The following is a 57,671-nucleotide window of genomic DNA, read 5'->3' on the forward strand; positions in this document are numbered from 1 at the left end:
GCGGCCCGTCAGCGACGGCGGGAAGCCGGCATGTTCGGGGAGGTAGCCGACGCGCTCGCGGAGCGCGGTACCCGCCGACGGCGCGAGGCCCGCAACCGTGACGCTGCCCGCGTCCGGGGTCTCGTGGCCGACGAGGAGTTTGAACAGCGTCGTCTTGCCGGCGCCGTTGCGGCCGACGAGCCCGAGCGTCTCCCCGCGGTCGACGGACAGGCTGGCGCCGTCGAGCGCGGTGACTGTGCCGTAGGACTTCTGCACGTCGCGGATGTCGATGGTTGGGTCAGGCATAGTATCGCCTCCAGTCGTCGTGTGCGGGGGTCGCGAGGGGATGGTGGTCGACGACGCCGGGCGCGTCCACGAGCGGCACCGACCGGCCCGCCAGCCGGACCGCGTCGAACGCCGGGCTGGACGCGAACACGCGGGTCTCGGGATGGTCGCGCGCGAGGTTCTCGACGGTGCCGTCGGGCTGGAAGCGGACCTCGCTGACGCCATCGTGGTCGACGTCGACGGGGCTGGCGTCGCTCCAGTAGTTGCCGCGGTCGCTGGCGTTCCACGCGACCTGCTCGCCGACCACGGCGTACATCGCGTCCGCGTTGTCGACGAACGAGTTCCCGGCCGCGCGGACGTCGACGCTGCCGGCGGTGAGGTGGACGCCGACGTCGTTGGCGAGCACGAGGTTGTCCCGGAACGCGTTGTCCAGGGAGTTGTAGACGAAGATGCCGTTGTCGTTGCCGACGAGGTCGTTGCCGGCGATAGTGGAGTGGTCGACCTCCTTGACGAGGACGCCGTGGCCGCTCGTGCCGGTGTTGTTGACGGCGACGTTGTCCACGATTTCGAGGTCGTCCGAAACCATCAGCGCGTAGCCGGCGTCGTTATCGAAGGCGGTGTTGTTCGCGAGCCGGTTCCGGTCGGAGTACATGTAGTGGACGCCGTAGCGGAGGTCCCACAGCGTGTTGTTCGACGCGACCACGCCCGAGCTCCACGAGAAGTAGACGCCGTCGCGGACGTCCGTGATGCGGTTGTCCGCGACTTCGGCGTCGTTGGCGCGCCACAGTTGGATGCCGTTCCCGCGGTCGGAGCGCCGCTCGACGCTCGTGCGCCCGACGATGGTAGTGTTCGCGACGCGGGCGTCCGGCACGCCGTTCACCCAGACGCCGAACGTGGTGTTCGTGATGCGCACGTTCGCGACGGTTGCGCTGGGGGCGTCCACCCAGACGGCGGCGTCGTTGTCCGCGGTGCTGTAGCCGGCGTTGCGCACCCAAACGTCCCGAATCGTCACGCCGCTGGCGTTCACGGTGACGACGTCGCCCTCGGCTTCCCCGGAGACGACGGACTGCGAGGAGGACTGCCCGGCGATGGTGACGTTCGGCGTGTCGACGCTGACGGGGCCGGCGACGTGGCCGTGGACGTCGACAGTATCTCCGGGTGCCGCGGCGTCGACGGCAGCGGCGAGGGAGTCGTAGCGTTCGCCGCTGATGGCCGCGTAGCCGTCGCCGCGCTCGCCCACCGACGAGAGTCCGAAGTCGTACTCCGCGGGGACCGGCGCGTCGAACGCGACCTCGGGGCTGCCGGCCGCGTCGTCGCTGGGGGCGGCGACGACGGCACCGACGCTCACTACGAGGACGGCGACGACCGCGACGGCGAACCCGCGTTCGATGCCGCGGTCAGTCACGGGCGGTCACCTCGCGGCCTCCGCGTCCTCGGTGGCGGTTCGGTCCGTGACGCGCGCGGCGAGGTCGCCGAACGTCGCGTCGCTGTCCCGGAAGTAGAACGCCACGACGAGCAACGCGACGGCGACGATGGCCATGTACGCGCCCACCCCGAAGCGGCTGTAACTGGTGATGTTCGCGACCTGGTACTGGCCCCACAGCGGCGGCGTGAACCCCTCGACGCCCATCACGGGCGCGTCCGGGTCGAGGGTGTGGCCGGCCTGGTAGAGCCGGTACTGGATGTCCGCGAGCATCACGCCGAACACGACGACGGTGCCGACCAACTGGGCGGTCAAGCCGCGCTTCAGCCGGCGGGCGTCGGGTGCCAGCGAGACGAACAGGGTGGCCGCCGACACCGCGACGAACGCCAGCGGCCCGAACGACCACTCGGGCACGTCGACCGCGTACGGGTGCGGCTCGTAGTTCGGCTGCCAGTAGACGGGGTCGGGGTAGTAGAAGCCGATGTACTTGTTGAGGTTCGCCATCTCCGCGTAGTCGCCCGCGATGCGGGGGTAGGCGTACAGTTCGAGGTGCAACGTCGTCGACGGGTACTGCACGGCGTCCACGGCGATGCGCCACATCGGGAAGCACAACGCCGCGACGAACAGCGCCGCCGCTGCCAGCGGGAGCGCGCGCCGCAGTTCGCGGAACGCCGACGGGTCGGGAATCTCGTAGTCCATGGTGTCACCTGCCCGGGGTTCGCGCGACGAACCACCGGTTGCGACCCCCGCGGGCCGCGCCGACACCGCGAGCGTGCCGGCGCCCCGGGGAGGCCGCCGATGGCCGTCGAGTGAATGACAGACAGCAGAGGGTTAGCTGTCGCGCGGTTCCACGAGCATCCGCGAGCGCATCTCCAGGTGGAGCGCACTGCAGAAGTACGTGCAGTAGATCCAGTAGACGCCGGGCTCGTCCGCCGTGAACGTCGCCTCTCGGGTGTCCTGGGGCGCGATGGCGAGGTGGACGTCGTGCTCGGGGATGGCGACCCCGTGGATGACGTCGCGCACGCCCTCGATGTTCGTCACCGTGAGCGTCACCTCGTCGCCCTCCTTGACGGTGAAGTCCTTGAGGCCGTACTCCGAGCGCATCGAGGACGTCTTCACGTCGACGGCGCGCTCGCCCGTACGCTCGACCCGGGAGTTCTCCTTCGTGACGAACTCCTTGTCGCCCTCGTAGTCGGCTTTGTCCCACGTCGTCGCGGGGTCGAGTTTGTCCTTGTGCGCGAACACGCAGTCGTGGGGCTCGGGGTAGGCGGGGTGGTCGGCGACCAGCTCCATCTCCTTCTCGCCCTGCCCGATGTGGATGAGCTGGTCGTTGTCCGGGTGGATGGGGCCGACCGGCAGGAAGCGGTCCTTCGAGAGCTTGTTCAGGCTCACCAGCCACTCGCCGTCGGGGTCCGTCGTCATCGCCTCGACGGCCTGGATGTGGCCGGGGTTGTAGTGGACGTCCTGCTTCTCGATGACGGGGTCCGAGGAGCCCTCCTCGGCCTCCACGGCCGCCTGGATGTCCCACTTCACGGCCTGCGAGTCGATGAACAGCGACGTGTACGCGTGGCCGTTCCCGTCGAAGGTGGTGTGTAGCGGGCCGAGGCCGACGTTCGGCCGGCCGGCGACGACGTCCTCGGGGTCGCTGGAGGAGTCGAGGGCGGCGATGTCGAGGATGGTGACCGTCGGGGAGAGCTTCCCGGCGACGAACGCGTAGTCGCCGTTCGGCCCGACCTCCACGCAGTGCGGGCTCTTCGGCGTCGGGACGTACCGGACGAGGGGGCTGTCCCCCTGGTTCAGCGAGCTGTCCTGCGTGCCGTCGACGACGGGCACGCCGTTGACCTCCTCGTACTCGCCCGCCTGCACGGCGTCCTCGATGGCGGGCACGTCGAACGCCTTCACGTAGTCGCGGTCGTCGCGGGTCATCTCCGTGACCGTGACACCGCCCTCGTCGTTGTACGCCGAGGAGATTGCCCAGCGGCCGTCCTTGTCGGTGTCGACGATGTCGAGGTTACCGTCGACTTTCACCTGCCACTGGGTCTCCATCGACTCGGGGTCGATGGCGGAGAACAGCGACACGTACTCGTCCGGGTTGTTCAGGTCGCGGCCGTCGTTGGGCAGCGGGGTACGGAACTCGCCGTTGCCGAAGATGTACTCCGTGTCCGGGCTCTGCACGGAACACCCGTGGATGGCCTGCACGTTCGGGACGTCCGTGATGGCGTCCGTCTCGAAGTACTTCAGGTTCACCCGGGCGATGCGGCCGTTGGCCTTGTCGTTCACCCAGAGATACTCGCCGTCGTAGTCGCCGCCCGTCTCCGACAGCACGGGGTGGTGGTTGTCCCCCCACGTGAGGTCGCCGGCGTCCTCCAGCATCTCGGCGGTCCGGTCGTCGTAGCCGTAGCCGCGGCCGGCCTCCGTGTTGAACACGGGGATGCGCATCAGCTCGCGCATCGACGGGATACCGATGATGCGAATCTCGCCGGACTGGCCGCCCGACCAGAAGCCGTAGTACTCGTCGTGCTCGCCGGGCGCGACCGTGTGGTCGGGTGTCGACCCGCCCGAACTGGTGGTGTTTGAGCTACCGCCGCCGATGTTGCCCGAGCAGCCCGCCAGCCCCGCCATCGCGCCGGTTGCGACGCCGGCCTTCACGAAGTCACGCCGGGAGAGTTCGAGGCCGGCCAGTTCCAGCGTCGTCGAGTCCTCCTCGGGGGTCGGTTCGTCGACCTCCGCGAGCAGGTCGTCGAGTTGGTTCTCGTGGCGCTCGACGACCGCCTCGGGGTCGAGCGTCTCGTCTGCGTCGTCGGGAGTGTGTTTGGACATCTTAGACAACCCGGACGTAGCCGACCATCCCGCTCATCTCGTGCGGGATGCAGTAGTACTCGTAGGTGCCGGTCGTCTCGAACGTGTGTTCGTACGTCTCGCCCTGCGGCACGTTGCCCTCCTGACCGCTGTTGTAGCCGTCGATGGCGGCCTGCTCGGAGTTGAACCCGCCCGACGCGAAGTACGACGCGCCGTCCGGAATGTTGTCCTCGTAGGCCGTCACTGTGTGGCCGACCGCGCCGGTCGTCTCCCAGGTCACCGTAGTGCCCGCTTCGACCTCGATGCGTTCGGGCTCGTAGACCAGTTCGTCGGTCATCTCGACGGTGCTCGTCTGGGTCCACTCTTCGCCGGAGCCGCCGCTCTCGGTCTCGGTCGGCTCGGCCGTCGTCTCGCCACCGCCGCCACCACCGCCGCTGTCGCCACCGCCGGAACAGCCGGCGAGCGCCGCGACACCGACGACACCAGTGCTTGCGAGGAACCGTCTGCGCGAGTAGTGCTCGTCCATGATTGCCTCACGTCGTCGGTCAGGGGCACACACACGTAAACCGGAAACCACAGTACAAGGTCTCGGGAACGCAACCGAACACGTTCGGGAACGGGGTTACGGGCGTCGGCCCTGATGTGGTTGGTAACAATCCACACAGCAGCTGTGACGGCCGGATTCTGGGGTCGCTGAAACTGGCCGGATCGACGGAGCCAAACAGCGCGCGCCCCTACGACGCGTATGGACTTGCGGTTTCTCGGCGGCGCGCGCGAGGTCGGGCGCAGCGCGATTCTCGTCGACGACTCGCTGCTGCTCGACTACGGGATGAAGCCCGGGACGCCCCCGGGCTACCCCGAGGACGTCGACCCGGACGCGGTCGTCGTCAGCCACGGCCACCTCGACCACGCTGGCGCGGTCCCCGCACTCGTCGCCGGCACGCGCCGCCCGCCGATTCACTGGACGCCGCCCACGCGCGACCTCACGCGCCTGCTCGCGCAGGACACGCTCAAACTACAGGGCGGCGGCGAGCGCGGCGGCCGCTACGACTGTCCGTTCACGCGTGCGGAAGTCGCGGCGCTCGGCGAGGTCTCGGAGACGCACGGCTACCGGGAGACGTTCGAGGCCGCCGGCTACGAAATTACGCTCTACGACGCCGGCCACATCCCCGGGAGCGCGCACGTCCTGGTGGACGATGGCGAGACGCGACTCCTCTACACGGCGGACTTCAACACGGAGGACCAGCGCCTGCTCGCCGGCACGACCGCCCGACCAGATGCCGACACCGTGATTACGGAATCCACGTACGCGGACGTGACGCGGGACGACCGCGCGAGCATCGAGGACGCGTTCGCCACCTCCGTAACGGAGACGATTCACGGCGGCGGCACCGCCGTCGTCCCCGCGTTCGCGGTCGGGCGCACGCAGGAACTGTTCATGGTGTGTGCCGCCCACGACATCCCCTGTTACGTCGACGGGATGGGCGTCGCCGTCACGGAGCGGTTCAAACAGACCAGCGAATTCCTCCGGGACGCCGACGCGTTCCAAGCAGCGCGTGGCCACGCGCGCCTCCTCGACAAATCCACGCGAAACGGCCAGCGCAAGCGCATCGCCGACAAACCGACGGCCATCGTCACCACCGCGGGGATGCTCTCGGGCGGCCCCGCGATGACGTACGTCCCCGAAATCTCGGGGAACCCCCAGCACGAACTCGCGCTCACGGGGTACCAAGTCGAGGGGACGCCCGGCCGCGAACTCCTCGACACGGGTAGCGCAGAAATCGACGGCCGCCACCTCCGGGTCGCCGCGCGCGTCAACAGTTACGACTTCTCCGCGCACGCCGACCGCGAGGGGCTGCGCGAGTTCCTCGACGACTACCGCGGCAGCGAGGTACTCGTCAACCACGGCGACCGCTGCGAGTGGTTCGCCGACGAACTGCGCGCGGACGGCTTCGACGCGAGCGCGCCCGACCGCGGCCCCACGATTACGGTGTAGTTACTCGTCGCTCTCGGCGCGGTCGGCGTAGGACTCGAGTTCGCCCGCGAGTTCGCGGGCTTCGTCCGGGGAGAGGGTCGCTCGCTCGGCGTGAGCCGGCACGTGCTCGGTGTCCGTGTTGTCCAGTTCGAGTTCGAGGCGGACGTCGCCGTCGTCGGTCGTGACGTTGAGCACGGCGAGCGCGTCCTCGGTCCAGCCGTGGCCCTCCGCCTCGCCGTCGAGGAGGGTGAACGTCGTGTACGCGTTGACCTTGATGATGCGGTCGGCCATGGGGAGCGCACGCGCTCCGCGTGGGTGGGTGTTTCGACAGCGGCAGCAGAACGCCGAGAGAGGAGAAGCGCGCGGTCGCGTCAGTCGTCCACGGAGATAGGGTCGCCCTCGCCGTCGGTCGGCGCGGGGCTGGCGTCCATGTCGTCGTCGTCCGCGTACGGATACCACGTCATCTTCGTGTTGTGCATGTACGGGTCGTCGTAGTCCGTCTCCTCGGGGTCCGCGAGCTCCTGGAGCGCGTCCTCCTCCTGGCGCTGGATGAAGTCACGGAACGTCTCGTCGTCCTGGCGCTCGTCCTCGTAGGTCGCCAGCAGGTTCTGGATGTACCCCGGCACCTCGTCGGCGGGCACGCGCATCTCCACCCACTCCGCGAAGTGGGGGTTCTCGCCGAGGCCGCCGCCCAGGCCGACGTCGAGCGCTTCGACGGGGTCGCCGTCCTTGCGCGTCTTCATCCCGCGGAGGCTGATGTCCGCAATCTGGGGCTGCGCGCACGACGCCGTGCAGCCCGAGAGGTGGATGTGGAAGTCCGTCACGCCCTCGGGAATGTCGACGTTCTCCTTGAGCCAGCGCGCGTACCGCACCTGGCGGTTCTTCGTCTCCACGATGGACAGCGAGCAGAACTCGGTGCCCGTACACGCGATGGAGCCCCGCATGAACGAGTGGGGGTCCGGCGAGTAGTCGTCGAGCAGGTCCGCCGCGAGGAAGTCGTCGAGGTCCGCCTCGGGGATGTCCGTCACGATGACGTTCTGGCGCTGCGTCAGGCGGACCTCGCCGCTGCCGTACTCGTCGGCGAGGTCGGCGAGCTCGTAGACGTCCTCGACGCCCTGCCGGCCGACCAGCACGTTCAGGCCGACGTAGTAGTTGCCGTCGGGCTGCTCGTGGACGCCGACGTGGTCGCCGTGTTCGTGGCCGCCCGCGTTGTACGTGTACTGGTCGCGGAGGTCGTCGCCCGCGGATTCGAGGTCCCAGTCGGTGTAGTCCTCCTGGAGGACGCGCCGAACCTTGTCGGCTCCCCACTCGTCGACGAGGAACTTGATGCGCGCGTTGTAGCGGTTGTCGCGGTCGCCGTGGTCGTTGAACAGCTCCGTCACGGCCGCTGCGATGTCCGTGGCCTTCTCCTCGGGCACCCAGATGTCGACGTCGCGAGCGAGGCGCGGCTCCTTGCGGGAGAGCCCACCGCCGACGCGGACGTTGAAGCCGAGTTCGCCGTGCTTCTCGGCGGGCTCGAAGGCGAGGTCGTTGATGTCGCCCTGGCCGCAGCCCTGGTCGCAGCCCGTGACGGAGACCTTCCACTTGCGCGGAAGATTCGAGTAGGCGTCGTTGCCCTTGAACGTCTCGTGGAGCTCTTCGGCGACCGGCCACGCGTCGATGTGCTCGTGGGTGTCCTTCCCGGCGACCGGGCAGCCGACGATGTTGCGCCACGAGTCACCACACGCCTGCTGGGTCGTGAGGTCGTTCGCCTCGAGCTTCTCGAAGACGTCCGTCACGTCTTCGAGCTTGATCCAGTGCAGCTGGATGGACTGGCGGGTCGTCCAGTCGCAGTACGCCGCGCCGAACTCCGGATTGTCGACCGGGCCGCGGGCGTACTCGTCGGCGACCTCCGCGACCGTGCGGAGCTGGCCGGGCTCGAGGACGCCGTTCGGCGTCCCGATGCGCATCATGAAGTAGCTCTCCTGGCCCTTCCGCTGGTGGTACAGCCCCCACCACTTGAAGCGCTCGAACCACGCGTCCTCCTCCTCTTCGGGGATGGCGTCCCACCCCTCCTCGGCGAACCGGAAGAGGTCCTCCCGGATCTCGTTACCGTAGACCTCGTCTTTCCATCGCTCGACGTCCGTGGGCATATAGAAGCATACTCGGCGTCCTCCCTTACCAAAGCGTGCTTGGTGTCAAGGTTCCCCGCGGCCGTCCGGTAGCGGATACTTTTACCGCTATCGCCGAACGCCTTCGACTAGCTCGAAGCCGTCGTCGGTCACTTTCCCGACCGGCAGCCACGGTGTCGTTCCGGATTCCCCGCAGTTCAGGCAGTGGCCGTGCGGCCGCGCCTCCACGCGCCGCCCGTCCGCCCCCACGTCGACAAACGCTTCGACGACGAGCCACGCGAGCGCGCACGAACAGAAGCTCTCCGCGACCGGCCACACCTCGCTGGTCCCCACCGCGCGCTCGTCGTTCACGCTCACCCACGCGGCGTCGTCGAGCAGCCGCAGTCGCGTCGCCATACTCCCGCGAGGAGGTCCAGTCAGGTCCTCCCGTCGGCGCTGGCAACGCCTGCCTGTCGTCCCCACTACCGTCAAGACTCTCTGGTACCAGCCAGTGCTGGCGGGCGTTGCGCGCGAAGCGACAGTTATCCGTGTGTGTGCCGTACCGTGGAGTATGCATACCCGCACGCGCGGCCACCGCCAACACGCGTCCGCCGACGCCGCACCCGAGCTGTTCACAGCGGAGGTGGACGGCGAGTGAACCAACACGCCGAACACGACGCCGACCGCGAGGAGACGCAGGACCGCGACGACGACCACCTCGCCGACGTCGAACCCGGAGCCGGCTGCACGGAGATCTGGGAGCACCTCTCGGAGCGCCGGGAGAACCGCGACGACGAGGAGTAGGTGTTTTACGCGCAACGCCGTTACTGGACGCCATGACTGACGAGGAGCGGCTCCCGCCGACGGACCGCGAATCACCCGTCGGCGAGCCGGTCGTCCGTGGCGACGAACGCCTCACCGGCGAGCACGCCCGCGAAGCCGTCTCGTTCGACCCCGACGACCCCGACAGCGTCGCCGAAGCCGCCGACACCGTCGGCGCGTTCGCGCGCAACGAACTCGGCGACAGCCACCTCTACATGCTCCGCGGGGCCGCTGCCTGCGCCGCGCTCGTCCGCGCGGAGAACTCCTACAAGGCCGCCGCCGAGCGCGCGGACGGCGACGTCGGCGTCTCGTTCATCCGGAAGTGGGCGCGCGTCCACGACCTCCCGCGGGCGGTCCGCGAGCACGTCGCCGCCGGCCACATCCCGCCGACCGCCGCGAAACACATCGCGCGCGTCGGCGGCGACGACCGCTATCTCCTCGCGTGGGCCGTCGTCGACAACGACCTCACCGTCCGGGACGTCCGGCAGGCCGCCAGCGCGGTCAACGACGGCGAATCCCTCGACGACGTGCTCGAAGAACTCGGCGTCACCCCTGGCGAGCTCACGGTCACGCTCCCGTCGCCGGTCTACCGCGACCTCCGCCGACACGCGACTGTTTCGGACCGCGACGCCGACGACGTCGTCGCCGACGCGCTCCGCGACTACCTCTAATTCTCCGCGAGGAACGCCTCACCAGCGTCCGCGAGCACGTCCACCGCGGTCTCGACCTCTCGAAAGTCGATGGTCTCGTCCGGGAAGTGCGCCTGCTCGATGCTCCCCGGGCCGAACATCACCGTCGGAATCCCGGCCTCGATGTAGTGGCGCGCGTCCGCGCCGTAGGTCACGCCCCGCGGCGCGGTCTCGGCGAGGTCGTTTGCGCGCATCCCCGACTGGACTGCTCGCACCACGGGCTCGTCGGGCGAGATTTCCGACGCCTCGAACTGGACGGAGAACCGCTCGAACTCGGGCGGATGCTCGGCGAGCCACTCGTCGTCCGCGACGACCGCCGCGAGTCGCTCGTCGAACGCCGCCTCGACCTCGGCGACGGTCTCGCCCGGTGCGACACCGATGCGCCACTCCGCGGTGAGCGACGCGGGGACCGTCGACGCCCACTCGCCCGCTTCGACCGTGCCACAGACGACCGGCCACTTCGTCGGGAACTCCTCGTACAGCGGGTGGGTGACAGCCTGCTCGCGCTCTTCGGCGAGGTCCGCGAACGCCTCCCGGCTGCTGTCGAAGTACGGGAGGATGGATTCACCACGCCACGGCGTCGCCGCGTGCGAGGACCGCCCGGTCAATCGCAGGCGCTTCATCAGGCTCCCCTCCGAGGCGATCACGGGGGTGAGTGCGGTGGGCTCCGCGATAATCGCGGCGTCCCGGTCGAACGGGTAGGGGTTGTCCAGCGCCGCGGTCGCCGCGCCGACGCCACCAGCCTCCTCGCCGACCACGCCCTCGACGACGACTCGCCCGTCCAGGTCGCGCTCCGCGAGTGCGAGCGCCGCGAACACGCACGCCGCGAGCCCGGACTTCATGTCCGCTGCGCCGCGCGCGGTCAGCTCGTCCCCGCGCCACCGCGCTTCGAACGGCTGCGACGACCACACCGCCTCGTCGGCGGGCACGACGTCGAGGTGACCGTTCAACACGAGCGTCGGGCCCGCGTCGGGGTCGCCGAGGTCGAGGACGCCGCCGACGCTACGCCGGTCGGGTGCCCGAATCGCGTCCGGGTCGTCCGGGAACGACCGGTGCTGGGCGAGCAGCGCCGCGTCCACGCCCCACTCGTGGGTCTCGAACCCGAGTTCCTCCAGGCGCGCCGCGAACCACGCCGACACCGGTGCCTCCCCACCGTCCGTCGACGCGAACGAGACGAGTTCGGACGCGAACTCGCGCACTCCATTCATACGAATCGATTCGCCGACGGCCGCCTAAGGGTTTCGCTGGATGGTAAACGTTTAACGTCGCGCCGCCCGACGTGGAATCGAGGGCCGATAGCTCAGTCCGGCAGAGCGTCTGGCTTTTAACCAGACGGTCGAGGGTTCAAATCCCTCTCGGCCCGTGCAGCGGATTTTCGAACGGAGTGAGAAAACGCGCGAACCGGTACGAAGGGTTTGACCCTACGAGACGAGCGTAGCGAGACGCTACGCGTCTCGAGTGAAGCGAGCGGCGAAGCCGTGAGCGTAGCGGGTCTCGTATCGGTTCAAATCCCGGTGCGGCGTAGACGGGTTAGAGTGCCGCGAGCGGTACGCTCTCGGCCCGCTTCTGCTGCGAACGCACGCGAGCAGCGATGCGTGTCGGAAGTTCGGTCCGGAGGCACCGTGTATCGTCGAGCCCCGATGAACGGCGTCGAACCCGGGACTCCCGACCGTAGAACGGGTGGAACCGGGGCTCGATTGAGCGTGGCTGTCGTTGCCACTATCGGTATCGACGGCCGAACGAGAATGAGTTACTACGCCTGCGTGTGTGCGAGCCAGGCGAGGCCGACGCCGAGGCCGACGGCACCGAGTGCGCCGAGCGCCTGAAGGACGGTGACGACGCCGCTGTTGGTGTACTGCCACGGCATCCCGACGAGCGTCCCGAGGCCGACGAGCGCGACGAACACGCCAACGAGGACGCCGTAGACGTCGAGCGTGTCAGCGAATAGCTGTTGCATGCACGACGCCTCGCCGCGGAACACGTTAACGGTGACGGAACGCCGTAGGTGGCGTCAGTACCGCGACGGCATGAACGCCAGCATCGAGAGCAGCGCCGCCGCGAGCGTGCTCAGGATGACGATGCCCCAGAGCCCGTTCGTGCGCTCGTGGAACTCCTGCTGGGCGTCCACGTCCGATTGGTAGTCCTCGTAGTCGGTCGTCAACTGGAGGACTGTCGAGCCGTCCTGCTGCTCGAAGTGTGCGAGGTACGCCGTGTCACCGAGCGTGGTGTTCTCGCCCTGGCCGAAGCTGACCTCGTTGGTCCGCGGCGCGAACCACTCGACTGTCACCGACGAGTTCGTGACTGCCGCCACGCGCGTCTCGTTGTCGTTGTTCGGGCGCTCGATTACGTCGCCCTCTGCGAACTCGTGGACGACCGGGTCGTCGAGATACTCGTCGCGCTCGACGAGCCGCCGCTCGCCGTCCTCCTCGACGATGACGTACGTCGTGCCGTTCTGCTCGACGGTCGGGCGGTCGACCGTCTGGACCTCACGTAGCTCGAACGCCGTCGGCTCGGTCTGGTTCGGGATGACGACCGAGTAGTTGTCACCCTGGTAGACTACGGTGTCGTTGGCCGACCACGACTCCGTGTACCGCGCGGACTCGTTGGTCCACTCCGCAGTCGCGGAGCCGTCCGAGACCTCCGTGAAGCTGTACGACGTCCCCGCCACCGTCAACGTCTCGTCAGCGGAGACCGTGTAATCCGGGTCCTCGAGTGTCACGTCGGGCTGCTGAGCGGCGCCGATGAACGTGTACGCGCCGGCCGCCAGCAGAAGGAAGACCACGACGGACACCGCCGCAGCACGTCGTTGCATACTCGAAGCGTAGAGAGGGCATCGTATAATCGTTACTTTCCCGCCGCGTTACCCACGACGGCGACGCCCCGCGACTGCTGACTCGGCGATCGCCAGCACGCCAAAAAGCCAAGGGCCGGATTTGAACCGGCGATGAGCGGCTCTGCAGGCCGCCGCGTTAGGCCGAACTCTGCCACCTTGGCACTGTCTCGTCGTACTGCGCTCGCTCGCTTAAACGTAGCGGTACGGAGCGTCGCCACTCCGCGCTACAAATACAAAAAGCCCCGAACAGCAGCAGTGCTGTTCGAGGCTTGATGAAGTATGAATGGCAGGCGGCAAACCGGATTTCCCAGAGGCTCGCGCACTCCAGTACTGACCGGAACGCAGGCGGGCTTATCTTCCGTGTTCGGGATGGGTACGGGAGTTGCCCCGCCGCTATGGCCGCCTTAATACCGACCAACGGAATCGAACCGTTGTTCCCGGACAGAAGTCCGGGACGCCAGTATCGGCGAACGTCCGTGTGTAAGTGCAATCCAGTTAACGCCTGGACTCGACCACGTAATGTGGTGAGTGCATGAGTGTGTGGCATTCGGTCGTTTAGTGCTCGCGGGCTGAACGTCTCGTTGCCTTGACGCGTACACCCCGAGTCTATCGAACTCGTCTTCTACGAGAGACCTCAACGGTGATTCTTTTCCAGGTGGGTTTCGAGCTTAGATGCATTCAGCTCTTACCCCGTGGTGCGTAGCTGCTCGGCACTTGCCCTCTCGGACAACCGATACACCAGTGGCACCCGTTCATAGTTCCTCTCGTACTATATGAACGTTCCTGTCAATCACCAATAACACCCCCAATAGATAGCAGCCGACCTGTCTCACGACGGTCTAAACCCAGCTCACGACCTCCTTTAATAGGCGAACAACCTCACCCTTGCCCGCTTCTGCACGGGCAGGATGGAGGGAACCGACATCGAGGTAGCAAGCCACTCGGTCGATATGTGCTCTTGCGAGTGACGACTCTGTTATCCCTAAGGTAGCTTTTCTGTCAGCAATGGCCCGCATCAAGCAGGCTCATTGGTTCGCTAGACCAGGCTTTCGCCTCAGCGTCCCTCGTTGTGTAGGACACTGTCAGACTACCTTATGCTCTTGCGCTCTTCTCCGGGTCTCCGACCCGGATGAGGTAGCCTTAGGGCGCGCTCGATATCTTTTCGAGCGCGTACCGCCCCAGTCAAACTGCCCGGCTACCGGTGTCCTCCTCCCGGAGTTAGGGTCACAGTCACTGACGGGTAGTGTTTCATGGCTGACTCGGCGACGTGCTGGCGCACGCACCTGTGTAACGTCTCCTACCTACCCTGCACATCAGCGACCGTGTCCCAGCGACAGCCTGCAGTAAAGCTCTATAGGGTCTTCGCTTCCCCTTGGGGGTCTCCAGACTCCGCACTGGAACGTACAGTTCACCGGGCCCAACGTTGGGACAGTGAGGCTCTCGTTGATCCATTCATGCAAGCCGCTACTGAAGCGGCAAGGTACTACGCTACCTTAAGAGGGTCATAGTTACCCCCGCCGTTAACGGGTCCTTCGCCCCATTGTACTGGGTGTTCAGATACCCGCACTGGGCAGGATTCAGTGACCGTACGCGTCCTTGCGGATTTGCGGTCACCTATGTTGTTATTAGACAGTCGGAGCCTCCAAGACACTGCGACCTGCCCAATCACTGGGCAGGCATCCCTTATCGCGAACTTACGGGACTAACTTGCCGAATTCCCTAACGTCGGTTGTTCCCGACAGACCTAGGCTTTCGCTGCCAGAGCACCTGTGTCGGATCTTGGTACGGACATCGTGCTCGTCTTTTCACGGGCCCCAGATTGACTCGAGTTTCCCTATTCCGCCGTTCGTCCGCTTCCTGCCATTACGGCTTCCACGGACTTGGACGGTTCGACCGGGCGATGGCCCGGCTCGAGCTACTCCGAGGCGTCGACTTTCACTGCACGATGGCACGAGAATATTAACTCGTTTCCCTTTTGACCCGCTCGAATTACGACGGGACTTAGGACCGGCTAACCCTCGGCTGATAAGCATTGCCGAGGAACCCTTGCTCTTCTCGGTCGTCGGGGTTCTAACCCGACTAACGCTGCTACTATGGCCAGGATTTTCTTCCCCATTCGGTCCACTCGAGTTCTCACCCGAGCTTCCGCCCGAACAGAGTGCCAACCTACTGGATCACGCTGTAACGCGTGCCGTTAGGTCTCGGTGGTGAACTTGAGCCCCGATCATTTTAGGCGCCCCGAACCTCGGCCGGTAAGCTGTTACGCTTTTCTTGGAGGGTAGCTGCTTCTAAGCTCACCTCCCGGCTGTCTAGGGCTCGGGACCACCTTCAATCGCACTTAGCTCACACTTTGGGACCTTAACCTAACTCTGGGTTGTCTCCCTCACGGTACACAGGCTTACCCCGCATACCGGATTCCCTGCGTCGACGGCGTTCGTAGGTTCGGAGTTCGACAGGAGGGCCAACTCCTCTCGGAGTTGGACCCTCCAATCGGTAGCTCTACCCCACGAACTACCTCGGCAGAGGTCATGCTTCGACATGTTTCGGTTGGAACCAGCTGTTGCCAGATTCGATGGGCCTTTCACCCCTACACGTAGGTCACGGGAGGGTATTGAAAGACACCAACCCTAACAGACCTCCACATGGCTTTCGCCATGCTTCATCTTGCCCACGCGTAGATCATCTGGTTTCGGGTCGTGCCCGTTTGACTCCCCGCCCTTGAAGACGGCGGCCCTCGCGCAAAGCGCTGCGGCCATGTCGGTTTCCCTACGCCTCCCCGGATACTCCGGTTAGACTCGTCAAACAGACACACTCCCTGGCTCGTTTTTCAAAACGTACGACGGAACATCGGCTCCTCACAGGTCCTACTACAGGCTCGCGCCTGACTCGTTCCCAGTGAGGCCTTTTATGCCCCGTCGCTCCATCGCCACCTGATTTCAAGCCCTATTTCACCCCCCTTTGTGGGGTGCTTTTCAGCGTTCGTTCACACTACTTGTTCACTATCGGTCTCGGAGAGTACTTAGTCTTGGCAGTCGATGCCTGCCATCTTCACGAGGGATTTCCGACCCCCGCTACTCTGGAGCTGGCTCACGACTTACTTGTCCTCGATACGGGGCTGTCACCCTGTATCGCGCTCCGTTTCAGGAGACTTCGCGAGAACGTTCAGTCGATGCACGCCAGTCCGAACACCACATTGCCCAGAAGGCTTCGGTTTGGACTGTGCCGCGTTCATTCGCCATTACTGACGGCGTCCCATTCGGTTTCTCTTCCTGGCCGTACTGAGATGTTTCAATTCCGGCCGTTCCCTATTGCGCAAAGCAATTGCAGTGGGGATTCCCATTAGGAGATCCTGAGTTCTTCGCCTCCGTGCGGCTCCCTCAGGCTTATCGCAGCTTGGCACGTCCTTCATCGGCATCCGAGCCGAGCTATCCACCAGGTGGCACAGTAGCCACGTTGGATGTCAGCTGCAGAGCAGCTGACGATGGTACTCAACCACACGAAGTGGTCGAGGGTTGTTGGCGGTGAAGCCAACGACGATGAATGTCGACTGTAGAACAGTCGACGATGCTCAACACGTAATGGTTGAGCGCTGTTGAGTCACGGATGTGACCAACAGTCGGTACTCGACCACGGTGGTCGAGTCCAGTGAGCGCCTGGATTGCACTTACACACGGTCGTCATCGTACGTCCTCGTGGTGAACGAAGAGCGTACATAGACCCTTCCCACCCGCACTTTCGCGGGGTGGTGCATCAGTCTTGCTTGGGACTCATCGTATCTCCGTCTCCCACTTAAGGGACACGGTTCAAGATGACTCCCGAGCGGGATGGACCCACTGGGATTCGAACCCAGGGCATCCTCCTTGCAAAGGAGGCACTCTACCACTGAGCTATGGGCCCACCTCCCGATTGGGAGGAGGTTACGTTAGCCTTGATGGTTTGTAGGTGTCCAACTGGTCACGGCGTCGTCGAAAGGTGGGCCAGGGCAACGCCCTGGTCCCGATCGTTAGGAGGTGATCCAGCCGCAGATTCCCCTACGGCTACCTTGTTACGACTTAAGCCCCCTTGCGGAGCCCAGATTCGACCGGCGCATGCCGGCCTCATCCGAACCCCACTCGGGTGCTTTGACGGGCGGTGTGTGCAAGGAGCAGGGACGTATTCACCGCGCGCTTCTGACACGCGATTACTACCGAATCCAGCTTCATGAGGGCGAGTTTCAGCCCTCAATCCGAACTACGATCGAGTTTAGGAGATTAGCGCCTCCTCTCGGAGTTGCATCCCATTGTCTCGACCATTGTAGCCCGCGTGTTGCCCAGCTCATTCGGGGCATACTGACCTACCGTTGCCCGTTCCTTCCTCCGCTTTAGCAGCGGCAGTCCACCTAATGTACCCAGCTACCCAAAGGGTACTGCTGGCAATTAGGAGTGCGGGTCTCGCTCGTTGCCTGACTTAACAGGACGCCTCACGGTACGAGCTGACGGCGGCCATGCACCTCCTCTCAGTAGCATCGGGTAAGGTCATCAACCTGACCGTCATTACTACTGTCGGAGCTGGTGAGATGTCCGGCGTTGAGTCCAATTAAACCGCAGGCTCCTCCGGTTGTAGTGCTCCCCCGCCAATTCCTTTAAGTTTCATCCTTGCAGACGTACTTCCCAGGCGGCCCGCTTCTCGGCTTCCCTACGGCACAGCGCAGGCTCGTAGCCTGCGCCACACCTAGCGGGCATCGTTTACAGCTAGGACTACCCGGGTATCTAATCCGGTTCGAGACCCTAGCTTTCGTCCCTCACTGTCGGATCCGTTCTCCTGAGGCGCTTTCGCCACCGGTGGTCCGTCCAGGATTACAGGATTTCACTCCTACCCCGGACGTACCCCTCAGGTCTTCCGGTCCCAAGCCGAACAGTTTCCGCTGGACGCCTGCTCGTTAAGCGAACAGATTTCCCAACGGACTTGTCCGGCCAGCTACGGACGCTTTAGGCCCAATAATATCGGCCATCACTCGGGCTGCCGGTATTACCGCGGCGGCTGGCACCGGTCTTGCCCAGCCCTTATTCGTACACCACCTTACGGTGTACAAAAGTGAAGGCTCTATGCCTTCACACTCGGAGTCCCCTTATCGCACTTGCGTACAGTGTAAAGGTTTCGCGCCTGCTGCGCCCCGTAGGGCCCGGAATCTTGTCTCAGATTCCGTCTCCGGGCTCTTGCTCTCACAACCCGTACCGATTATTGGCACGGTGGGCCGTTACCCCACCGTCTACCTAATCGACCGCAGCCACATCCTGTGGCGCCGTAGCGTTTCCAGCTCCGCCCGTTCCAGGGGTGGAGCGTTATTGGGAATTAGCCTCAGTTTCCCGAGATTGTTCCCATCCACAGGGTAGTTTGGCCACGTGTTACTGAGCTTTCCGCTGCGGGTCTAAACCCGCACAACTAGCATGGCTAAATCGGACTCCGATAGCAATGGCCTCCGGCAGGATCAACCGGAATGTTTGCTGGGGTTAAACCCCAGCGACCAGAACTAAAAGTCCTGGTTTGGCGGGAACACAAAAGTGTTCCTCATAGCCACGACAAAGCGCCGTGGCCAGTTGGATGTCACCAAACCATCAAGGCTAACATCAGATTCCATCTGTACGGCGGACCGCAGGGGTGGAATCCTCATTCCTTCGGACCTGAACGTAGTCCGCGGTGGGTCATAAACCCATCGGACTTCGCTCGGCCCGAGACGACGTTCGCATTTCCTCCAACGCCCCGTTATTACTTAAGGGCATCGAACCACGCTCGTAAGAGCGAAGGTCGAAGCCCGGAACGGGTCGGAGGTAATGCATCAGTCGGCCGGATAAGCCCGGACAACCTCATCTTCGGACGCATTACCTCGTATTGCCCGTTATTACTTAAGGGCATCGAACCACGCTCGTAAGAGCGAAGGTCGAAGCCCGGAAGCGGGCGTCGGAAGCATACGTCAGTCACCCGGGAAACCCGAGTGACCTCATCGTCGTTCGCATTCTTCCGGAGTGCCCGGTATCACTTAAGGGCGTCGAACCAGACTCGCCGAAGGCGAGGGGTTCGACGCGGGGGCGTCGAGGCGTCAATCAGTGGCGTCGGGTACACCGAGCCACCTCACGTCGTTCGCATCTCATCCGAGTGCCGGGTTACGTAAAACCCCATCGAACCGGAGGCACATCGACACGCCACCGCATACCAGAAAACCACGTGATGGCGTACCGGGGGCTACGCGTGAAAGTACCGCGTGGGTGGAGGTCGGACGGTCGTCCCGCGCGAGTGCGTGCGGTCGGGCCGAGTGCTGCCCACGCAGCTGTCCCTAGTCGTGGGAGCGACTAAGCCGTTACGCGTCGCACACGCGGGCAAAAGATACAGCGAGCGGCGTCAGTCTTCGATGTGTTTGATGCCTTCCTTGGAGACGTTCGCCTTCGTAATCTCGCCGGGCATCCAGTCTGGTTTGTCGCCGGGGGCTTCCTCCTCCCAGGCCCACGCTTCGTAGATGTGGACTTTGTCGGTGCCCTTCTCGCGGAGCCGGAGCTCCTTGCGGTCGGCGTCCTGTTCACTGTCGGCGACGTCCTCGATGCGGCGAGCCGCTTTGAGCGCGGCCTGCCGTGGGGTGTTCCCGCTGAAGACGCTCGTCTCGTCGTTAGATTCTCGGAGCGCGAAGTTGCGCTTGCCGTCCTCACGTACCATGGTTTTGCTCCATGCTATGCGAACACAAGGGCGGGTGATAAATATACCGCCGATTTTGCCGGTAGATTTATGTATTGAGTCGGCTGGTTCGGGGAAAGCGCCGACTTCTCGGGCTGACAGTCATCTGGACGGACTCGCTGTCAGCCGGCGACGGCGCGCGTCAACTCAGACGGTCGGAAGAACTTAAGTACGGTGTGCGGCGAAAGGCAACGTAGACACTTCGCGATGGTTCGCAAGAAGACGCTCAGCCCGAGTGGCGCGAAAGGCGACGACGGGGAGTACCACAACGCCCACGTCAACCTCCACGAGGACGAACTGTCGGTCGCCGGCCTCGACATCGGCGACGAAGTCTTCGTCAGGGTTCGCGAGGACAAGATCATCATCCAGAGAGCCGACCAGGACGACGTCGAGCACGACTTCTGACCGGAATGTACCGGCTGGCCAAACCGCTGTTGTTCCGGCTGCCCCCGGAGACCGCCCACGAGGCGATTACGGGGCTGCTCCGAGTCGCACAGCGCACACGTCTCGAACGCGCGTACGCGGGCCACTACACGGTCGACGACCACCGGCTGTCCGTCGAGGCGTTCGACCAGTCGTTCCCGAACCCCGTCGGAGTGGCCGCTGGGTTCGACAAGAACGCCGAGATACCGCGGGCGCTGGCTGCGCTCGGGTTCGGACACGTCGAGGTCGGCGCAGTCACCGCGGAGGGCCAGCCCGGCAACCCGAAACCCCGGATGTTCCGACTCCGGGAGGACGACGCGCTCGTCAACCGGATGGGGTTCAACAACGCGGGCGCGGACGTCGTGGGCGAGCGCCTCGCCGAACAGCGCCTCCCGGACGTGCCCGTGGGCGTGAACATCGGGAAGTCGAAGTCCACGCCGCTGGAGGACGCCCCCGCGGACTACCGCTACACGTACGAGCAAGTGGCGGAGAACGGCGACTACTTCGTGGTGAACGTCTCCAGCCCGAACACACCGGGGCTGCGCGAGCTCCAGAACCGCGAGCAGCTGGCGGCGATTCTGGAGACGCTCCAGGACGCGGGCGCGGCACCCTTGCTCGTGAAGCTCTCCCCGGACCTCCACCGTGACGCCGTGGTGGACGCCGTCGAGCTTGCGAACGAACTCGGGCTGGACGGCGTCGTCGCGACGAACACGACGACCGACCGGCCGGACGACCTCCGGAGCCCGAACGCCGCGGAGACGGGCGGGCTCTCCGGGCGGCCGATTCGGGAGCGCGCGACCGACCAGGTGCGGTTCGTCGCCGAGCGCACGGACCTCCCGGTGGTCGGCGTGGGTGGCGTGTTCACGGCGGCGGACGCCTATGAGAAGATTCGTGCGGGCGCGTCCATCGTCCAACTGTACACGGGCCTCGTCTACCGCGGACCCGGCATCGCCCGCGACATCAACGAAGGGGTGCTCGAACTGCTCGACCGCGACGGCTTCGATTCGGTCGAAGAAGCGGTCGGCGCGGACCTGTAGGCGCGACGGCAGGGAGCGGCGCTGTTTCTACCGGAGCGCGTCGAGTGCGAACTCGAAGCCGGCGACCGGCACTTCGACGTCGTGGTCGACGACGACCGCAGGGTGAAGTTCCCCGATGACGCCCACGTCCTCGCCGTCGATGACGACGCTCGCGGCGCGGCCGTCGATGAACGAGGGGTGGTCGGTGGCGGGCGTTTCGAGGTCGACGTGGAACTCCTCGCAGAGCGCCGCGAGTCGCGCCTTGGCGTCCTCGTAGGAGGCGTCGTGGCGCGCGAGCACGGCGGCAACCGTCCGCCGTTCGGCCACACCCGTCTCCGTGGCGTCGTCGACGTGTGCAGCGAACCCGATTTCCGCGAGGTCCTGGGGATACGACCGGTGCGTGTTGTTCTCCAGGACGGAGACCAGCGACGGCAGCGCCCACGTGCGGAGGATAGTGAAGTCCTCGCTGTACGGCTCGTCGATGGTGGCGGGTTCGGCAGCACCCACCACGTCGTCCTCCGGCGCGATGCGCATGCGCTCGAAGTTGTCGGCCTCGTTGGTCATGTTGAAGTTCAGGAGGTCCTCGAAGCCGAGGCCGACGAGCGTCTCCCGGGCGGCAGCCTCCAGCCGCGAGGTCTCCGTGCGGCCGCCGATGGTGCCGACGTCGGGGTAGCGCGGCACGAGGTTGTTGAACCCGTACGCGCGCCCGATGTCGTCGACGACATCCACGGGGTGGAGCACGTCGACGCGGTACGGCGGAATCTCCACCTCGTAGGTGAGTTCGTCCCCGCCCTCCGGTTCGGCATCGAGACCCGCACGTTCGGCGAGGTCGACGACCTCGTCGGGTTCGAAGTCGATGCCGAGTAGCGTCTCGACGTGCTCGTGGGGGACCTGTTTGGTCTGGACCTCGAAGTCCGGGCGCACGAGCTCGGTGTCGGCGTACTCGACGGTAACGTCCTCGACGGTGGCACCACGGGCGTCGAGCGCGTAACAGATGATGGCGCACATCCGGTCGATGGTCCACTGGTCGGTGCCGGTGAGTTCGACGAACAGTTCCCGGGAGTCCGTCGAGACCTCGGTGCGGCGACCGTTGATGACCGGCGGGAAACTGAACATCCCGATGTCGTCGTAGATGGCGGGGTAGCGGTCGTAGTTCTCGAGCAGGTCGGCGTACTGCTCGCCGGTCGGGTGTTCGGTGAGCACGTCCGCGGGCGTGCGTTCGGCGTCGTCGTCGAGCGGCACGAACGTGTCGCCGTCGGGCTCGATGCCGGTGTACGTGATGGAGCGCTCGCCCTGGCCGTCCTCGCCGCTGATGGACTCGCTCGCGGTTTCATCGGAAGAGCGAAGCTCTTCCGAGCCTCCGGTCGCTTCACTCCCGGAGACATCGCTCGCACGTTCGGTGGCGCTGCGCGCCACCTGCCCCTTCAGCATCGCGAGGTCGTGGATGCCGATTGCGCCCTTCGCGCGCTTGCGTCCCATCGTCGCGTGGAGTTTCTCCTGCAGTTGGATGAGCGAGTCGAGGGCGTCCTCGTCGAGGTCGACGCCGCGAACCACGGCACCCGTGACGCAGGGCCGCTCGTCGGGGACGTCCTCGACGTGGATGGTCCACTCGGCGCTGTTCGTGTCGGGGACGTAGACGCCCCGGGTGTCGCCGTAGTGGTAGCGCAGCGAGCGCGCGATGCCCTCCACGGAGAGGCGGTCGAGGCGGTCGGCCTCGAACTCGAGTTTGAACTCGCCCTCGTCGGTTTCGCCTTCGTACTCGATGCCGAGCCCGAAGAGGTCGTCTTTGAGGTCGTCGTCGCTCTTCTCGGTGTGGCCGGTGAGCGTGCGGAGTTCGTCGGGGTCGATGTCGACGACGGGCATCAGTACACCACCTCCGCGTCCCGCAGGAAGTCTAGGTCACACAGCGTCCCGTGGACGTCGCGGATGTCCTCGAAGCCGGTGACCAACATCAGCAGGCGTTCGAGTGCGAGCCCCCACGCCATCACGTCGGCTTCGACGCCGAGCGGTTCGAGCATCTCGGGGCGGAAAATCCCGGAGTTCCCGATTTCGATGAGTTCCCCGGTCTCGGGGTGGCGACCGAACAGCTCGAACGACGGCTCCGTGTAGGGGTTGTACGTGGGCTTGAACTCGATGTCCGTGATGCCGAACTGGCTGTAGAACTCCCGGAACGTCCCCATGAGGTCGCGGACGGAGAGGTCCTCGGCCATCACCCAGCCCTCGATTTGGAAGAACTCCAGGAGGTGGGTGGCGTCGAGGGTGTCGTTGCGGTAGGCCTTCTCGACACTGAAGTACCGCGCGGGCGCTTCCACGTCGCCGGCTCCGCCGGCTGCTCGGGGCGTCTTCGACGACCCGGTATCCTCGCCGGCGACGCCGGAGAGGTAGCGGGCGGTGAGACTCGTCGTGTGCCCGCGAAGTGCGAGCGCACGCGCGAAGTCCTCGTCCCACGGCGAGTGGTAGCCGTCGCCGTCCGGTCCGACGCCCTCGCGGTGGGCGCGTTCGACGCGCTCGACGAGGTCCTCCGGTAACTCGTCGATTTTCTCGGGCTGCTCCAGCGCGAACCGGTCCCAGTGGTTGCGCGCGGGGTGGTCCTGGGGCATGAACAGGCAGTCGTTGATATAGAAGTCCGCGTCGACGTGCGGCCCCTCCATCTCCTGGAAGCCCATCCCAACGAGCACGTCCTTGACGCGCTCGGCGGCCTGCCGGAGCACGTGGGTCTTCCCGGGCGTGTACTCCCCGGCGTCGGCCTCGACGTTGTAGGCGGCGAACTCGGCGTCGCGCCACTCGCCGGACGCGAGCATGTCGGGGGTGAGTTGGCCGACTTCCTCGGCAGCTTCGACGCCCGTCATGAGTTCGGTGACGCCGGCCTCCGTCAGCAGCATCGACCGGACGGTGCGCTCGCGGACGGCGACGAGGTCGCGGCGCGCCAACTGGTCGAGCGCGTCGTCGTCCTCGACAGTCCCGCCCTCGGCCAGCGTTTCGAGTGCGGCGGCCTCCGCGTCCGCGCTGGGGTCGGCGTCGGGGTCCGCGGAGAGGTCGCCGCCGTCGATGCTCCCGTACCCCTTCCGAGCGTAGTTCGAGAGCGCGATGTCGACCTGTGGACCCTCCAGTCCGGATGCGCCGATAGCCTCGCCCATCGAGACAGGCTTGTCGTCGGCACCCGCGTCGAGGGCGGCCTCGTAGAGCCGGACTTCCGGCAGACCCTCCTCGGCGTACTCGCGGCCCTCCTCGGTGAGTTCGACATCCTCCTCGGTTTCTTCGATAACGTCCACGAGGCCGGCGTCCTCCAGTTCGAACGCCGCGCCAGTGACCGTCTCCGGCGGCCGCTCGATGTCGGCCGCGAGGTCGGCGATGCGTCTCGGTTCGTCGGCGCTCGCCGCTTCGAGCACCGCGACCTGCTGTGGTGGCAGTTTCATTATGCGTAGGGGTGTGTGGCAGTCAGTTATCCGTTCCGCTCCCAGCCCGAACGAGCGGGTTCGGCCCGCGACGGCTCCCGCCGCCGTTGGGCGTCCACCGGCTCGCTCAGGCGAAGAAGAAACCGAACCCCGGAGCCGCGGCTACTTCGCGTGCGCTGCGACCGGCGCGAGGTTCGGACGCCATGTGCGGGAGCATGGCACGGCCGGTGAAAAGGATTCCGTCAGCGGGCGCGCGGCGTACGTATCGCTTCGCGGTCTCACGTCGTTCGACCGCGCGCCGAATCCAGTTCGACGTCGAGGTCGTCCAGCACTTCCCTCGCTTCCTCGCGTTTCTCCTGGTGGTCCTCGAGGAACTCCTCCATGAGTTCGGCTGCTTCCTCCTTGCAGCCGCCACAGAGCCGTTCACCGCCCGCACACTCCTCGTAGACGCGCTCGGCGAACTCGTCGTCGTCGCCGGCGAGGAGGTAGGCGTACAGCTCGTAGACGGGGCACTTGTCGGGTTCGCCGCCGAGTTCGCGCTGCTTCTCGGCGGTATCACGGCCGCCCGTGGTCGCGGCCTTGACCTTGTCGTAGCCGTCCCCGGGGTCGTCGAGGAGGCTGATGTGGCTGGCGGGAATCGAGGACGACATCTTCCCGCCGGTGAGCCCGGTCATGAAGCGGTGGTAAATCGAGGACGGCGGGACGAAACCGTAGCCGCCGTGGTCGACTTCGACGGCGAGCGCGAGGTCCTCGGCGGTCTCGCGGTCGATTTCGAAGGCGTCGACGTGGCCCTCGAAGACGCGCTTCTCGCCGGCGACTTCGTCGATGAGCGCCTCGAAGGCCTCGTCGGTCGCCTGCCGGTCGAAGAACCGAAGCCGGGGGCGCAGCGGCTCCATCCCAGCGTTTTCGAGTTTCTGGACGACCGACTCGACCACTTCGTCGTCGTAGGCGCCCGTGAGGTCGGCGTCCTCGCGCAGCCAGTCGGCGGCCTCCGCGCACCGCGGGGAGCCGTGGTCCTCGGCGTACTGCTCGCGGGCGTCGTAGGCCGCGGCGACGAGCGGGCGCTCGTCGTCGTCGAACGCGACGCTGGCGTACGCTTCGGTGACCTTGAAGTAGCGCGTGCGCTCGGCGAGGTCGCGCGCGAGCCGCATGTGGGGGTCCTGGTCGGGACCGACCGGAATCACGGTGGGCTTGGACTCTTCGAGTTGCGGGTAGAGGATGTCCGCCATCTGGGTGACGACGCTCTGCATGTGGGAGACGTCGGTCTCGCCGTCGAACCCGTAGATGGCTTCGAACTCCGAGAAGTTCGCCTCCGCGCCGAGCTCGAACGCCAGGTCCTGGAGTTCGCGGTTCGCGGACTGGCGGTAGAGCGTGCCGTCGTCGGCGTCGAAGCCGAGCGCGAGCAGGCTGAGGAGGTAGTCCTTCGCGTGCTCGTCGATTTCGTCCCACGAGAGCCCGCGGGCGGCGTGGGCTTCGAGGTCCGCGATGAGCGCGTACGCGTCCGCGCCCTGCTGTTGGTGCCAGACGATTTCGTCGAACACCATCTTGTGGCCGATGTGGGGGTCGCCGGTCGGCATGAACCCCGACAGCGCGGCGAACGGCTCGTCGTTGCGCATCGCGTCGGCGACGCGGCGGTAGTCGCGGTGCCCGAAGATGATGGCCCGGCGCATCAGGAAGTGCGGGTCGGGCACCTCGTCGATGACGTCGTCGAAGGACTCGATGCCGAACTCCTCGAAGAGTTTGCGGTAGTCCGAAACCGTCGAAGAGCCCCACGGGTCGAGGGCAACGCTGTCCGCGCCCGGCGCGTCCTCGCCGTCCGTCTCGTTGTCTGTATCGGTCATAATTAGGGAGTGAGCCTGCTCACGGAGAGCCAGCGAATCGTGTCCGCACTGGGATTGTCGAGCGCAAAAACCATTCGCTTCCGGACCCCGTGGGCGAGCCGCACGTCCAGCGAGAGGTCCCGCGGCGCGAACACGTAGCCCGCGGGGAGCACGCGCACGAGCAGTTCGGAGTGGCCGAGTTCGTCGACGGATTCGACCTCGCTGTACACGCGGAAGTCCGCGCCGAACTTGAACCCGGTCTTGGGGACCATCCCGCGGTCGCGTAGCGCCCGATAGACGCGCAGCCGGCGGTCGAAACGGTCGGCCTCGCCCGCCCGGCCGCGCTCGACGACCGCCTCGACGTCGTCGTCCCCGAGGTCGAGGACGCCCTGCGCGGCGAGGTACGCGGCTTCCAGCAGCGAGAGTTGAAGCGCGTCGTACTCGGCCGCGCGGCCGCCGAGTGGCTGCCCGTAGAACCCCTGTTCGTGGAGTTCGCTGGGCGCGTCCCAGACGAGCACGCGGTCTTCGAGCAGCGTGCCGCGGACGCCAGTCGGCGGCGTGAAGTCGGTGTCGCCGTCGGGCTCGGTAGCGGCCACGTCGAGGTGCGTGATTTCGCTCTCCTCGTCGACGACCGCGAGCACGACGTCGCCCAGGTCGCCGGCGGGTATCGTTGCGCGCTCGTCGACGACGCGAATCCGGTGTTTCACGACGCCGTCGCCAGGGCCGTTCCCGCGCGGGAACACCACGAAGTCGCCGTCGCCGGGGTCGTTCCACCACGGCTGGCGGTCGGGCGCGAGGTAGAACCCGCGGTCGCGGAGGTCCGCGTAAACGAGGAAGCGCGCGGCGAATCCGGCTTCTCGACCGGCGAAGAACCCCCGGAACCCCGCGCCGTCGACGGCGTCGAGGTCGCCGCGGAACAGCAGGTGGGCGGCCTCCACGAGCGACAGCGCGATCGCGTTTCCGTCGAGCGGGTGGCCGTAGCCGCGGGCGTCGTGGAACCGCTGGCGGGCGTCGCCACCGACCCGGACCTCGTCGCCGTGTAGCTCGCCGTCCATACCGGGAGCGTCGCGCGCCCGACGTTCAACTGTTGCGGTCGCGCCCTCCCGCACTCGGCGTCTGCTCGCAGTCACTGTCGAGACACCGCCGGCCGCTCGGCGTCTCGAAGACCGGCAGCCCGCACTCGCAGGTCCCGTCGACGGTGCCGCGAGGCAGCCGAAAGCTGGCGTCGCACTCCGGACAGGTCGCGTGGAGGCCGCGGTCGGCCTCGATTTCGAGCGCAGCGCCGCAGCGACACGACCACTCGTCGTCGAAGCGCTCGGCGACGACGTCGGCGATGGGCGTGCAGTCGCGGTCCAGACACGCGGTCACCTCGCCGCCGCGTTCCACCCGCAACTGGGGGAGCCCGCAGTCCGGGCAGGATTCGTCGACGACGGCGGCGTCCCGCGGAATCGCGTAGCTCGTCCGGCAGTCGATGCAGACGACGCGCCCACCGTCCCGGACGAGAGTGCCGTCGCACTCGCACGTGCCGACCGGCGGTCCGGCGGGCGACGCGGGATAGTGGGCGTCGCCGTGCTCGGTCGCGCTCTCCACGACGAGGCGTTCGTCGCCGTCCGCCGCGTCGATGCGGAACCCGCGGGCGTCCCGCGTGTACCGGACGACGCCCGGGCGCGTGAGCCACGCCGCGGGCTGGTAGCCGTCCGCGTCGTGGACGAGCACGGTGTCGTCGGGCTTCACGATGACGACGACGTCCCCGCGGAGGTCGCGTTCGGTTCGCCCATCGCTCTCGTAGCGGACGGCACACTCGCCGGCGAGCACGCGAATCGCGTCCTGCATGGCCCGGGTTGGTCCCATCTTGGTATTTCAAGTTTGAGTGTGGGTAGATTCGCTTCGAGAGTTCCGACAGACCGAACGCCCCCTCCCGCTCGCCGCACCTGACTCGCTGCGCGCGCTCGCCATGCTCGCGTGCTTACGTCGTCACGCGCGCCGACCGGTCGGCCCCGTTCGAGTTCCCCCTCCCTACCGGCTGGTCATCCGCAGAAGCAAGTCGGTCGACGAGGTGAGGCGAGAATCGGCTACTCCACGCGGACTGTCCGCGTCTCGGTGACGGGGAGCAGCGGGAGGTCCGAGAAGGAGACGGTGATCTCGAATTCGAGAACGTCGGCGTCCGCGCCGAACACGCCCACGGGAACCGAAAGCTCGTCGTCGAGGTAGCCCGTGGTTTCGGTCATCTCGACGCCGTCCTCAGAAACGCTCCGCGTTTCTGATGTGCTCGGCGAACCATCGGTTCGCCGACCGTTGACGGTGACCGCGACGCCGGCGGCCGCGCCGCCCGCGCTGTTGCGGACGACGACCTCACACATCTGGTTGTCGCCGACCGCGATGCTGTCGGGGAGGTCGCTCCAGTCGACGGTGACGTCGGGCATGTCGGCGGCCTGCTCGGAGACGCTCTCGGCGACGCCCGGGCCGAGCCCGGCTTCTTCCAGGCCATCCTTGCCAGCCTCGCGGACGTCTGCGGGCGTCTCGATGCCCTCGTCGGCGAGTTTGTGCGCGCGGCCGGCGGCGACGCCGTCGAGCGCGGTGAGGCCGACTGCGTCGTCGGGGACGCCGGTGTCGATGCGGGCTTCGAGGCGCGCCGCGACGTTCGCGCCCGCGGGGTCGTCGTAGCGCTCGAAGAACGCGCCCAGCGCGGCGAGCAAGCGGAGCGCGTTCTGCTTGATGACCCACGCGTCCGAGCGCAGTTCCGGCGGGACGGAGCCGTCCATGCTCCCGCGCAGAATCGCGAGCACCTTCCGCGGGCCGGAGTCGAGGTCGTCGGCTTCGCCGCCGACGATTCTATCGACGGCGTCGCGCTCGGACTTGCGCGCGCTCACGCTGTCGAACTCGCCGGCGTTCGCGACCGCGCGGAGCACGCTGTCGGCGTCCCCGTCGCCGTCCGCCACGTCGCGGAACTCACCGGCAGTGTCGAGACGGAGGTAGTACGTCGACGCGAGCACGCCCAGCCGGGTCGCAGAGAGCCCGAGGTCGTCGTCGGTCTCCACGAACCCCTCCTCGACGAGGTCGTCGAGGGTGTCCCGGACGCGGTCCCGAAGCCCCGGGAAGTCGTACGCGTCGGGTTCGGACTGGGCGCGCTGGTAGTAGAACGTCGTCTCCAGCCAGTCCATCACGTCCCCGAGCCCGCGAATCGTGCCCATCGCGATTTCGGCGTTCAGGTGCTCGGCGAGGTCACCGCCGGACTGCGTCCGGCGAGCCTCCGACTGTGAGTCGGAGATTCCTGCGAGCCGGGACTCGATCTCCTTGCCCTCGCGGAGGAGGTCGCGGTACATGTCGGCGTCCGACTCGTCGCAGACCACCCAGCCGTAGCCGACGTCGTCGTAGCCGGGGCGGCCCGCGCGCCCGAGCATCTGGAGAACGTCAAGCGGGCTCATGTCGACCTCGCCTTCGAGGGGGTTGTGGAGTTTCGTGTCCCGGATGACGACGCAACGCGCGGGGAGGTTGACGCCCCACGCGAGCGTCGACGTCGAGAACAAAATCCGAATCTTGCCCTCCCGGAACCACTCCTCGACGAGGTTCTTGTCGTGCGTCGAGAGCCCGGCGTGGTGGAACGCGACGCCGTCCAGCACGGACTTGCGGAGCGTCGCGTTGTCCAGTTCCTCGGCCGCCGTGTGGAACTCGTAGTCGCCCCGCGAACCCACGGGAATGTCGCGTTCGCCGATTTCGTCTCTGGTCTTCTTCGCGGCTTGCACGGTGTCCTGCCGGCTGGAGACGAACACGAGCGCCTGCCCGTCCTCGCGGAGGTGGGGTTCGACGAGGTCCAGCGTCGTGAACAGCCGGCGATACTTGTCCGCGAACGGGTTGTCTCCGTGCGTGTACGTCCGCACGCCCGCGTGAAGGTCCACGGGCCGGTAGTCGTCGCCGAATTCGAAGGTCGTCTCGGGTTCCGCGTCGAGCCACGCCGCCACGTCGTCGATGTTGGGCATCGTGGCGGAGAGCGCGACCACGCGCGGGTCGCAGAGCCGCCGCCAGCGCGACACCACCACTTCCAGCACGCTGCCGCGCTTCTCGGAGTCCAGCAGGTGAACCTCGTCGATGACCACGCAGTCGACGTCGGTGACGAACGAGTAGCGCGGCGAGTCGTGTTTCCGGGTGGCGGAGTCGGCCTTCTCGGGCGTCATCACGAGCACGTCCGCGCGCTCCGCGCGGCGGGGGTTGAGGTCGCGCTCCCCGGTGACGACGTACACCGAGTAGCCGAGCTCCTCGAAGCGCTCCCACTCGGACTCCTTCTCGTTGGTGAGCGCGCGCAGCGGCGCGACGAACACCGCGGTGCCGCCGGCGTCGAGGGTCTGGCAGATGGCCAGTTCCGCGAGCGCGGTCTTCCCGCTGCCCGTCGGGGCGGACGCGACGACGTTGGCCTCGGAGTTCACGAGCGCTGGCACCGCCTCGCGCTGCATCTCGTTGAACTCGTCGAAGGGAAAGGCGTCGGCGAATTGGGGGACGACCTCGGCGACTTCCATCACCAGTTGGGGAAGGCGGGTGGGCGGATAGGCGTTTCCTTAGTGGCGTGGTTCGGAGGGAGTGAGCGCGTGGTTCGGAGCGAACGAAGTGAGCGAGAACCACGGAACAGCGAACGGCTACCGTCGGGAGCCGTGAGCGAAGCGAACGACCGAGAACCACGTCGATGCGAACGAAGTGAACGAGAACCACGCGCTCCCCGCCACGAGCACTCAGTCTGTCGCGTCCGCGGCCATCGAGGACGCGACGCGTTCGAGCAGCCCGCGGTCCGTCGAGTAGTAGAAGTAGGCGGTGACGCCGACGGCGGCGACGACGTTCGACAGCGTAATCGCCCAGAACGCGGCGTACACCGGGACCGAGAGCACGACGACGTACGCGCCGACGACCGCGATGGGCAGCCGGACGACCCAGTACTGGAGCATCGTCGCGACCATCGACACCTGAGTCTTTCCGGCGCCGTTGAATCCGCCCTGCACGGGGTAGATGACGCCGAACGCCCAGTAGCCGACCGCGAGAATCTGGAGGTACGCGACCGTGTACGTGAGCGCGTCGCCGTCGAGGCTGGGCGCGAACACGCTCGCGATGAGATCGGGAATCGCGAACTGGACGACGCCGACGAGCGCGAGGCCGACCGTCGCGACGCCCGCGGCGAGCCACGTCGCGCGGATCGCCCGAGCGGGGCGCTCCGCGCCGAGGTTCTGGCCGACGACGCTGGCGACCGCGCTCCCGACGGCGATAGCGGGGACGAACGCGAGCGTCGAGATGCGCATCCCGACGGTGTACGCCGCCAGTCCCGCGCTCCCGCCGACGCCGGAGACGATGGCGACCATGAGGAGGCGCGCGGTCTGGCGGCCGCCCTCCTGGCCGGCCTTCGGCACGCCGATTTCGAGGACGTCGCGCAGCGAGTCGAGGCGGAGCCGCATCGCCTCGCGCGTGTACGCGAAGTCGGTGAACTCGGTGGTGGCGAGCGCGACGGCGACGGCGAACCCGACGACGTAGCCGGCGGCGGTGCCGAGCGCGGCACCGAGGATGCCGTAGCCGGCGAAGCCGGCGATGCCCCAGCCGACGACGAGAAACGGGTCGAGAACGACGTTGACGGCGACGGCGACGACGTTGACAACGAGCGCCGCGCGGGAGTCCCCCCAGCCGACGAACGCGCCCTCGATGGCGTCACTCATTCCGCCGAACACCATGCCTCCGAGGATGACGACGAGGTAGAGCGCGCCGAGTTCGACGACGACTTCGCCGGGGTCGAACAACGCGAGCACGTCGGTAGCGAAGATGGCGGCGAACGCGAGCGCCGCGAGGTTGAATGCGAGCGCGACGAGGATGGCGTGGACGGCGGCGCGGCGTGCGGCCCCGTCCTTCTCCGCGCCGGCGTGCTGGGCGACGAGCACCTGCCCGCCAGTCAGCGCGACGTGGTTGCCGAGCGTGAGAAGCGCGAGCACCGGCGCGACGAGGCCGACGGCGGCGACCGCTTCCTCACTGACGCGGCCGAGCCAGAACGCGTCGACGACCTGCTGGAGGACGACGACGTACTGCTGGACGACCAGGGGGGCGGCGACGTAGAACAGCGCCCGGGAGAGCGGGCCGTCGGTTATATCCTCGCGAGACACGTCAAACATTTTGCTTCTTGCGGGTAGTTTGAACGTCCGAGCGCCTCCTCTTTAACATGTGGGGTCCGCTTTCGGGGCACGTTGCCGGCGCTACGAACCCCACTGTTTTTGCGGTGCCACGCGAAGGGACGGTCATGAGCAGTCGGCGGAAGCCGGACTGGCTGAAGATGCGGCCGCCGTCCGGAGAACGATTCACGGATATCAAGGAGACGCTCCGGGAGCACGACCTCCACACGGTCTGCGAGGAGGCGTCCTGCCCCAACATGGGGGAGTGTTGGTCGGGTCGCAACGGCCCGGGCACCGCGACGTTCATGCTGATGGGCGACCGGTGCTCGCGGGGCTGCAACTTCTGCGACGTCGAGACCGGCGGGATGGAGCCGCTGGACCGCGACGAGCCCGCCAACGTCGCGGAGTCCGTCGCGAAAATCGGGCTGGACTACGTCGTCCTCACCTCCGTCGACCGCGACGACCTCGACGACCAGGGCGCGGGCCACTTCGCGCAGACGATTCGGGAAATCAAAGAGCGCGACCCCTCGATTCTGGTGGAGGTGCTGATTCCGGACTTTCAGGGGGAGGAGCGCCTCGTCCGGAAGATCATCGACGCCGGTCCAGACGTCATCGCGCACAACGTCGAGACCGTCGAGCGCCGCCAGTTCCCGGTGCGGGACCGCCGCGCGGGCTACGAGCAGTCCCTCGCGGTGCTCGACCAGGTGAACCGCGAGTCCGACATCTACACCAAGACGAGCCTGATGCTCGGCGTCGGCGAGTACGACCACGAAGTCTACCAGACGCTCGGTGACCTCCGCGAGGTCGGCGTGGACGTGGTGACGCTCGGCCAGTACCTCCAGCCGTCGCGCTCGCACCTCGACGTCGCGGACTACGTCCACCCCCAGAAGTTCGAGACGTGGCGCCGCGTCGCCGAGACGGAGTTCGACTTCCTCTACTGCGCCTCCGGCCCGATGGTGCGGTCGTCGTACAAAGCCGGGGAGTTGTTCGTCGACGCCGTGCTGCGGGAGGGGAAGAGCATCGAGGAGGCGCGCAGCGAGGCGCGACAACGGAGCGCCTCGGACTGAGCGAGCGGCGTCAGCCGCGAGCAGGGAGGACGCCCGAAGGGCGGCCTCCGACTGAGCGAGCGGGGAGCGCGTGCTCGACCGCAGGGAGAGCACGGAACGGCGAACGGCGAACGGAGTGAGCCGTGAGCGAACCACCACGTGACCGGGTTTCTGAACGACGCCGAACTCCGGCAATACTTCGAGTGTGGTGTCTGTACGCCCAATTTACGAGCCTAGTATCGAACGTTCAGGAAGCTACGTTGGCTAGTAGTGAACGTGAGTTGTGGAAAACGCCGCGTCGATGACCCGCTAGAAAGACCGTTACGAAAATCATATGGTCGCAGGGGGTGATTCTCCACACATGTCAGGACGGGGGTACCCGTGACTGCGACCGTGCACCGAGAACCCGACGACATGGTACGGGTGCTCAACGAGGACGGTGAGGTCGTCGACGGCGCCGAGGTCCCGGACCTCGACGGCGACGAGCTCGTCGAGATGTACCGGACGATGAAGCTCGCTCGGCGCTTCGACGAGCGGGCGGTGAGCCTCCAGCGGCAGGGTCGCATCGGCACGTACCCGCCGCTGTCCGGCCAGGAGGGCGCGCAAGTCGGCTCCGCGATGGCGCTCGGCGACGACGACTGGATGGTGCCGAGTTACCGCGAGCACGCCGCCTCGCTCGTGCAGGGCCTCCCGCTGAAGCAGACGTTGCGGCTCTGGATGGGCGACGAGAACGGCGCGCGCGTCCCCGAGGACGTGAACCTGTTCACCGTCGCGGTGCCCATCGCGTCCCAGATTCCGCACGCGACCGGGCTGGCGTGGGCGTCGAAGCTCAAGGACGAGCAGGACAAGGCGTTCCTCTGTTACTTCGGGGACGGCGCGACCAGCGAGGGCGACTTCCACGAGGGGCTGAACTTCGCGGGCGTCTTCGACACGCCGAACGTGTTCTTCTGTAACAACAACCAGTGGGCGATCAGCGTGCCCCGCGAGCGGCAGACGGCGTCGAAGACGCTCGCGCAGAAGGCCGAGGCGTACGGCTTCGAGGGCGTGCAGGTCGATGGGATGGACCCGCTAGCGGTGTACGCGGTGACGAAGGCGGCCGTCGAGAAGGCCAAGGAGCCCGCCGAGGGCGAACTGCGGCCGACGATGATCGAGGCAGTCCAGTACCGGTTCGGCGCGCACACGACCGCCGACGACCCCTCCGTCTACCGCGAGGAGGAGGAGGTCGAGGAGTGGAAGGCGAAGGACCCGATTCCGCGCCTGGAGAAGTATCTGCAGCGGACCGACCGGCTGGACGACGAGACGATTACGGACATCGAGGCGGACGTCGAGGACCGCGTGGCGGACGCCATCGCGGCCGCCGAGGAGACGCCGCGGCCCGACCCCGTGGAGATGTTCCAGAACGTCTACGCGGAGATGCCGGGCCGGCTCGAGAAACAACTGGAGTGGTTCCAGTCCATCCGCGCCGAACACGGCGACGAAGCGCTACTGGAGGACTAACATGGGAGAGAACTTGACGCTAGTGCAGGCGGTACGGGACGGCCTCCGCGACGAGATGGCCGAGGACGACGACGTGCTCGTGATGGGCGAGGACGTCGGGAAGAACGGCGGCGTGTTCCGCGCGACCGAGGGGCTCTACGACGAGTTCGGCGAGGAGCGCGTCATCGACACGCCGCTGGCGGAGTCCGGCATCATCGGCTCCGCCATCGGGATGGCCGCGTACGGCCTGAAGCCGGTGCCCGAAATCCAGTTCTCGGGATTCATGTACCCGGGTTTCGACCAAATCGTGAGCCACATGGCGCGGCTGCGGACGCGCTCCCGCGGCCGGTTCACGTGTCCGATGGTGTTGCGCGCGCCGTTCGGTGGCGGCATCCGCGCGCCCGAGCACCACTCCGAGTCGAAGGAAGCGTTCTACGTCCACGAGGCCGGGCTGAAGGTCGCGATTCCGAGCACGCCCCACGACGCGAAGGGGATGCTCATCGCGGCGATACGTGACCCGGACCCGGTCATCTTCCTCGAGCCGAAGAAAATCTACCGCGCGTTCCGCGAGGAAGTGCCGGACGGCCCCTACGAGGTCGAACTCGGAGAGGCCGCGGTCCGCCGCGAGGGCAGCGACGTCTCCGTGTTCACGTGGGGCGCGATGACCCGGCCGACGCTGGAAGCCGCGGAGAACATGGCCGACGACGTGGACGTGGAGGTCGTGGACCTCCGGACGCTGAGCCCGCTCGACGAGGAGACCGTCGTGGCGTCCTTCGAGAAGACGGGCCGAGCGGCCATCGTCCACGAGGCACCGAAGACGGCGGGCGTCGGCGCGGAACTCACCGCGACGCTCCAGGAGGAGGCGCTGCTCCACCAGGAGGCACCGATTAAGCGCGTCACGGGGTTCGACGTGCCGTTCCCGCTGGCCGCGCTGGAAGACTACCACCTGCCCGAACCCGAGCGCATCGAGTCGGGCATCCGGGAGACCGTGGAGTTCTGAGATGGCACGAGAGTTCAAACTACCCGACGTCGGCGAGGGCGTAGCGGAGGGCGAAATCGTCAGTTGGCTGGTCTCGGAGGGCGACACCGTCACCGAGGACCAGCCGGTCGCCGAGGTGGAGACCGACAAGGCGGTCGTCGAGGTCCCCGCCCCGGTGAACGGGACGGTCCGAACCCTGCACTACGACGCGGGCGACGTGGTGCCGGTCGGCGACGTCATCGTCACCTTCGACGTGGAGGGCGAGGCGGCCGAATCGGAGAGCGAGGCCGCCGAAGCGGCGGCGGAATCGGCAAGCGAGGAAGCCACCGAAGCGGCGACCGAATCCGCGTCGAAATCCGCCACGGAGCAGGCATCGACGCGGACGTTCGCGCCGCCGAGCGTGCGTCGGCTCGCGCGCGAACTCGACGTCGACCTCGATTCCGTGGAGGGAACGGGGCCGTCGGGACGCGTGACCGAGGGCGACGTGCGCGCCGCAGCGGAAGGCCACGCAACCGAGCCACAGGAAGAGCCACCGGACGAGGTGCGTTCGGCCGTGGAGCCAGTCGGCGAGCAGGCCGCCGAGCACACGGAAGCCGAGACACCCGCGGTGGAGTCGGCGACCGAACCGGCGGGCCGCGAGACGACGCTCGCTGCGCCCGCGACCCGCGGGCTGGCGAAGGAACTCGGCGTGAACATCCACGACGTGCCGGCCGTGGAGGAGCGCGACGGCGAGGCGTTTGTCACTGCCGAGGCAGTTCAGGAGTACGCCGAGGGCGGCACCGCCGCGCAGGGCGAGACGGCGGCGGCCGCACCTGAGCGCGAACGCGAATTCGTCGAGGGCGGCGAGACGACGCAGCCGTACCGCGGCGTCCGCCGCAGCATCGGCGAGCAGATGGCCGAGTCGAAGTACACCGCGCCCCACGTCACGCACCACGACACGGCGGTCATCGACGACCTCGTGGAGACGCGGACGAAGCTCACGGAGCGCGCGGCAGAGCAGGACGTGAAGCTCACGTACCTGCCGTTCGTGATGAAGGCGGTCGTCTCGGGGCTGCAGGAGTACCCGATTCTGAACTCCGAACTCCGCGAGGACGAGGAGGAAATCGCGCTCAAGCAGGACTACAACATCGGCGTCGCAGTTGCGACCGACCACGGGCTGATGGTGCCGGTCGTGAAGCACGTCGACCAGAAGTCCATCCTCGACATCGCTGCGGAGGTGAACGAACTCGCAGCGAAGGCGCGGGACCGCTCGATTTCCCGCGAGGAGATGCAGGGCGGGACGTTCACCATCACGAACTTCGGCGCGGTCGGCGGCGAGTACGCGACGCCCATCATCAACTACCCCGAGACCGCGATTCTCGGATTGGGCGGCATCGACGAGCGGCCGGTCGCCGAGGACGGCGAGGTGCGGGCGGCGCAGACGCTGCCGCTGTCGCTGTCCATCGACCACCGCGTCGTCGACGGCGCGGAGGCCGCGCGGTTCACGAACCACGTGATGGAGCGACTGACTGACCCCGAACTACTACTACTCGAATAATGGTTGTTGGAGACGTATCCACTGGAACGGACGTGGCGGTCGTCGGCGGCGGGCCGGGCGGCTACGTCGCGGCGATTCGCGCCGCACAGCTCGGCCTCGACGCGACGCTCGTGGAGATGGACGCCTACGGCGGGACGTGCCTGAACTACGGCTGCATCCCCTCGAAGGCCCTGATTACGGCGACGGACGTCGCCCACGACGCGAGCAACGCCGAGGAGATGGGTATCTACGCCGACCCGGACGTGGACTTCGGGGAGATGGTCGCCTGGAAGGACGGCGTCGTCGACCAGCTCACCGGCGGCGTCGAGAAGCTCTGTAAGGCCAACGGCGTCAACCTCATGCAGGGCCGCGCGGAGTTCGCGGGCAACGACAAGCTCCGTGTCGTCCACGGGGGCGAGGGCCAGGGCTCGGAAACCATCGAATACGAGCACTGCATCGTCGCGACGGGCTCGCAGCCCATCGAGGTGCCGGGCTTCGAGTTCGACGCCGACCCCGTGCTCGATTCGCGGCAGGCGCTCGCGATGGACGAACTCCCGGACTCCATCGTCGTGGTGGGCGCGGGCTACATCGGGATGGAGATTTCGACCGTGCTCGCGAAGCTCGGCGTCGACGTCACCGTCGTGGAGATGCTCGACGAAGCGCTCGCGGGCTACCCCGACGACCTCACTCAGCCCGTCAAGCAGCGCGCAGAGGGCCTCGGCATCGACTTCGAGTTCGGACTCGCCGCCGACTCCTGGACGGAGTCCGGCGACGGCATCGTCGTCACCGCCGAAGACGAGAACAGAGAGGCGTCGAAGACGCCTCAGGCAGACGGCGAAGCCGTCGACGGCGACACGACCGAATTCGAGACTGACAACGTGCTCGTGGCGGTCGGCCGCGAGCCCGTGACGGACACCCTGAACCTGGACGCAATCGACCTCGAACCGAACGACGACGGCCGCCTCGAAACCGACGACCAGGCGCGCACGGCCGTCGAGAACGTCTTCGCCATCGGTGACGTCGCGCCGGGGCCGATGCTCGCGCACAAGGCCAGCAAGGAGGGGCAGGTCGCGGCTGAAGTCGCGGCCGGCGAGCCCGCGGCGCTGGACTATCAGGCCATCCCCGCGGCGGTGTTCACGGACCCCGAGATCGCGACCGTCGGCCTCACTGAGGACGAGGCCAGCGCGGAGGGCTTCGAGCCCGCGGTCGGGACGTTCCCGTTCCGCGCAAGCGGCCGCGCGCTCACCACGGGCGACAGCGAGGGGTTCGTCCGCGTCGTCGCCGACGAGGAGTCGGGCTTCCTGCTCGGCGCGCAAATCGTCGGTCCCGAGGCCAGCGAACTGATTGCGGAACTCGGCCTCGCCATCGAGATGGGTGCCACGCTCGAAGACGTCGCCTCGACGATTCACACCCACCCGACGCTCGCGGAATCGACGATGGAGGCCGCCGAGCACGCGCTCGGCCACGCCATCCACACCCTGAATCGGTAGCCGGCGCAAATTCTGTCGCCCCGACGCCCTTTTCCCACCTCCGCCGCGTACACGAGCGCATGGAAACGGTCACGCTCGGTCCGACCGGCACGTACTCCCACCGCGCAGCGAGCGCCGTCACCGACGACGGCATCTCCTTCGTGGAGTCCGTCCGCGCCATCGCCGACGCGGTCGCGAACGGCGACGCCGACCGCGGCGTCGTCCCCATCGAAAACAGCATCGAGGGCTCCGTCACGGAGACGCTGGACGCGCTCTCGGAGGTCGACCTCGCGGTCGTCCGCGAAATCGTCACCCCGGTCCGGCACGCGCTCATCGCACAGAGCGAGCACTTCGACACCGTCGCCAGCCACTCGCAGGCGCTCGCGCAAGTCCGCACCTACCTCGACGAGAACTACCCGGACGTCGACCGCGAACCCGTCGCCTCCACCGCGCGCAGCGTCGAAATCGCGCGCGAGGACCCCACGGTCGCCGGCATCGCGCACCCCGACAACGCTTCCGACGGTGACCTCCAAGTCGTCGCCTCGGACATTCAGGACAAGACCAGCAACGCCACGCGCTTCTTCGTCGTCGCACCCCCCAGCGAGCGCTCCGACGCCGGCGGCAAGTCCTCGTTCGTCGTCTACCCCAACGCGAACTACCCGGGCCTCCTGCTGGAGCTACTGGAACCGTTCGCCGACCGCGACATCAACCTCTCCCGCGTCGAATCCCGGCCCTCCGGCGAACGCCTGGGCGACTACCTCTTCCACATCGACGTCGACGCCGGCTTCTACGAAGAGCGCACCCAGGCCGCCCTCGACGACATCGAACGCATCGCCGAGAAGGGGTGGGTGCGCCGCCTCGGCTCCTACGACGTCGAGCACGTGGTATAGTCCCACTTTTTGCCCTGCGGGGGTGCGCCTTCGGCGCACCCCACTCGGCAAAAACTTGGGGAAAAAGCCAGCGTCGCTCCTGTTAGTCGCTCCTCGGCCTCCGCTCGCTCCCACTGGTCGCTCGCGGAGCGAATCGCGGACCTTCCGGGGTCTTCGACCCGCTCGGTTCGCGAATGCTCAACCTAATTGGCCGAATAGCTGTCCGGCATCCGCGAGCCGAGCGGCGCGAGGCGCGAGGAACGAGCGCCTCGGACTGCGCGAACGGGGAACGCAGTTACCCGTGAGCGGTCCAACGGACCCGAGCGAAGCGGTTCACTCGCGGCGAAGCCGCGAGGCCGACGAACCCCCGAAGGGGGTGAGGAGTGCTTTTTCCCAAGTTTTTGCCAGCCGAGTGAGACCGAAGGTCTCGCTGGCCGTGCGAATAGTGCGGAACCGGAGGTTCCCCATACCATGTGAGCGGGCCGACGGCCCGCGAACAGACGGCGCTCCGCGCCCGTGAGCAGAGGAGGGTGGCGAAGCCGCCCTCCCACAGCAAAAAGTGCGTTAACAGACCGGCTTCGGGTTCACGCCCATGGATTCGAGTTGTTCGGTGTACTCGTCGTAGGCGGCCTGGATGGCGGTGTCGGCGGCATCTTTGGCAGTCTGCCAGTCCTCGTCGTCCGCACAGACGTCGTCGAGGAGGTCGAGCGCGCGCTCGCGCTGGTCGTCGAGGTCGCCTTTGAGGTCGCGGAAGACGCTCGCGGTCTGGGGGTCGGCTTGGCCGACGAAGAAGCCCGTGAGCTGTTCTTTGGACTTCTCGGTAGCGAGGACGCGACCGAGGAGGGCGCCGGCGCGTTCGACCGTGTCGTCGAGGTTGCGGAGATATGCCTGCATGCCGGTGGCGTCCTCGACGGGCTGGTAGTCGTCGAGTTTGGCGAGGACGGCATCGGCGTGGTCGTCCTCCTCGGCGGCGGTGGTCTCGAAGACGACGGTGGCCTCGTCGTCGGCTTCGTCGGCGGTCCACGCGTGGAACGTCTGCGCGGCGACGTGTTCGGCGTCGGCGGCGGCTTCGAGAACCGGGCCGGCGTCCATCTCGCCGCCGGTGGCGGCGTACAGCGACTTCGAGGAGCCGAGTCGCGAGAGCGCGGTCTCGTTGTCGTCGCGGACCGCGTCGAGGAATTCGCTCGGTGTCATGGCGCGACGTAGTGGCTACTGGGGCTTGTATGCTGTCGTCGCGGCGAACGCACGACCGGGAACGCGACAGCCGACGCTACCGGGTCGTAGCGCGCGAAAAAACGAGTGTGTGGTGTCGAGTTACTCGCCGTCGGTTCCGCGGGTCGCTTTGCGTTCGCGGTTGCCACCGCTCACGTGGACCGTGCCCTCGCGTCGCTCGGGCACGCGCTCCCCGCTTCACTTCGGGACTTCGCTCGTGACCTCACTCGGCCCCGCCAGTCTCGATGGGGGCGTCGACGAGGTTGCCCCACTCGGTCCACGAGCCGTCGTAGTTGGTGACGTCGTCGTAGCCGAGCAGTTCGGAGAGCGCGAACCACGCGATGGAGGAGCGCTCGCCGATGCGGCAGTAGGCGACGACTTCCTGGTCGTTCGTGACGCCCTCGGACTCGTAGAGCTCCGCAAGCTCGTCCTCAGACTTGAACGTGCCGTCGTCGTTGACCGTCGCGGCCCACGAGATGTTCTCCGCGCCGGGGACGTGGCCGCCGCGCTGGGCGGTCTCGTTGAGTCCCGGCGGTGCGAGGACCTCGCCGCTGAACTCCTCGGGGGAGCGAACGTCGACGAGCGGGATGCCGCGGTCGATGGCGGTCTCGACGTCGTCGCGGTACGCGCGGATGCCGTCGAAGGGGCCGCGGGCGTCGTAGTCGACTGCGGAGAACTCCGGCTCCTCGTCGGTGGTCGGGTAGTCGTTCTCGACCCAGTAGTCGCGGCCGCCGTCGAGGAGCTTGACGTCCTCGTGGCCGTAGTACTTGAACTGCCAGTAGGTGTAGGCGGCGAACCAGTTGGAGTTGTCGCCGTAGAGGACGACCGTGGAGTCCTCGCTGATGCCGTGGCTACCGAGGAGGTCCGCGAAGTCCGCCTTCTCGAGGATGTCGCGCTGGGTCTGGTCCTGGAGCTGAGTCTCCCAGTTGAAACCGATGGCACCGGGGGCGTGTTCGTCGTCGTACGCTTCGGTGTCGACGTCTACTTCGACGAGTCGATACTCGGGGTCGTCACTCTGGAACTGGTCGAGGTGGTCCTCGACCCAGTCCGCGGTGACGAGTACGTCTTTGGCGTATTCTGCCATACACGCCCGTACAACGCCCGCCCTCATAACTATCGGCTACGCCGGCAGGTTCCCCCGGGCATCGAGTTTACCGGCGAGGTTCGCCGGGATAGGAGCGGGTTCCCGATGGGCTCGCCGGGTGTTAGCCAATTTACAGGCAACAAAATCCGCTATCTCGGAGTGGCGGCGACAGCCGGGAGGCTAAGGCGGGCGAACCCCTCACCTCGACCATGAGCGAGGAATGGGTCGCGTCCGCGGACTGGCTCGCCGAGCACCTCGACGATGTCGCCGTCGTGGACGTCCGCGACGCGTGGGAGTACGACGGCATCGGGCACGTTCCGGGGGCAGTCAGTATTCCGTTCGACGAATTCAGAGTGGAAGGCGGGCCGGAAGGAATGATGCCCGAGCGCGACCACTGGGCGGAGCTGCTCGGCGACGCGGGCATCGAGCGCGGGGACACCATCGTCGCGTACGACGACACGCACGGCGTGTTCGCGGCGCGCTTCCTCGTCACCGCGCTGTACTACGGCCACGACGACCTGCGGCTGCTCGACGGCGACTACAGCGCGTGGCTGCGCGACCATGAGACCAGCAGCGAGTCGCCCGACGTGACGCCGACCGACTACGAACCCGGCGAGCCCCACGAGCGCGTGTTCGTGGACGCCGACGACGTGCTCGCGGCGACCGACGACCCCGACGCGGTGGTTGTGGACACCCGCGAACCGGACGAGTACGCCGCGGGTCACATCCCGGACGCGGTGAATCTCGACTGGAAGGAGGTCGTCGACGACGAGACGCGCGGCCTGAAGCCCCGCGGAGAAATCGAGGATTTGCTCGCCGAGCGCGGCGTTACGCCCGACAAACGGGTCGTCCTGTACTGCAACACCGCGCGCCGCATCAGCCACACGTTCGTCGTGTTGCGCTGGCTAGGCTTCCCGGACGTCGCATTCTACGAGGGCAGCCTCACGGACTGGACCGAGCGCGGCCACCCCGTCGAGTAATCACGGCCATTCCGCTAGCTGATTTATAATAGTCTGCTTATACGTCCGGCCCGTCTTTTTAGTCTTAGTGGCCATTAGCGCCCGTATTGCCAAAATTCTGGCAATAACCCCTTTCCGCATCAATCAGTATTTTATTGAGTATGACTGACAGTGGGGGCGGCGGTACTCGAGGGCTCCGACGAGCGCTCGTGCTTGCGGTCGCCGTCGCGCTCGCTGCGGGTGTAGCGACCACGGGCATCGGTCCGGTCTCAGCAGATACGACGACGGAGACGACGAGTATCGAGGCGTCGAACCCGATCAAGTTCGTCTACGTCGACGGGGGGACTGCCAACCTTGCGTTCGTGCGCGAGGACGGCTCGCAAGTCGAGACGAACGTGAGCGCTGAAACTGTGGGTCCGATGACTGACCTCGATAGCGACGGCCTGCTCGAAGCGCCGTACGTGACCGACCAAGGAAAGCTCCGGACGATTGACGTGAACGGGGAGGGACGGGCGATAGATGGCGGCGTTCCGTACACGGGCGCGAAAATCGGCGTCGGGGACTGGACCGGCGACGGTGTGCCCGAAGTCGTGTACCCGGACACGAACGGCAACGTCTACTACGCGAACGCCTCCGGAACGCCGACGAGGGTCGGAATCGAGGCGGCGTCGGCAGTGCTCGGCGTCGCTGACTTCGACGGCACGGGTGGGAAGGACATCGTGTTCGTGGGCACGTCCCAGAACCTGCACTACTACAACGGCACCACCAGCATCGACACCCAGTACGGGAACGTTTCTAACAGCGGTGCTACGGGTGCACCGGCGGATTTCTATCAGAACGGCACGCTCTGGGTACCCGCGATAGACGGCAGCAGCTACCCCGAAATCGCGAACAGCAGCGGAAACGTCGTCCAGTTCCGACAGACCAGCAACAACACGGACAAGACGTCCGTCGCGGGCGTCGACTGGGCGGGCGACGGTGATCTCGAAATCGTCCACTTGCAGGGCAGCGAGGTGGCGTACACGAAGATAGACGGGACGACGAGCAAGATTACCGATGCCAGCGGGGCGACGATGACCGCCAGCAAGAACGCCGGCGTCGCGGGCGTCGAGAGCTACCCCACGAACCTCTCAGTAAGCGAGTTCGAAGCGAACGCGACGGCGGGCCAGAACGTGACGGTGAACGTCACGACGAACCACGACCTTTCGGAGCTCAACGTCACGCTCGATGGCCCCGAGAGCGCGACACTTCTGCTCGATGAATTCGAGCAGGCGGGGACGAATCCGTACTCGTACACCGCGACCTACAACGGCAGTACGGACGGCAAATACGAGGCGACGGTCGAACGTGCTGCGTCCGCCGGTGACAGCGTCTCCTCGGCAGGCTCCGACACCGCGAGTGTCGACGAGGTCGCACCCGTTCTGCACTCGGTGAATCTCACCGACGCGACGGACGACGACGGGCTCGTCGCGTCCGGCGACACCATCGAAGTGACTGCGAACGCGACTGGCGACGTTGGCACGATGACGGCGAACCTCTCGGCATTCGACGCGGGCAGTAACGTCAGCCTCTCACACGAAAACGGTGACACGTACAACTGGACTGGCGTAGTCGGGGAGAACGCGACCGACGGCGACCACGCAGCGAACGTGACGGTCGGCGATGGACAGGGGAACACGACCAGTACCGAGACTGGAACCCTCAGCGTCGATACCAGCGAGCCGTCGGTCGAACTCCGCGACAATCGAACGGTCGCCGCCGGTGAGCAGGCCGAGTTCTCGCCGCGGTCCGTGGAGAACGCCAACGGCGATGTCACGTACGAGTGGGAGTTCGGTGACGGCGCCAACGCGTCGAACAGGACAGTCAACCATACGTACGACGCCCCGGGCGGGTACGTGGTGAACCTGACCGTCAGTGACAACACCGGCGAGAGCGCGAACGCGTCGATGAACGTGACGGTGAAGGAGACGCCAGCCATCGAATCCGTGACTCTCACCGACGTAGCCGACGAGAACGGCATCGTCGTACCCGGCGACATCGTGGAGGTGAGGGCGACCGTGAGCGGCGACGCCACTTCGGTGACCGCGAACCTCTCGGCGTTCGGCGCGAGCAGCAGCGTCGAACTCACGTCTGCGAGCGGCGACACGTACAACGAGACTATCTTAGTGGATTCGAATGCGACCGACAGCGAGCAGTCGGTGGCGGTGACTGTCACGGGCAGCAATTCCACTGACTCGGCGGAAACCGGCGCGCTCACCGTCGACACTGACACACTCGACGTCTCCCTGAACGACAGCCGGACCGTGGACGTGGGCGAGGAGGTCGAGTACTCGCCGGCGGCCGTGAACGACACGGTCGGCGACGTCACGTACGAGTGGGAGTTCGGGTCGAGCACCGCGAAAAGCGGGAAGACCGTCACGTACGCCTTCGATTCGGCGGCCACGTACGAAGTGGTGCTGACCGCGAGTGACGGCTCGAACGACACCGCGAGCGCGTCGATGAAAATCGAGGTCGCGTCGAACGGGAGCGTCGCGAACACGACGAGCGATGATTCGAGTAACGGCGGGGATAGTGGGTCGGAGAGTTCGGGCGGTGGCACCGACCTGGCGAGGGAAACGACGACCGATCGCACGACCGACGAGAGCACGCAGACGCCGACCGAGGAGATAGCTACGACGAGTCAGACGGTCGACCAGACAGCCGCAGGAGGCGAGAGTCGAGACGACCCCGGGAACCCGGGGCCTGGGCAGACGCCCGGTGAAGCACCAGGGTTCGGCGCTGTGGCGGCGTTGCTCGCGCTCGCTGCAGCGGCGGGACTTTCGCTCCGGGCGTGAGCGCCCGCACCGCCCGAAACGACGGTCTTTTCTACCACAGTGCGAAACAACCAGGTAATGAGACGGCGAGAGTACCTCAAGACGGCTGGCGTCGGCGTCGCGGGCCTGCTGACCGCCGGCTGCTTGCAGGTCGAGGACGGGGAGCAGACCAGCACGACCGCGGAGACCACGACCACAGAGGGGACGACGACCGGCACGACCAGCGAGTCGACGGAGCCGCTGAAAATCGCGACCTACGACTCCTTCTTCGGCGACGAGGGCACCGCGGGCCGCTGGCTGAAAGACCAGTGGGAGGCCGACCACGACACCGAAATCGAGTACACCGCGCCGAGCAACGGCATCAACGAGTTCATCCAGCGCAAACAGCAGGACGCGGGCATCGACGCCGACCTCTTCGTCGGCCTGAACACGCCCGACCTCGTGCGCGTCGACGAGTCGTTGCCCGACACCGACCTCTTCGACGGCTTGCGCGGCGACCTCGACAACGACGACGACGTCAAGGAGAGCCTGGAGGTCGACCCCGAGAACCGCGTCGTCGCCTACGACACGGGATACATCACGCCCGTCTACGACAGCACCGAAATCGAGGACCCGGGGACGTTCGACGCGCTCCTCGAACCCGAGTACGCGGGGACGCTGCTCGCGCAGAACGCCCAGTCCAGCGACCCCGGCCTGGCGTTCCTCCTCTGGACGATTCACGAGAAGGGGCCGGACGGCTATCTCGACTACTGGGAGGAACTGCTCGCCAACGACGTGCGCGTGCTCGACGACTGGCAGCCCGCCTACAACGCGTTCCTCGAGGGCGAGCGCCCGATGGTCGTCTCCTACTCCACCGACCAGGTGTACTACAACAGCGAAGAGGAACTCCCGCACCACCAGGTGAGCTTCCTGAACGACCAGGGGTACGCCAACCCCGAGACCGTGGGGCGGTTCGCCGGTACGGACCAGCCCGAGACCGCCGCCGACTTCGTTGACTTCGTGCTCACCGACGAGGCGCAGGCGAACGTCGCCGTGAACAACGTCCAGATTCCCGCGACGACCACAGCGTCGCTCCCCGAGGGGTACGCCGAGTACGCCAAGGAGCCGCCCGAGCCGGTCACGTTTACCTACGAGGAGCTCGCAGGGAACCTCGACGAATGGACCGAGTCCTGGGCCCAGCTGGTCGCGAGCAACTGACGCGAGTGACCGACTGGCTGTCCGGCGCGGCGGGCCGCCTCGCCGACGACGCGGACCGACTGGTCCTCCCAGTAGTCGGCACCGGGACGCTGCTCGTGCTCGCCGTCGTCTTCTACTACCCGGTGTGGACGGTGTTCGTGGAGGCGTTCGGGGACGCCGCCGCGCCGATTCGGGACGTGCTCGAGAGCGAGTTCTACGTTGGTGCCGCGCACGGCCTGTTCGCGCACCCCACGCAGGTGCCCGGCGACGTGCTCGCGTGGCTGGCGAGCGTGCGCGTGCACGCCGGCTGGACGGGCCGGCTGCCCGAAGTGTGGGTGAACTACCCCACCGTCCGGAAGGGGCTGTTCGGGTTCACGGCGTGGCAAGCGTTCCTGTCGACGCTGGCGAGCGTCGCGCTCGGGCTGCCGGGCGCGTACGTGCTCGCGCGCTTCGAGTTCCCGGGCCGGCGCACGCTGAAGGCGCTGACCATCCTGCCGTTCGTGCTCCCCTCCATCATGGTGGTCGCGGGGTTCGTCGCGACGTTCGGGACGAACGGCACCCTCAACGGCGTGCTGACGGCGCTCGGCCTGGAGAAAGTCGAACTGCTGTACACCCTGAAAATCGTGGTGTTGGCCCACGCGTTCTACAACGCGCCGCTCGTGACGCGGATGGTGACGTCGGCGTGGGAGAACGTCGACGCCAGCGCCGTCGAGACCGCGCGCTCGCTGGGCGCGAGCCCGCTGCGGGCGTTCAAGGACGTCGTCGCGCCCCAGTTGCTGCCGGCGCTGGCGGCGAGCGCGGTGCTGACGTTCGTGTTCACGTTCATGACGTTCCCCATCGTGTTGGGGCTGGGCGGCCTTCAGTTGGCGACCGTAGAGGTGTGGCTGTACGCGCGCGTCCAGCAACTCGACTACGAGACCGCGGCCGCGCTCGCCACGCTCGAAACCGTCGTCTCGCTCGGCTTGACGTACGTCTACCTGCGCTACGAGGCGCGGCGCGCGGGCGGCGGTGCCGGCAAGCCGCTGCCGCGCGATCGACTGTTCGACCTCGACCTCACCGACCTCCGGAGCGCGCTCGTGCGCGCCGGCATCGGCGTCTACGGCGTCGTCGTCGTTCTCGTCTTCCTCGCGCCGCTGGTGTCGATGGTGCTGGTGAGCGTCGGCGGCCTCGAGAACCCGACGCTGGAGTGGTGGCGCTTCCTCGTCGAACGACAGGCCGGGAGCCGCACGCAGCCCTCCGTCGCGGTGCGGAATTCCTTGTTGTTCGGCGTCGGCGCGCTCGCGCTCGCGCTCCCGATGGGCGTCGTCATCGCGGCGTTCTCCGCGCGCGGCGGCCGCGGCCGGAAGGTCGCCGACGCGGTACTGATGGCGCCCATCGCCGTCTCCGGCATCGTCGTCGGCTTCGGGATGTTGCAGTCGCTGGTGTTCGGCGTGGAACTGTTCGGCTACCGCGTCAGCGTCGTCGGCGCCGCCGTCGTCGTCGCCGCGCACGCCATCGCCGGCTACCCGTTCGTCGTGCGGAACGTCACGCCGATGCTGGCGGCCGTCGACGACCGGCTCGTGGAATCCGCGCGGGCGCTCGGGGCGAGCCGCGCCCGGGCGCTCTACGACGTCGAACTGCCGCTCGTGTGGCCGGGCGTGCTCGCGGGCGCGGCGTTCGCGTTCGCGCTCAGCATCGGCGAGTTCGACGCCACCGTCCTGCTCGCCGGGGAGAACGCCTACACGATGCCGGTGGCGCTGAAGCGCTTCCTCGTGGACCGCGCGGCCGGCCCGAGCGTCGGCCCCGCGGCCGCGATGGGCACCGTCCTGCTGGTTGTCACTGCCGCCAGCTTCGTGGTCATCGACCGCGTCGGCGGGAGGTACCGGCCATGACGAACCTCCAACTCGATGGCGTGACTCGCGCGTTCGGCGCGACGACCGCCGTCGACGACGTCTCCCTCGAAGTCGAGGACGGCGAGTTCTTCACGCTCGTCGGGCCCTCGGGCTGCGGGAAGACGACGACGCTGCGCCTGATTGCGGGGTTCGAGCAGCCCGACAGCGGCGACGTGCGCTTCGGCGGCGACTCCGTCGCTGGCGTTCCACCAGAGGACCGCGACGTGGGCATCGTCTTCCAGAGCTACGCGCTGTTCCCGCACATGAGCGTCGCAGAGAACGTCGCGTACGGGCTCCGCTTCCGCGACCCGCCCGAGGGACAGACGGAGACCGAGCGCGTCGCGGCCCTGTTGGAGCTCGTCGATTTGCCGGGGTTCGGCGACCGCGACCCCGAGGCGCTGTCGGGGGGTCAGCAGCAGCGCGTCGCGCTGGCTCGCGCGCTCGCACCCGAACCCGACGTGCTCCTGCTGGACGAGCCGATGAGCGCGCTGGACGCCCGGCTCCGGGAGCGCCTGCGCGTGCAGGTCAAGGAGATTCAATCCGAGTTGGACATCACGACGGTGTACGTCACGCACGACCAGAGCGAGGCGCTCGCGATTTCGGACCGCGTCGCGGTGCTGAACGCGGGCCGCGTCGAGCAGGTCGGCGAACCCGAAGCTGTCTACCGGGAGCCGGCGTCGCGGTTCGTCGCGGAGTTCGTCGGCGACAACAACGTCTTCGACGGCCAGCCTCCAGTCGAAACGAAGGGGTGTTCGGTTCGTGTCGGCGATACTGAGTTCGACGTCGGTGAGCGCATCGACGGCCGGACAACCGTCTGTGTGCGTCCCGAGTCCCTTCGCTTCGACTGCGAGCAGAACCAGTTCGCGGTGCGCGTGGAGAGCGTGGAGTTCCTCGGCGACGCCTACCGCGCGCACTGCGACTGGGAGGGGCGAGACGTGCTCGTGAAGACCCGCGACGAGCCGCCGACGGGAGACGCGGTACTCGGGTTCCGGCCCGAAGACGCGACACTGCTGTGAGCGTCGGGAGTCGTTTTCGCTACGTTAGGGTGCGACGCCGACAGTCAGAAGCGTCCCGTACGTGCGGTAGCGCTCGACCATGTCCGCCCGCGTCTCGAAGCCCTCGTAGGGGAACTCGTCGGCGGGCGGAATCTCGACGTCGCGGTCCGCGACGTTGTCCTGCTCGGCGACGTGGAGGCCCGCGTCCCGGAACGCCTCGCGGTACTGGGCCTTGTCCCAGCGGGTCATCTCCACGGTGATGTTCTGCTGCCAGTCGTGGCTGTGGACGTTCTCCTCGTAGTAGTTCACCGCGCAGTAGAACGTCCCGCCGGGCTTCAAGACGCGCCGCACCGCTTCGAGGGTCTCGTGGGGGTCGCTTGCGTAGTAGAACGCTTCCATGCTGAACACGTGGTCGACGCTGTCGTCGGCAAACGGCAGGACGCCGAAATCACCGACGACGAAGCCGATTTGCGAGTCTTCCGTGTAGGACTGGGCGTTGCGCGCCATCTCGGGCGCGCCGTCGAGCCCGTAGCCACGGGCGACGCCGCGCTCGCGGAGCGCGCGCAGCGCGTACCCGCTCCCGGTGCCGAGGTCGAGGACGTAGTCGTCGGCCTCGACGGGTATCCGCGCGAGTACGTGCTTGGCGGTGTGCCAGTGGCGCTCCTCCATCCCCTTGTCGCGGCCCGACTCCGCCCACTCGTCGAATTCCTCGCGAACGCTCATAATGAACGCGACGGCCGCCGCGGGCAAAAACCCGCAGGAAACTGGCCGGCCGCCGCGGGCAAAAACCCGCAGACGTTTTCCCGGCCGTCCACGACTGCCCGGTATGGCCGGCCGAAGCAGACGGTACCGCGTCGCGGACACCGCCCAGCAGGTCGTCGGCGGCTTTCTGCTCGCGGGCCCGTTCGTCGTCACCGAGGAGGTGTGGCTGCTCGCCAGCAACATGCAGTGGTTCCACGTGCTCGCGACCGTCGTCATCGTGTTCGGCATCGGCTACGGCGCGCTCTACGAGGCCGACGACGACCGCGACCCCGACCGCGAGGCCGAAGTCGCCGGCGTCCCAGTTCGGTTCGTCTCCCTGATGGGGGTCGCGTACGGCTCCGTGCTCGTGCTCGCGATAGCGATTACCGCGCCCACGACGTTCGCGGGCCAACTCGAACTCGGGACGGCGTTCCCGAAGGTCGCGGCGCTCACCGCGAAATCCGTCTGCGTAGGTGCCATTTTCAGCGTCGTCGGCGCTGCGACCGCCGACAGCGTGTTCTGAAGCACCAGCGGCGGTGGTTCTCCCCTCCACGATGTTCGGATGAAAGTGTACTCCCGGTCAGCATCAGCCGATGAATCAACCGGTCTCCTGGTGGATTGAAAGGGCGAGGCGCGCGTGGCGGCGAAGCCGCCACGTTTTGCGGCGGTCGGCACAGCCGACCGCCCACTCGGCGAACCCCGGCGAAGTAAGCACGTGAGCGAGCAGCGTGAGCGAACGCGCGCAGCGAGCCGCGGGAGCCGAGACAGCCGAGGGCTTTCAGCGGTTCCCCACAACGCTACTGCTGGAGGCTTCTCACCTGAACACCACTTCTCTCCCCGACCCCGAAGGTTAAGACCGCGTAGGCGCTTTCCTGCGGTATGGACTACGACCTCGCCATCGACGGAGCGCCCGACTCCGTCCCGGGCGGCACCGTCGTACTGCTGCTCCACCCGAGCACCGGCGAGACCGACCGCATGGACACCGACTTCCTGAAGACCGACACCGACCACTTCCTCGTGGTCTCCACGCGCACGACCGCCCGCGAGGTCACGCAGAAGCTGGAGTACTACGACGTCGACGAGGACAGCGCCGAGATTCTGGACACCCTCTCCGTCGACCGCGGCTACTCCCGGCGAGGTGCCAGCCACATCCACTACGTCTCCGCGCCCGACGACGTCGACGGCATCCTCGCGGCCGCCGAGCAGTTCCTCACCGACAACCCCGGCAAGCGCCGCATCAGTTTCGACTCGCTGACCGAGCTCGCGTACTACGCCGACGAGGACCGCGCGCTCGACGCGCTCGGCCGGCTCGGCGACCTCCTCGACGAACACGACGCCGTCGCGCTCGTCCACGTCTCCCGGGAGGTCCACGACGACGACGTCCTCGACGCGTTCCGCGGAGAGAGCGACGTGGTCGTCGAACTCGACGAGGGAGGGGACGTCGCCGCCGAATACTGACTGCAGCATGGAATAGCGCTACTCCGCGCCGTTCGCGTCCGCTTCTGCATCCGCGTCCGCTTCTGCATCCGCGTCCGCTTCCGCATCTGCTTCCGTTTCTGCCGCCTCGAACAGTTTCTGTGCCCACTTCACCGCGTAGCTCGCGCCGTGGCGCCGGTATGCGAGCGTGTCCAGCGCGGCGAACGGCGCGGGCAGGTCGACGTCGTGTTTGACGGCGCTGCACGCCAACTCGGCGGCATCCGAGAACGACGTCTCGCCGCGCGCGATTTCCTGCGGGAGGTCGTCGATGCGGCCGGTGACGCGCTCGCCGGCGTCCACCCACGCATCGTGGAGGTCGGGGTAGTCCTCGTCCCACGATTCGAACTCCTCGCGCGTGTGGAGGCCGCGGTAGGCGTCGCAGCACGCCGACGCGATCTGGTAGACCGAGGCCGGGTCGGCGTCGACGGCGTCGTCGAACGCGCGGTACTCGTCCCCGAAGAAGCCGAGGAACTGCTCGGGGAGGCCCAGTCCCGCTTCGACGAGCGCTTCCGCGACGAGGAAGTCCGCGAATTCGTCCGGTGTGCCCTCGATGCGCGCCTTCACGAAGACGACCGGCGGCTCCGTCTGGGTCGTCCACGCGACCGCGCCGTCGCCGGGCGTGCCCACGACGAAGTCGCTGGACGCCAGACGGTAGAGAATCTGTGGAGCGTCTTCGGGGAGCCAGTCGGCGTCGTACTCGCTGGGCGACAGCGACTCGGTGAGCAGCGCGAGGTCGTCGCGGTGCTCCGGCGGGAGCGTCTGGAAGTCCCTGTCGCAGTCGAGGACGATGGCCTCCGGCGCGTACGTCTCCCGGACCGCCGCGAAGTCACCCGCGAGGTCGCGCTGGGAGAACATCTACGCGACGTTGACGACGATTATCAGCGCCAGAACGGCTGCGAGAGCGACTGTACCGACGACGTACTTCGTTGCCGTGCTCATGCGCAGTGGTTCGCCCGCGGCGACTTAAATTGCGGTCGTTCGCGGCCGCGGGTGGAGGGAGACGTTACTCCGCGGGCGTCTTCGCGCCGTACGCGCGCCACGCGCCGGACTTGAAGCGGACGAAGTTGATGGCGGCGCGCACGTACATGTCGCCGAGGATGGCCGCGAAGATGGCCGACAGTCCGAGTCCGAGCCCCGGCGAGACGGCGGGAATCGAGAGCGGGCCGAGCGCGAACGGGCCGACGACGAAGCTCGCGGGGAGTGCGACGAACGCCAGCGGGAGGCGGACGAGGTACGTTCCCACGATGCCGCCGTAGAACGGCCAGCGGGTGTCGCCAGCGCCGCGGAGGCCGCCGCGGAGCGTCCGCGAGACCGAGAAGCCGGCGACGCTCAGTCCGAAGACGCGGACGAACGTCACGGTGAGGTCGACGGTGGTCGCGCCGAACGCCTGCGCGATGGGCGCCGCCGCGAGGAAGATGCCCGCACCGATGAGCAACTGGGTGACGAGCGCGATGCGCAGCGTCTGCCAGCCGTAGTCGGCGGCCTCGTCGGGCTCGCCCGCGCCGAGGCGGTGGCCGACGAGCGTGCTGGAGGCCGTCGCGTACCCCCACGCGGGCATCAGCGCCAGCAACATCACGCGGCGGCCGATGGCGTACGAGGCGACGACGGGTGTCCCGAGTACGCCGAGCACGAACAGGAACGGGAACCGGCCGAACGTCCGCGAGAGCCGCGTGCCAGCAAGCGGGAGCGCGACGCGGACGATTTCGCGGGCGACGCTCCAGTCCCACTGCTTGCCGCGGAGTCGGAGCGCGACGCTCCAGCGCCCGGAGAGGAGGACGGCGAAGAACACGATGCCCGCGAGCGTGTTCGCGATGGCGGTCCCCCACGCCGCGCCGACGACGCTGAGTTCGGGGAACCCGAACAGCCCGAAGATGAGCAGCGCGTTCAGCGCGACGTTCGTCGGCAGCGTCACGAGGCGCACGTACATCGGCGTCCGAGTGTCGCCGGCACCCGCCAGCGCCCGCGCTGCGGTCATGCTCCAGAACCGGAACACCACCGACAGCATCACCACGCGGAGGTAGTCCGCGCCCAGCGCCGCCGTCTCCGCGTCGCTGGCGAGCAAGCTCACGAGCGGGTCCGCGTACAGCCACGCGCCAGCGGTGAGCGGGACCGAGAGCAGCAGCGAGAGCCACAGCGACTGCTTGATGGCGAAGTCTGCCTCCGCGTCCTCCTCGGCTCCCTTCAGCCGGGAGACGACGCTGATGGTGCCGCTGGTCAGCGCGAGCGCGAGCCCGAACGGGATGAAGTAGTACTGGAAGCCGAATTCGAGGGCGGCGACCGCGACGTCCCCCGCGGCGATGCTCACCATCAGGAAGTCCGTCGTTCGCAGCACGGTGCGCAGGCCGCCGGTCACCATCGCGGGGAGCGCGAGGTCGAACGCCTCCTCACCCTTCTTCCGGTCGACGAGCCCGAGCCACGCCAGCAGCGCGGGGAACGCGGCGACGAGGGCCTCCACGCGGCGACGAACGGTCATCTACTGGAGGGGTCGTGTCGGCGCGGAAAACACCTTCGGCAGCCGGCAACCTACCGCGGGTTCGCGTACCGCCGCAGGTTCGCGGACTGCTGTCGGTTCACGTGCGATCGTACCCGCGAGTCGAAAGCGGAAGGATGGAGAGTGGGAACGGACTGCGGGACGAGAGGGTGGAGCGTGGAAACGGGTGCAGGGAGAGGATGGGGTCGAAACGGGACTGTTCGCGCGCTACTCGTCGTCGGTCTCCCAGGCGTCCGGCACCTCGATGACGTACTGGCCGTCCTCCTGGAGCGCGATGATGTACTCCTGACGGTCGTACAGCTCCATGAGGTTGAGCTCGTACTGGCCGGGCGCGACGATGCGGATGGACTCGAACTGGTCGTTGAGCTCCTGCCGGAGGTCCTCCAGTTCGGGTCGGTCCTCGGGGTCGTCGGGCTCCTTGACGACGCGGCCGTCCGACGGCGCGTCCGGCAGCGAGTCCTTGTCGACGACGGAACTCCGGGCGTCCGCCTGCGCGGCGTCCTCGTCGCCCGTCTCCGTGCTGGCGTCGATGCCCTCTGCGGGTTCTTCTTCGGACAGGTCGCCCCCCGTTTCGGATGCGTTGGGAGCACTCGGATCCGTCTCGTCGGCTGCCCCCGACGCCTCGGTTTCGGGTGCGCTGGGGTCGGCTTCGGCGTCGGCAGTGCTGGACGCGTCTGCAGTGCTGGCGGCGCCAGTCGTCTCGGCGTCCTCGCCAGTCGTACGCGCTGCGGGGTCGGGGTCGCTGGTCACGGCGTCTCGGACCTTGTTCGCGGCGCGGCCGACCGCGCCCGCGACGGTCCCCCCCTCGCGTTCGGGGGGCTCGGGCGAGTCGGCGTCCGCGTCGGCTGGCGGGTCAGCCGGCTCGGATTCGGCGACATCACCGGGGTGGTACTGGAACTTGTTCCCGCCGCAGTCCGGGCATCCCGACAACATTTCCTTGGAGCCGTCCGCGAAGACGTGCCCGCAGTTCGTACACTGGTGAGGCATTACTTGCGGGAAACGAGCGCGCTGATGAGCGTCTCGTCCTTGTGGAGGGACTGAATCTGGTTCGCCGGTCCGACGACCGTGAGCTTCGACGTCGACTGCTTGCCCATCAAGCGGCCGAGCAAGCCCGTGTCGTTGGTCTCGGACTGCGGGAAGCTCTCAATCTCGATGCCGGAGAAGCCGTCCGGGTTGATCTCTGTCATCGTCACTTCGATGAGTTTCGACTCCTCGTCGGGGGTGAGGCCGGCCTCCAGGACGACGATTTTGCCGTCGCGGACGCCGTCCAGAATCATCCGAATCTTCTCCATGGACGTCTTGCCGGACATCCGCTCGGCGCTGATGAGGTCGATCTGGACGCCGTCGCCCGGTCCGTCTTCGCTCGTGGTTTCAGGCATCGTGAGTCACCCGAAGTACTCCGCGATCTTCTCGTAGACCTCGTCCATGTTCTCGCCCTCCAGCGCGGAGAGCGGAATCGTCTCGTGTTGGGGGAACGCGTTCGACACGCGCTGGATGTTCGAGCCCTCGAGGTCGGTCTTGTTCGCGAGGATGAGCACCGGCAGGTCCCGACTCTCGATGATGCCGATGAGCATCGTGTTCACCTGCGTGAACGGGTCCGTCGTGGAGTCGAGGACGTAGATGACACCGTCGACGTCCTCGCGGAGCCAGTGCATCGCCTCCGCGACGCCCTCGGTGGCTTCGCGGGAGCGGCGCACGGCCTCGTCTTTCTCCATGTCGTGCTCGAGGAACTCCGAGTAGTCGACTTTCGTCGTCACGCCGGGCGTGTCGACGATGTCGATGTTGACGGTCTTCCCGTCGCGTTTGATTTCGACGTTTTCCTTCCGGCGCGCGCGGCGCGTCTCGTGCGGGATGTGGCTCTCCGGGCCGACCGCGTCGCCGGTCCAGTCGCGAGCGATACGGTTCGCGAGCGTGGTCTTGCCGGCGTTCGGCGGGCCGTAAATCCCGATTCGTTTCGGTTCCGAGTCGTCGGCAAACAGGCTCGCCGACACCCGTGAGATGCTGTCTCTGAGTTCTGCGAACAGTCCCATCCTTGACCTCCATACGCACCCCGCGCCTTGTATGCTTGACGCAGGATACGGACGGTTGATAGGGGAGAGCCGGCGAGCGGACTTAAACTTACGTCAGACAGCGGGTGTGGAGACAGGTGGGACGACAGCTGGAACGGATGTTGGGCAAGTTGGACGAAAAGCCTGGGGCGGGAGTAGAGAGTAGAGAGTAGAGAGTAGAGAGTAACCCAAGAGGGAGGAGAGGGATAGGTGGGCGGGCCGAGTGGGGAGTGGTAGCGTGGACCGACGCGAGGCCCCCCACCCCTTCGTTTCGAGTGGAAACGGGAGCAGCCGTAGGCCGGGAGCGACAGAACGGGAGATTCGGGCGGGAAAGCCACTAGTTCTAGACCAGACCACGTCAACAAAATTCGGTACGGGCTGTATTGCGGTTACTGTTTCTGAGTATATGACTTAGTCTTTTCCCTCTTCTAGAGCCAATCCTGTTCTGTGACCCCCTCCCCCGGTCCGTTTCGCCGTTCCACCCGAAACGAAGGGGTGGGGGGCGGACCCCTGTCCCCCACCCCAACCCCCCTGTTTCCGATGGAACTCCCCAACTCACTCGTCGAGAACCCCAGCCGTCGGTTCGTTCTCTCTGAAACGGACCTCGTGAGAAGCAGAACCAGTCTCACGCGCGCACTCGAAACACTCCTCCTCGAACCCTCTCGAATTCGCTATCCGCCGACTAGCCCCGCCGTGTCTCGTCTACCCAGCCGGTTTCGACGTCGACGGACACTCCGAACGTTCAACGCTCTCGGCGCTTCCGACTCTCTCGGACTCTCTCGTCGTGTTCTAGCAGACGAACGATTTGCGTACCTAACCGGAGTCAGAACCAAACGTTTCGTCGCTCGTCTGACCTCATCGAAACTTATTAGTCCCTCACGTTTCCATTAGTTCATCTGCATCAACTGGAGCGCCCGGTCACTGAACCGCCTCGAACGCCCCGTTCGCGCCGGTCTGTGGCTTCCTCTCCGTGCGCGGCGCTCTCCACACGAAACGAAGGGGCACCGCAAATCATGTCAGACGAACCGACGACGGACGGCCGACGTACTGCCGACCGGGACTTCGAGG

At 66.9% G+C, this 57,671-nt stretch carries 46 protein-coding genes, 3 tRNA genes and 3 rRNA genes (2 of these 52 cut by a window edge); 20 read left to right on the forward strand and 32 right to left on the reverse strand.

Annotated features, from left to right (window positions below; all coding sequences use genetic code 11):
• The 5 genes from LT974_RS15095 to LT974_RS15115 all read right to left on the reverse strand — a co-directional run.
• Positions 1-285 carry the start of an ABC transporter ATP-binding protein gene (locus LT974_RS15095; protein ID WP_232588444.1) on the reverse strand. 675 nt of this gene lie to the left of the window's left edge, so the window shows 285 of its 960 coding nt (coding positions 1-285); its start codon is at positions 283-285; its stop codon lies off the left edge, out of view.
• The gene (gene nosD / locus LT974_RS15100; RefSeq protein WP_232588445.1) at positions 278-1,669 is read right to left on the reverse strand and encodes a nitrous oxide reductase family maturation protein NosD; all 1,392 of its coding nucleotides are present in this window, start codon (positions 1,667-1,669) and stop codon (positions 278-280) included. The genes LT974_RS15095 and nosD overlap by 8 nt, the downstream gene beginning before the upstream one ends.
• Before the next feature lie 6 nt (positions 1,670-1,675).
• Positions 1,676-2,386, reverse strand: coding sequence for a hypothetical protein (locus tag LT974_RS15105; protein WP_232588446.1), 711 nt, complete (start codon positions 2,384-2,386; stop codon positions 1,676-1,678).
• 132 nt (positions 2,387-2,518) lie between these two features.
• Complete coding sequence (gene nosZ / locus LT974_RS15110; RefSeq protein ID WP_232588447.1) at positions 2,519-4,507, reverse strand: TAT-dependent nitrous-oxide reductase; 1,989 nt, start codon at positions 4,505-4,507, stop codon at positions 2,519-2,521.
• 1 nt (position 4,508) lies between these two features.
• Positions 4,509-5,012, reverse strand: coding sequence for a plastocyanin/azurin family copper-binding protein (locus LT974_RS15115; RefSeq protein WP_232588448.1), 504 nt, complete (start codon positions 5,010-5,012; stop codon positions 4,509-4,511).
• 219 nt (positions 5,013-5,231) lie between these two features.
• On the opposite strand from LT974_RS15115, the gene LT974_RS15120 reads away from it, so the two are divergent.
• A complete protein-coding gene (locus LT974_RS15120; RefSeq protein ID WP_232588449.1) occupies positions 5,232-6,482 on the forward strand; it encodes an MBL fold metallo-hydrolase in 1,251 nt (416 codons plus the stop codon).
• On the opposite strand, the gene LT974_RS15125 is transcribed toward LT974_RS15120, so the two are convergent.
• From LT974_RS15125 to LT974_RS15135, 3 genes are all read right to left on the reverse strand, one after another.
• Complete coding sequence (locus LT974_RS15125) at positions 6,483-6,752, reverse strand: DUF6360 family protein (RefSeq protein ID WP_232588450.1); 270 nt, start codon at positions 6,750-6,752, stop codon at positions 6,483-6,485.
• Between the two features lie 80 nt (positions 6,753-6,832).
• Complete coding sequence (locus LT974_RS15130) at positions 6,833-8,593, reverse strand: nitrite/sulfite reductase (RefSeq protein WP_232588451.1); 1,761 nt, start codon at positions 8,591-8,593, stop codon at positions 6,833-6,835.
• A gap of 87 nt (positions 8,594-8,680) precedes the next feature.
• Positions 8,681-8,968, reverse strand: coding sequence for a hypothetical protein (locus tag LT974_RS15135; protein ID WP_232588452.1), 288 nt, complete (start codon positions 8,966-8,968; stop codon positions 8,681-8,683).
• A gap of 237 nt (positions 8,969-9,205) precedes the next feature.
• Here LT974_RS15135 and LT974_RS15140 point away from each other — a divergent pair, with 237 nt between their 5' ends.
• Complete coding sequence (locus LT974_RS15140; RefSeq protein ID WP_232588453.1) at positions 9,206-9,355, forward strand: hypothetical protein; 150 nt, start codon at positions 9,206-9,208, stop codon at positions 9,353-9,355.
• Between the two features lie 32 nt (positions 9,356-9,387).
• A complete protein-coding gene (locus tag LT974_RS15145) occupies positions 9,388-10,044 on the forward strand; it encodes a DUF7119 family protein (RefSeq protein WP_232588454.1) in 657 nt (218 codons plus the stop codon).
• Here the strand turns inward: LT974_RS15145 and LT974_RS15150 are convergent.
• Positions 10,041-11,270 carry a M20 family metallopeptidase gene (locus LT974_RS15150; RefSeq protein ID WP_232588455.1) on the reverse strand — a complete coding sequence of 410 codons (1,230 nt, stop codon included), beginning with the start codon at positions 11,268-11,270 and terminating at the stop codon, positions 10,041-10,043. The genes LT974_RS15145 and LT974_RS15150 overlap by 4 nt on opposite strands.
• Positions 11,271-11,351: 81 nt before the next feature.
• Between LT974_RS15150 and LT974_RS15155 the strand changes: the two genes are divergently transcribed.
• Positions 11,352-11,425, forward strand: a tRNA-Lys gene (locus tag LT974_RS15155).
• Positions 11,426-11,815: 390 nt separating this feature from the next.
• Here LT974_RS15155 and LT974_RS15160 read toward each other — a convergent pair.
• The 8 genes from LT974_RS15160 to LT974_RS15195 form a co-directional block, all read right to left on the reverse strand.
• The gene (locus tag LT974_RS15160) at positions 11,816-12,019 is read right to left on the reverse strand and encodes a hypothetical protein (protein ID WP_232588456.1); all 204 of its coding nucleotides are present in this window, start codon (positions 12,017-12,019) and stop codon (positions 11,816-11,818) included.
• A gap of 54 nt (positions 12,020-12,073) precedes the next feature.
• Positions 12,074-12,874 carry a hypothetical protein gene (locus tag LT974_RS15165; RefSeq protein WP_232588457.1) on the reverse strand — a complete coding sequence of 267 codons (801 nt, stop codon included), beginning with the start codon at positions 12,872-12,874 and terminating at the stop codon, positions 12,074-12,076.
• A gap of 106 nt (positions 12,875-12,980) precedes the next feature.
• Positions 12,981-13,056 (reverse strand) — tRNA-Cys (locus LT974_RS15170).
• A 124-nt stretch (positions 13,057-13,180) separates the two neighbouring features.
• Positions 13,181-13,302, reverse strand: a 5S ribosomal RNA gene (gene rrf, locus LT974_RS15175).
• A gap of 128 nt (positions 13,303-13,430) precedes the next feature.
• Positions 13,431-16,352: ribosomal RNA gene (locus tag LT974_RS15180) — 23S ribosomal RNA — on the reverse strand.
• Between the two features lie 368 nt (positions 16,353-16,720).
• Positions 16,721-16,792 (reverse strand) — tRNA-Ala (locus tag LT974_RS15185).
• Positions 16,793-16,900: 108 nt separating this feature from the next.
• Positions 16,901-18,373 (reverse strand): 16S ribosomal RNA (locus LT974_RS15190).
• Together the 16S, 23S and 5S rRNA genes with 2 tRNA genes alongside form the textbook arrangement of a ribosomal RNA operon.
• An 897-nt stretch (positions 18,374-19,270) precedes the next feature.
• A complete protein-coding gene (locus LT974_RS15195) occupies positions 19,271-19,579 on the reverse strand; it encodes a non-histone chromosomal MC1 family protein (protein WP_232588458.1) in 309 nt (102 codons plus the stop codon).
• Between the two features lie 225 nt (positions 19,580-19,804).
• Here LT974_RS15195 and LT974_RS15200 point away from each other — a divergent pair, with 225 nt between their 5' ends.
• Together LT974_RS15200 and LT974_RS15205 are read left to right on the forward strand one after the other, a co-directional pair.
• On the forward strand, positions 19,805-20,002 hold the full coding sequence (locus LT974_RS15200) for an AbrB/MazE/SpoVT family DNA-binding domain-containing protein (protein ID WP_058984575.1): 198 nt from the start codon (positions 19,805-19,807) through the stop codon (positions 20,000-20,002).
• Positions 20,003-20,007: 5 nt separating this feature from the next.
• Positions 20,008-21,057, forward strand: coding sequence for a quinone-dependent dihydroorotate dehydrogenase (locus LT974_RS15205; RefSeq protein ID WP_232588459.1), 1,050 nt, complete (start codon positions 20,008-20,010; stop codon positions 21,055-21,057).
• A gap of 27 nt (positions 21,058-21,084) precedes the next feature.
• On the opposite strand, the gene pheT is transcribed toward LT974_RS15205, so the two are convergent.
• The 7 genes from pheT to LT974_RS15240 all read right to left on the reverse strand — a co-directional run bounded on the left by pheT (position 21,085) and on the right by LT974_RS15240 (position 32,385).
• A complete protein-coding gene (gene pheT, locus LT974_RS15210; RefSeq protein WP_232588460.1) occupies positions 21,085-22,899 on the reverse strand; it encodes a phenylalanine--tRNA ligase subunit beta in 1,815 nt (604 codons plus the stop codon).
• Positions 22,899-24,452 carry a phenylalanine--tRNA ligase subunit alpha gene (gene pheS / locus LT974_RS15215; protein ID WP_232588461.1) on the reverse strand — a complete coding sequence of 518 codons (1,554 nt, stop codon included), beginning with the start codon at positions 24,450-24,452 and terminating at the stop codon, positions 22,899-22,901. The genes pheT and pheS overlap by 1 nt, the downstream gene beginning before the upstream one ends.
• A gap of 257 nt (positions 24,453-24,709) precedes the next feature.
• Positions 24,710-26,272 carry a tryptophan--tRNA ligase gene (locus LT974_RS15220; RefSeq protein WP_232588462.1) on the reverse strand — a complete coding sequence of 521 codons (1,563 nt, stop codon included), beginning with the start codon at positions 26,270-26,272 and terminating at the stop codon, positions 24,710-24,712.
• A 2-nt stretch (positions 26,273-26,274) separates the two neighbouring features.
• Positions 26,275-27,306 carry a tRNA-intron lyase gene (gene endA / locus LT974_RS15225; protein WP_232588463.1) on the reverse strand — a complete coding sequence of 344 codons (1,032 nt, stop codon included), beginning with the start codon at positions 27,304-27,306 and terminating at the stop codon, positions 26,275-26,277.
• A 25-nt stretch (positions 27,307-27,331) separates the two neighbouring features.
• A complete protein-coding gene (locus LT974_RS15230; RefSeq protein WP_232588464.1) occupies positions 27,332-28,084 on the reverse strand; it encodes a PDDEXK family nuclease in 753 nt (250 codons plus the stop codon).
• A 239-nt stretch (positions 28,085-28,323) separates the two neighbouring features.
• A complete protein-coding gene (locus LT974_RS15235) occupies positions 28,324-30,762 on the reverse strand; it encodes a DEAD/DEAH box helicase (protein ID WP_232588465.1) in 2,439 nt (812 codons plus the stop codon).
• Positions 30,763-30,972: 210 nt separating this feature from the next.
• A complete protein-coding gene (locus tag LT974_RS15240) occupies positions 30,973-32,385 on the reverse strand; it encodes an MATE family efflux transporter (protein ID WP_232588466.1) in 1,413 nt (470 codons plus the stop codon).
• Positions 32,386-32,510: 125 nt separating this feature from the next.
• On the opposite strand from LT974_RS15240, the gene lipA reads away from it, so the two are divergent.
• The 6 genes from lipA (at position 32,511) to pheA (ending at position 39,758) form a co-directional block, all read left to right on the forward strand.
• On the forward strand, positions 32,511-33,449 hold the full coding sequence (gene lipA / locus LT974_RS15245) for a lipoyl synthase (protein WP_232588467.1): 939 nt from the start codon (positions 32,511-32,513) through the stop codon (positions 33,447-33,449).
• Between the two features lie 393 nt (positions 33,450-33,842).
• On the forward strand, positions 33,843-34,925 hold the full coding sequence (gene pdhA / locus LT974_RS15250; RefSeq protein WP_232588468.1) for a pyruvate dehydrogenase (acetyl-transferring) E1 component subunit alpha: 1,083 nt from the start codon (positions 33,843-33,845) through the stop codon (positions 34,923-34,925).
• A gap of 1 nt (position 34,926) precedes the next feature.
• Complete coding sequence (locus tag LT974_RS15255) at positions 34,927-35,904, forward strand: alpha-ketoacid dehydrogenase subunit beta (RefSeq protein WP_232588469.1); 978 nt, start codon at positions 34,927-34,929, stop codon at positions 35,902-35,904.
• Position 35,905: 1 nt separating this feature from the next.
• The gene (locus LT974_RS15260) at positions 35,906-37,420 is read left to right on the forward strand and encodes a dihydrolipoamide acetyltransferase family protein (RefSeq protein ID WP_232588470.1); all 1,515 of its coding nucleotides are present in this window, start codon (positions 35,906-35,908) and stop codon (positions 37,418-37,420) included.
• Entirely contained in the window at positions 37,420-38,889 is a 1,470-nt protein-coding gene (lpdA, locus tag LT974_RS15265; RefSeq protein ID WP_232588471.1) for a dihydrolipoyl dehydrogenase, read from the forward strand. The genes LT974_RS15260 and lpdA overlap by 1 nt, the downstream gene beginning before the upstream one ends.
• Before the next feature lie 59 nt (positions 38,890-38,948).
• Positions 38,949-39,758: a prephenate dehydratase gene (pheA, locus tag LT974_RS15270; protein ID WP_232588472.1), complete on the forward strand. Its 810-nt coding sequence runs from the start codon at positions 38,949-38,951 to the stop codon at positions 39,756-39,758.
• Positions 39,759-40,301: 543 nt separating this feature from the next.
• On the opposite strand, the gene LT974_RS15275 is transcribed toward pheA, so the two are convergent.
• Both LT974_RS15275 and LT974_RS15280 read right to left on the reverse strand, forming a co-directional pair.
• Positions 40,302-40,931, reverse strand: a complete 630-nt coding sequence (locus tag LT974_RS15275; RefSeq protein WP_232588473.1) for a rubrerythrin family protein — start codon at positions 40,929-40,931, stop codon at positions 40,302-40,304.
• A 241-nt stretch (positions 40,932-41,172) separates the two neighbouring features.
• Entirely contained in the window at positions 41,173-42,033 is an 861-nt protein-coding gene (locus LT974_RS15280) for a sulfurtransferase (RefSeq protein ID WP_232588474.1), read from the reverse strand.
• 209 nt (positions 42,034-42,242) lie between these two features.
• Between LT974_RS15280 and LT974_RS15285 the strand changes: the two genes are divergently transcribed.
• The 5 genes from LT974_RS15285 to LT974_RS15305 all read left to right on the forward strand — a co-directional run bounded on the left by LT974_RS15285 (position 42,243) and on the right by LT974_RS15305 (position 49,868).
• The gene (locus LT974_RS15285; RefSeq protein WP_232588475.1) at positions 42,243-43,013 is read left to right on the forward strand and encodes a sulfurtransferase; all 771 of its coding nucleotides are present in this window, start codon (positions 42,243-42,245) and stop codon (positions 43,011-43,013) included.
• Between the two features lie 140 nt (positions 43,014-43,153).
• Positions 43,154-45,826, forward strand: coding sequence for a PKD domain-containing protein (locus tag LT974_RS15290; protein WP_232588476.1), 2,673 nt, complete (start codon positions 43,154-43,156; stop codon positions 45,824-45,826).
• A 57-nt stretch (positions 45,827-45,883) separates the two neighbouring features.
• Positions 45,884-47,002: a thiamine ABC transporter substrate-binding protein gene (locus tag LT974_RS15295; protein ID WP_232588477.1), complete on the forward strand. Its 1,119-nt coding sequence runs from the start codon at positions 45,884-45,886 to the stop codon at positions 47,000-47,002.
• A complete protein-coding gene (locus LT974_RS15300) occupies positions 46,963-48,852 on the forward strand; it encodes an ABC transporter permease (RefSeq protein ID WP_232588478.1) in 1,890 nt (629 codons plus the stop codon). The genes LT974_RS15295 and LT974_RS15300 overlap by 40 nt, the downstream gene beginning before the upstream one ends.
• Positions 48,849-49,868: an ABC transporter ATP-binding protein gene (locus LT974_RS15305; RefSeq protein ID WP_232588479.1), complete on the forward strand. Its 1,020-nt coding sequence runs from the start codon at positions 48,849-48,851 to the stop codon at positions 49,866-49,868. Before LT974_RS15300 ends, LT974_RS15305 begins: the two co-directional genes overlap by 4 nt.
• A 24-nt stretch (positions 49,869-49,892) precedes the next feature.
• Here LT974_RS15305 and LT974_RS15310 read toward each other — a convergent pair whose 3' ends face one another.
• Entirely contained in the window at positions 49,893-50,570 is a 678-nt protein-coding gene (locus tag LT974_RS15310) for a class I SAM-dependent methyltransferase (protein ID WP_232588480.1), read from the reverse strand.
• 103 nt (positions 50,571-50,673) lie between these two features.
• Between LT974_RS15310 and LT974_RS15315 the strand changes: the two genes are divergently transcribed.
• Both LT974_RS15315 and LT974_RS15320 read left to right on the forward strand, forming a co-directional pair.
• The gene (locus LT974_RS15315; protein WP_232588481.1) at positions 50,674-51,111 is read left to right on the forward strand and encodes a DUF2391 family protein; all 438 of its coding nucleotides are present in this window, start codon (positions 50,674-50,676) and stop codon (positions 51,109-51,111) included.
• 356 nt (positions 51,112-51,467) lie between these two features.
• On the forward strand, positions 51,468-52,046 hold the full coding sequence (locus tag LT974_RS15320; RefSeq protein ID WP_232588482.1) for a DUF7090 family protein: 579 nt from the start codon (positions 51,468-51,470) through the stop codon (positions 52,044-52,046).
• 18 nt (positions 52,047-52,064) lie between these two features.
• Here the strand turns inward: LT974_RS15320 and LT974_RS15325 are convergent, their stop codons facing one another.
• The 5 genes from LT974_RS15325 to LT974_RS15345 form a co-directional block, all read right to left on the reverse strand.
• Positions 52,065-52,919, reverse strand: a complete 855-nt coding sequence (locus tag LT974_RS15325; protein WP_232588483.1) for a DUF7089 family protein — start codon at positions 52,917-52,919, stop codon at positions 52,065-52,067.
• Positions 52,920-53,067: 148 nt separating this feature from the next.
• A complete protein-coding gene (locus LT974_RS15330; RefSeq protein WP_232588484.1) occupies positions 53,068-54,537 on the reverse strand; it encodes an MATE family efflux transporter in 1,470 nt (489 codons plus the stop codon).
• A gap of 225 nt (positions 54,538-54,762) precedes the next feature.
• A complete protein-coding gene (locus LT974_RS15335; protein WP_232588485.1) occupies positions 54,763-55,542 on the reverse strand; it encodes a Zn-ribbon domain-containing protein in 780 nt (259 codons plus the stop codon).
• Entirely contained in the window at positions 55,542-55,934 is a 393-nt protein-coding gene (locus tag LT974_RS15340) for a DUF2073 domain-containing protein (protein WP_232588486.1), read from the reverse strand. The genes LT974_RS15335 and LT974_RS15340 overlap by 1 nt, the downstream gene beginning before the upstream one ends.
• Before the next feature lie 6 nt (positions 55,935-55,940).
• Positions 55,941-56,585, reverse strand: a complete 645-nt coding sequence (locus tag LT974_RS15345; protein WP_232588487.1) for an Era-like GTP-binding protein — start codon at positions 56,583-56,585, stop codon at positions 55,941-55,943.
• A 1,031-nt stretch (positions 56,586-57,616) separates the two neighbouring features.
• On the opposite strand from LT974_RS15345, the gene LT974_RS15350 reads away from it, so the two are divergent.
• Positions 57,617-57,671, forward strand: partial view of a Cdc6/Cdc18 family protein gene (locus tag LT974_RS15350; RefSeq protein WP_232588488.1) — the 5' portion only. The gene runs 1,442 nt beyond the window's last position; 55 of the gene's 1,497 nt are visible here — the first part of the coding sequence; it begins with the start codon at positions 57,617-57,619; its stop codon lies off the right edge, out of view.

It is taken from the genome of Halobacterium noricense (assembly GCF_021233435.1).
Taxonomy (GTDB): Archaea; Halobacteriota; Halobacteria; order Halobacteriales; family Halobacteriaceae; genus Halobacterium; species Halobacterium noricense.

Bases quoted from the DNA above. Each gene is read 5' to 3' on its own strand.
- LT974_RS15345 (WP_232588487.1), bottom strand. From the start codon at position 56,585: ATGGGACTGTTCGCAGAACTCAGAGACAGCATCTCACGGGTGTCGGCG.
- LT974_RS15320 (WP_232588482.1), top strand. From the start codon at position 51,468: ATGGACTACGACCTCGCCATCGACGGAGCGCCCGACTCCGTCCCGGGC.
- LT974_RS15240 (WP_232588466.1), bottom strand. From the start codon at position 32,385: ATGTTTGACGTGTCTCGCGAGGATATAACCGACGGCCCGCTCTCCCGG.
- LT974_RS15230 (WP_232588464.1), bottom strand. From the start codon at position 28,084: ATGCAGGACGCGATTCGCGTGCTCGCCGGCGAGTGTGCCGTCCGCTAC.
- LT974_RS15150 (WP_232588455.1), bottom strand. From the start codon at position 11,270: ATGAATGGAGTGCGCGAGTTCGCGTCCGAACTCGTCTCGTTCGCGTCG.
- endA (WP_232588463.1), bottom strand. From the start codon at position 27,306: ATGGACGGCGAGCTACACGGCGACGAGGTCCGGGTCGGTGGCGACGCC.
- pdhA (WP_232588468.1), top strand. From the start codon at position 33,843: ATGGTACGGGTGCTCAACGAGGACGGTGAGGTCGTCGACGGCGCCGAG.
- LT974_RS15325 (WP_232588483.1), bottom strand. From the start codon at position 52,919: ATGTTCTCCCAGCGCGACCTCGCGGGTGACTTCGCGGCGGTCCGGGAG.
- LT974_RS15330 (WP_232588484.1), bottom strand. From the start codon at position 54,537: ATGACCGTTCGTCGCCGCGTGGAGGCCCTCGTCGCCGCGTTCCCCGCG.
- LT974_RS15145 (WP_232588454.1), top strand. From the start codon at position 9,388: ATGACTGACGAGGAGCGGCTCCCGCCGACGGACCGCGAATCACCCGTC.
- LT974_RS15275 (WP_232588473.1), bottom strand. From the start codon at position 40,931: ATGACACCGAGCGAATTCCTCGACGCGGTCCGCGACGACAACGAGACC.
- LT974_RS15125 (WP_232588450.1), bottom strand. From the start codon at position 6,752: ATGGCCGACCGCATCATCAAGGTCAACGCGTACACGACGTTCACCCTC.
- LT974_RS15135 (WP_232588452.1), bottom strand. From the start codon at position 8,968: ATGGCGACGCGACTGCGGCTGCTCGACGACGCCGCGTGGGTGAGCGTG.
- LT974_RS15285 (WP_232588475.1), top strand. From the start codon at position 42,243: ATGAGCGAGGAATGGGTCGCGTCCGCGGACTGGCTCGCCGAGCACCTC.
- LT974_RS15235 (WP_232588465.1), bottom strand. From the start codon at position 30,762: ATGGAAGTCGCCGAGGTCGTCCCCCAATTCGCCGACGCCTTTCCCTTC.
- LT974_RS15255 (WP_232588469.1), top strand. From the start codon at position 34,927: ATGGGAGAGAACTTGACGCTAGTGCAGGCGGTACGGGACGGCCTCCGC.
- lpdA (WP_232588471.1), top strand. From the start codon at position 37,420: ATGGTTGTTGGAGACGTATCCACTGGAACGGACGTGGCGGTCGTCGGC.
- LT974_RS15160 (WP_232588456.1), bottom strand. From the start codon at position 12,019: ATGCAACAGCTATTCGCTGACACGCTCGACGTCTACGGCGTCCTCGTT.
- LT974_RS15290 (WP_232588476.1), top strand. From the start codon at position 43,154: ATGACTGACAGTGGGGGCGGCGGTACTCGAGGGCTCCGACGAGCGCTC.
- nosZ (WP_232588447.1), bottom strand. From the start codon at position 4,507: ATGTCCAAACACACTCCCGACGACGCAGACGAGACGCTCGACCCCGAG.
- LT974_RS15195 (WP_232588458.1), bottom strand. From the start codon at position 19,579: ATGGTACGTGAGGACGGCAAGCGCAACTTCGCGCTCCGAGAATCTAAC.
- LT974_RS15130 (WP_232588451.1), bottom strand. From the start codon at position 8,593: ATGCCCACGGACGTCGAGCGATGGAAAGACGAGGTCTACGGTAACGAG.
- pheT (WP_232588460.1), bottom strand. From the start codon at position 22,899: ATGCCCGTCGTCGACATCGACCCCGACGAACTCCGCACGCTCACCGGC.
- LT974_RS15165 (WP_232588457.1), bottom strand. From the start codon at position 12,874: ATGCAACGACGTGCTGCGGCGGTGTCCGTCGTGGTCTTCCTTCTGCTG.
- LT974_RS15310 (WP_232588480.1), bottom strand. From the start codon at position 50,570: ATGAGCGTTCGCGAGGAATTCGACGAGTGGGCGGAGTCGGGCCGCGAC.
- LT974_RS15105 (WP_232588446.1), bottom strand. From the start codon at position 2,386: ATGGACTACGAGATTCCCGACCCGTCGGCGTTCCGCGAACTGCGGCGC.
- LT974_RS15260 (WP_232588470.1), top strand. From the start codon at position 35,906: ATGGCACGAGAGTTCAAACTACCCGACGTCGGCGAGGGCGTAGCGGAG.
- LT974_RS15205 (WP_232588459.1), top strand. From the start codon at position 20,008: ATGTACCGGCTGGCCAAACCGCTGTTGTTCCGGCTGCCCCCGGAGACC.
- LT974_RS15305 (WP_232588479.1), top strand. From the start codon at position 48,849: ATGACGAACCTCCAACTCGATGGCGTGACTCGCGCGTTCGGCGCGACG.
- LT974_RS15315 (WP_232588481.1), top strand. From the start codon at position 50,674: ATGGCCGGCCGAAGCAGACGGTACCGCGTCGCGGACACCGCCCAGCAG.
- pheA (WP_232588472.1), top strand. From the start codon at position 38,949: ATGGAAACGGTCACGCTCGGTCCGACCGGCACGTACTCCCACCGCGCA.
- LT974_RS15120 (WP_232588449.1), top strand. From the start codon at position 5,232: ATGGACTTGCGGTTTCTCGGCGGCGCGCGCGAGGTCGGGCGCAGCGCG.
- LT974_RS15115 (WP_232588448.1), bottom strand. From the start codon at position 5,012: ATGGACGAGCACTACTCGCGCAGACGGTTCCTCGCAAGCACTGGTGTC.
- LT974_RS15300 (WP_232588478.1), top strand. From the start codon at position 46,963: ATGGACCGAGTCCTGGGCCCAGCTGGTCGCGAGCAACTGACGCGAGTG.
- pheS (WP_232588461.1), bottom strand. From the start codon at position 24,452: ATGAAACTGCCACCACAGCAGGTCGCGGTGCTCGAAGCGGCGAGCGCC.
- LT974_RS15200 (WP_058984575.1), top strand. From the start codon at position 19,805: ATGGTTCGCAAGAAGACGCTCAGCCCGAGTGGCGCGAAAGGCGACGAC.
- lipA (WP_232588467.1), top strand. From the start codon at position 32,511: ATGAGCAGTCGGCGGAAGCCGGACTGGCTGAAGATGCGGCCGCCGTCC.
- LT974_RS15335 (WP_232588485.1), bottom strand. From the start codon at position 55,542: ATGCCTCACCAGTGTACGAACTGCGGGCACGTCTTCGCGGACGGCTCC.
- LT974_RS15220 (WP_232588462.1), bottom strand. From the start codon at position 26,272: ATGACCGATACAGACAACGAGACGGACGGCGAGGACGCGCCGGGCGCG.
- LT974_RS15295 (WP_232588477.1), top strand. From the start codon at position 45,884: ATGAGACGGCGAGAGTACCTCAAGACGGCTGGCGTCGGCGTCGCGGGC.
- LT974_RS15340 (WP_232588486.1), bottom strand. From the start codon at position 55,934: ATGCCTGAAACCACGAGCGAAGACGGACCGGGCGACGGCGTCCAGATC.
- LT974_RS15280 (WP_232588474.1), bottom strand. From the start codon at position 42,033: ATGGCAGAATACGCCAAAGACGTACTCGTCACCGCGGACTGGGTCGAG.